The sequence below is a fragment of the Streptomyces sp. NPDC034099 genome, assembly GCF_055575415.1.
Map to the genome: position 1 here is coordinate 396128 of NZ_JBVISR010000001.1, position 56981 is coordinate 453108.

Below are 56981 nucleotides of genomic sequence, written 5' to 3' on the forward strand. Positions count from 1 at the left end.
TTACCCGTTGTACGCGCGCCTATGCACTGGGTTCCCCACCGCTGCCGGTGCCGTCGCTACAGGTGCTTGCGCAAACCCTTCTCGACCCGGCGGTGCACCCGGTCGAGGATGTCCGCGACGACCTTGCCGCGCCTGGGGCGGGCCTCGACGCTGCCCAGCACGGCCCAGCCGTCCACGTAGATGACGGGGGCGTCGGCCTCGCTGGAGTCGAGGGTGTGGACCTCGAAACTGCCGAGCACGCTGCCGCCCGCGCCGCGCACCGACACGTTCTCCGGGACGCGCACGTCGACGCTGCCGAAGACGGAGAACGCCTTGATGACGACCTGCTGGTACTCGAAGACCGCCTCGCTGAGGTCGATCTCGACGCTGCCGAAGACCGCGTAGGCGTGGATGCGGCGGTTCGCCCGCCAGCGGCCCTTGCGGACGGCGCTGCTGAAGACCGCCACCACGTTCTCGTCGGGTTCCGCCGGGATGGCGCCGGCGGTGGGGCGGTTGGGGGCGGCCGGGGCCGTGGTGTCCCGGGCGCGGTGGGCGGCGGGCAGGTCCCGGACGAAGACGTCCAGCTCGCCGACGGTCTTGGCGGCCAGCACGCCCTCGACGCGCTCGGCGTGCTCGTCGGCGGTGAGCCGTCCCTCGGCGAGGGCTTCGCGCAGCATGTCGGCGACGCGGTCGCGGTCGGCGTCCGAGGCGCGCAGCTCGGAGGTGCGCGGTGCGGCTGGGGCGTGCTTCTGAAGGTCCACGGCAGTAGCGTACCGAAACGCGATAGATCGCGACCAGCCCTGTGGACAACCTTGTCGTGAACCGGAACTCCCTACTGAGCCTTACCTCACAAGCTCGGCGCCCTCGGCAGGTTTTACGCTGGTTGGCGCTGCCAACGGAGGCCAGCCGTCGTTGCTGAGGAATCCAGCCGCGCGTGATGTCGAGTGAGGAATGGGCGAGATGCCTGAGTTCGCGTACACCGATCTGCTCCCCCAGGGCGAGGACACCACTCCGTACCGGCTGGTGACCGCCGAGGATGTCTCCACCTTCGAGGCCGACGGGCGGACGTTCCTCAAGGTGGAGCCGGAGGCGCTGCGCAAGCTGGCCGAGGAGGCCGTCCACGACATCCAGCACTACCTGCGCCCGGCCCACCTGGCGCAGCTGCGCCGCATCATCGACGACCCCGAGGCGTCCGGCAACGACAAGTTCGTCGCCCTCGACCTGCTGAAGAACGCGAACATCGCGGCGGCGGGCGTGCTCCCGATGTGCCAGGACACCGGCACGGCGATCGTCATGGGCAAGCGCGGGCAGAACGTGCTCACGGCGGGCGGCGACGAGGAGGCCCTGAGCCGGGGCATCTACGACGCGTACAAGAACCTGAACCTGCGCTACTCGCAGATGGCCCCGCTCACCATGTGGGAGGAGAAGAACACCGGCTCCAACCTCCCGGCGCAGATCGAGCTGTACGCGACCGACGGCGACGCCTACAAGTTCCTCTTCATGGCGAAGGGCGGCGGCTCGGCCAACAAGTCGTTCCTCTACCAGGAGACGAAGGCCGTCCTGAACGAGTCCTCCATGATGAAGTTCCTGGAGGAGAAGATCCGCTCGCTCGGCACGGCCGCCTGCCCGCCGTACCACCTGGCCATCGTCGTCGGCGGCACGTCGGCGGAGTACGCGCTGAAGACCGCGAAGTACGCCTCCGCGCACTACCTGGACGAGATCCCGGCCGAGGGCTCGGAGCTGGGGCACGGCTTCCGGGACAAGGAGCTGGAGGAGAAGGTCTTCGAGCTGACCCAGAAGATCGGCATCGGCGCGCAGTTCGGCGGCAAGTACTTCTGCCACGACGTGCGCGTGGTGCGGCTCCCCCGGCACGGCGCGTCCTGCCCGGTCGCCATCGCCGTGTCCTGTTCCGCCGACCGGCAGGCGGTCGCGAAGATCACCGCCGAGGGCGTCTTCCTGGAGCAGCTGGAGACCGACCCGGCGCGCTTCCTGCCGGAGACCACGGACGAGCAGCTCGAGGCCGACGGTGACGTGGTGAAGATCGACCTCAACCGGCCGATGGACGACATCCTCGCCGAGCTGACGAAGCACCCGGTCAAGACCCGGCTGTCGCTGACAGGCCCGCTGGTCGTGGCCCGCGACATCGCGCACGCCAAGATCAAGGAGCGGCTGGACGCGGGTGAGGAGATGCCGCAGTACCTGAAGGACCACCCGGTGTACTACGCCGGTCCGGCGAAGACGCCCGAGGGGTACGCGTCCGGGTCCTTCGGGCCGACCACGGCCGGGCGGATGGACTCCTACGTGGAGCAGTTCCAGGCGGCGGGCGGTTCCAAGGTGATGCTGGCCAAGGGCAACCGGAGCAAGCAGGTCACCGACGCGTGCGACGCGCACGGCGGCTTCTACCTCGGCTCGATCGGCGGCCCGGCCGCCCGGCTCGCGCAGGACTGCATCAAGAAGGTGGAGGTCGTCGAGTACGAGGAGCTCGGCATGGAGGCGGTCTGGAAGATCGAGGTCGAGGACTTCCCGGCGTTCATCGTGGTGGACGACAAGGGCAACGACTTCTTCCAGGACCCGGCGCCGGCGCCGACGTTCACGACGATTCCGGTGCGGGGGCCGGGGCTGGCGTAGCCCGTCCCTCCGGCGTTCGAGGAGCGGGGCCCGGGGGGGGCGAATCCCACCCTCCCCCGGAACATCCGCCCCGCCCCGCACGCTGTACCCGGTATGAGCGACTACCGCATCGAGCACGACTCCATGGGCGAGGTCCGCGTCCCCGCCCACGCCAAGTGGCGCGCCCAGACGCAGCGTGCCGTCGAGAACTTCCCCGTCTCCGGGCAGCGCATCGAGCGCGCGCACATCGAGGCGCTCGCGCGGATCAAGGGCGCGGCGGCCAAGGTCAACGCCGAGCTGGGGGTGCTCGACGAGGACGTCGCCGCCGCGATCCGGGAGGCGGCCGCCGAGGTGGCCGAGGGGAAGTGGGACGAGCACTTCCCCGTCGACGTGTTCCAGACCGGTTCCGGGACCTCGTCCAACATGAACACCAACGAGGTCGTCGCGACCCTGGCCGGTGAGCGCCTCGGCCGCGGCGTGCACCCCAACGACCACGTCAACGCCTCCCAGTCGTCCAACGACGTCTTCCCGTCCTCGATCCACATCGCGGCGACCGCCGCCGTCACCCGCGACCTGATCCCGGCCCTCGACCACCTCGCCGGCGCCCTGGAGCGCAAGGCGGAGGAGTTCGCCGACGTGGTGAAGTCCGGGCGTACGCACCTCATGGACGCCACGCCCGTCACGCTGGGCCAGGAGTTCGGCGGGTACGCGGCCCAGGTGCGCTACGGCATCGAGCGGCTCCACGCGTCGCTCCCCCGGCTCGCCGAGCTGCCGCTGGGCGGCACCGCGGTCGGCACCGGCATCAACACCCCGCCCGGTTTCTCCGCCGCCGTCATCGCGGAGGTGGCCCGCGCGACCGGGCTGCCGCTGACCGAGGCGCGCGACCACTTCGAGGCGCAGGGCGCCCGGGACGGCATCGTCGAGACGAGCGGGCAGCTGCGGACCATCGGCGTCGGGCTGACGAAGATCGCCAACGACCTGCGGTGGATGGCGTCCGGGCCGCGCACCGGGCTCGCGGAGATCTCCCTCCCCGACCTCCAGCCCGGCTCGTCCATCATGCCCGGCAAGGTCAACCCGGTGATCCCGGAGGCGGTCCTGATGGTCGCCGCCCAGGTCACCGGCAACGACGCGACGGTCGCCGCCGCCGGGGCGGCCGGCAACTTCGAGCTGAACGTCATGCTGCCGGTCATCGCCAAGAACGTACTGGAGTCGGTGCGGCTGCTGGCCAACGTCTCCCGGCTGCTCGCCGACCGGACCGTGGACGGGATCGTCGCGCACCCCGAACGGGCCCGCGAGTACGCCGAGTCGTCGCCGTCCGTGGTCACGCCGCTCAACAAGTACATCGGGTACGAGGAGGCCGCCAAGGTGGCCAAGAAGGCGCTGGCCGAGCGGAAGACGATCCGTCAGGTCGTGCTGGAGAGCGGGTACGTCGAACGCGGCGACCTGACGCACCAACAGCTGGACGAGGCGCTGGACGTGCTGCGGATGACCCGTCCGTGAAAAGTCCCGGCACGGCCCGGGGGCGTACGCCGGCGCACGCTCTCGCGATCTCCGGGGCGTCGCTTGGCCATGGCACCTAATATCTCTCCATGGCAGACGGAGAAGCGGTGAGCGCGGCGGCGGAGCCGGGAGCGGACGGTCCGGCGGGCCCGGTGGACCACTGGGCGCCCGGCAGCCACATCCTGTGGCGGTACCGGGAGAACGGCGGACCGCACCCGCACATCGCACGCCCCGTCACCGTCGTACGGGACGACGCCGAGCTGCTCGCCGTGTGGCTGGCGCCCGGCACCGAGTGCGTGAAGCCGGTCCTCGCCGACGGTACGCCCGTGCACCTGGAACCGCTGGCCACCCGCTACACCAAGCCGCGCGCCGTGCAGCGCGACCGGTGGTTCGGCACGGGGGTGCTGAAGCTGGCGCGCCCCGGCGAGGCCTGGTCGGTGTGGCTGTTCTGGGACCCGGGCTGGCGGTTCAAGAACTGGTACGTGAACCTGGAGGAACCGCTGACCCGTTGGGAGGGCGGGGTGGACTCGGAGGACCACTTCCTGGACATCTCCGTCCACCCCGACCGCACCTGGCACTGGCGGGACGAGGACGAGTTCGCGCAGGCCCAGCGGGACCGGCTGGTCGACCCGGCGCTGGCCGGGCGGGTGCGCCGGGCGGGGCGGGCCGCGGTCGCGGAGATCCGTGCCTGGGGGTCGCCGTTCGCCGACGGCTGGGAGCACTGGCGGCCCGATCCGGCGTGGCCGGTACCGTCCCTGCCGGGGGACTGGGATCGCACGCCCGCGCACGTCTCCTCATGAGACCCTTGATGTGCCCCCCGGCAACAAACGTAGGATCGTCCTCCGCAATGAGCGCGGCAGCGGCAACCGGCGGAGTGTGCGCTGTGCTTGACCGATCGTCACCGAGGGGCGGCAGGACGTGAGCGAGGGGTACGAGGGCAACACGCAGACGGACCGCAGACGGTCCGCCGGTGACACAGGAACAGCCTCTGACCACGCGGGAACCCCGTTCCTTGGGCACGGATTGCGGGTATCGGGATTTCTGCGGGACGAACTGCACGCGCCGCGCGCAGTCCCGGACGGATGGATTCGACACGCGTGACGGAGCACCCGACCTCCTTCGACCGCCCCTCGCCGGGCGCCGACCCCACGGATCCCCGCGGGGCGCTCCTGCGTACCCCCGTGCCGCCGCGCGCCTCCGGGTCCGCGTTACCGGCCCAGGGGCGCGCCGGTCAGACGCCGCCCGCCGCGGGCGAGGACGCCCCGGCGGCCTTCGAGCACTCCCAGCCGGGCGCCGAGCAGGCCGCCGAGCCCGACGCGCACCGCCCGCGGCCCGCGTCCGAGGGCGTCCCGGTCCAGCCGGACGGCGGGCCACCGGACGGTGCGCCGTCGGGTGACACGCCCTCGGCGGGCACCACTCCCGGCGGCGTCTCCACGGAGGGCGCCTCCGCGGACGGAGTGACCGCGGGCGGCGGGCAGGCCGGTCTGGCGCAGCCGGGCTCCGGGGCGGCGGCCGGTGTCGCGGGCCCGGGCCGCCGCGGCGCGCCGGCGGAGCCCGACCGGCGTATCGGGCAGCCCACCGCACCCGGCCGGCCCACGCCGATGCGCCGGGACGGGGACCGGCTGCGGTTCGTGGGCGCCGCGACCCGGCGGATCGCCCGGGGCATGGACCTCGACGAGATCGTGATGGGGCTGTGCCGGGCCACCGTGCCCACGTTCGCGGACGCCATCCTGGTCTATCTGCGCGAGCCGCTGCCGGTCGGCGACGAGCGGCCCACCGGCCCCCTGGTCCTGCGGCTGCGGCGCACCGACCGCATACCGGCCGAGCGGGACACCGAGGGCGGCTTCACCCCCGCGGCCCCGCCGGAGCCCTCCGAGCTGGAGACGGTCGGCGCCGAGCTGTGCGAGGTGCGGCCGGGCAGCGCGCTGGCCGAGGTGCTGCGCGGGGTGCGCCCGGTGTTCACGGACACGCCCGCGGTCCGCGCCGCGCTGCCGGAACTGCTGGGCGAGGAGCGCGACTTCGCCCTGCCCGACGGCCGCAGGGCGATCCTCGCCCCGCTGCGCGGCCGGCGCCGGGTGATCGGCGCCGCGCTGTTCCTGCGCGGCCCGGAGCGCGTCGCCTTCGAGGCCGACGACCTGCTGGTGGCCGCGCAGCTCGCCACGCACAGCGCCCTCGGCATCGACAAGGCGGTGCTGTACGGGCGTGAGGCGTACATCGCCGACGAGCTGCAGCGCACGATGCTCCCGGAGAACCTGCCGCGCTGCACCGGCGTACGGCTGGCCTCCCGCTACCTCCCGGCCGCCGAGACCGCGCGGGTGGGCGGCGACTGGTACGACGCCATCCCGTTGCCCGGCAGCCGGGTCGCGCTGGTCGTCGGGGACGTCATGGGCCACTCCATGACCTCGGCGGCCATCATGGGCCAGCTGCGGACCACGGCGCAGACCCTGGCCGGGCTCGACCTGCCGCCGCAGGAGGTGCTCCACCACCTGGACGAACAGGCCCAGCGGCTCGGCACCGACCGCATGGCGACCTGCCTGTACGCGGTGTACGACCCGGTCTCGCACCGCATCACCGTCGCCAACGCCGGCCACCCGCCGCCGGTGCTGCTGCACATGGACGGCCACGCCGAGGTGCTGCGGGTGCCGGCCGGCGCCCCGATCGGGGTGGGTGGCGTGGACTTCGAGGCCGTGGAGCTGGACGCGCCGGCCGGTGCGACGCTGCTCCTGTACACGGACGGGCTGGTCGAGTCCCGGCTGCGGGACGTGTGGACCGGCATAGAGCAGCTGCGGGAGCGGCTGGCGGCGACCGCGCAGCTCACCGGTCCCGATCATCCGCCGCCCCTGGAAGCCCTGTGCGACGAGGTGCTCGACATGCTCGGCCCGGGCGACCGGGACGACGACATCGCGCTGCTCGCCGCCCGCTTCGACGGCATCGCGCCCAGCGACGTGGCGTACTGGTTCCTGGAGCCCGAGGACGCGGCCCCCGGCCGTGCCCGTCGCCTGGCCCGGCGGGCGCTCGCCCGCTGGGGCATGGAGGACCTCACGGACGCCGTGGAGCTGCTCGTCAGCGAGGTCGTGACCAACGCGGTGCGCTACGCGTCGAAACCGGTCACCCTGCGGCTGCTGCGCACGGACGTGCTGCGCTGCGAGGTCGGCGACGACGTGCCGCAGCTGCCCCGGCTGCGGCAGGCGCGCGCCACCGACGAGGGCGGGCGCGGGCTGTACCTGGTGAACCGGCTGGCCCGGCGCTGGGGCGCGACGCGGCTGAGCACCGGCAAGGTGGTGTGGTTCGAGCTGAACCGCGGCTGAGGCCGGGGAGCGGCGAACACGCGAAGGGGCGCCCGGTGAGCACCGGGCGCCCCTTCGCGTGTGTCCGCGGCTCCTGACGGTCTACGGCACCCAGTCCCCGCCCGGGAAGCCAGGCTCTCCCGACTCGGTGGACCCGCCGCCGTCCGGCGGCGGTTCGGTGGACGGGCTGTTCGACGGCGAATGCGTCGGCGACTCGGGCGGCGCCTCGGTCGTCGGATCGTTCGACGGGGGTGCCTCGGTCGTCGGATCGTCGGACGGGGGCGGCGCCTCGGTCGTCGGCTCCTTGGACGGCGAGTGGCTCGGCGACTGGGAGTTCGACGGCGACCTGCTGGGCTTCACCGCGGCGCCCTGCTTGGTCTCCAGGTCGAACTTGGTGACCTCGTCCATGACGCCGAAGGTGTACGCGGCCCAGATCTCCGCCGGGGGGCCACCGCCGTTGACGCGGTAGTCGACGCCGGCGGCCTTGTACATCGGGACCTGTGGGTGGGGTGCCTTGTCGTCCTCGCCGAACAGGCCGACCGAGGTGACGAGGCCCGGGGTGAAGCCGGTGAACCAGGCCGACTTGTTGTTGTCGGACGTACCGGTCTTGCCGGCCACCTGCTGACCGTCCCGCAGCGGGTTCTCCCGTACGGACGTCTTGGCCGTACCGTCGTCGACCACGCCGGTGAGCACGGAGGTCACCGTGTCCGCGGCCTCCTGGCTGATGACCTCCTCGCCGATGGGGTCGGGCATCTCGATCGTGCGGTCCTTGTGCTCGACCGACTTCACGATCGCCGGGGTGACCTTCTTGCCGTGGTTGTCGAAGGTGGCGTAGACGCCGGCCATCTCCAGCGGACTGGCGCCCATACTGCCCAGGGTCTGCGCGGGCACGGCCTGCTCGCCCTCGGTGTCCATGCCGAGTTCGCCCGCGACCTTCATGACCTCGGGCATGCCGACGTCGATGCCCATCTGCGCGAAGACGGAGTTGACCGACTTGTTCATCGCCTCCTGGACGTCGATCTCGCCGTAGTCGTGGTCGTCCTCGTTGGGCGGTGCGAAGCCGACCTTCCGATCACCGTCCATCACGGGGCGCTCGCTGTCGCCGTCGTAGAGGGTGTTGGCCGTGATCGGCACGCCGTCCTGGGTCTCGGCGTCGTGGTCCACGGCGGCGGCGAGGATCACCGGCTTGAAGGTGGAGGCGGGCTGGTAGTCGTCGCGGGTGGCGTTGTTGGTGTAGTGCTTCAGGTAGTTCACGCCGCCGTACATCGCCACGACGGAACCCGTCTTCGGGTCGACCGAGACGGCTCCGGCCTGGACGTCCGCGTCCACCTTGCGCTTGTCGGGGTCCAGCTTGCTGGTGAGCTTCTCCTTGACCGCCTTCTCCAGCGCGGCCTGCTTCTTCTTGTCGATGTTGAGGGTGACGGTGTAGCCGCCGAGGTCCACCAGGGCCTTGGCCTGCTCCATGTCCTCGGCGGCGCCCTGGGCGACGAGCTGCTTCTTGAGCGCGAAGTTGGCCGCGTCCACCAGGTATCCGGTCTGGCCGTCCATCCCCGCGGCGGCCTTGGGCTCCTTCGGCTTCGGGAACGTCATGCCCTGCCGGTCGCCGGCGCTCAGCCATTTCTGCTCGACCATGTTGTCCAGGACGTAGTTCCAGCGCTGCTGGACGAGCTTCTTGCCGGTCTCGCTGGCGATCGCCCAGTCGTACTGGTTCGGCGCCTGGAGCAGCGCGGAGAGGTACGCGCCCTGCTCGACCGTCAGGTCCTCGGCGTCGACGCGGTAGTAGGCCTGGGCGGCGGCCTGGATGCCGTAGGCGCCGCGGCCGTAGTAGCTGGTGTTGATGTAGCCGGCGAGGATGTAGTCCTTGGACTTCTCCCGGTCCAGCTTGAGGGAGATGACCAGTTCCTTCAGCTTGCGGGAGACGGTCTGGTCCTGGGTCAGGTAGTAGTTCTTGACGTACTGCTGGGTGATCGTCGAACCGCCCTGCGCGCCCTTGCCGGAGAGGGTGTTGAGCACACCGCGCGCGGTGCCCTTGAGGTCGACGCCGGCGTCCTTGTAGAAGGTCTTGTTCTCGGCGGCGACGAAGGTCCGCTGGACGTCCTTGGGGATCTTGGCGAGGTCGACGATCTCACGGTTGCGCTCGCCGGTGCGGGCCATGATGCTGCCGTCGCTGTACTTGTAGACGTTGCTCTGCAGCTCGGCCTCGGGGTTGCCCTCGGGGATGTCGATCATCATGTACAGCACGATGAAGGCGCCCATGCCGAGCAGGCAGAGGCCGAAGAACGTGCCGAGGATCTTCTTCCACGTGAACAGCCGGCGTATCCGGCCCTTCCCGCCCGCACTGGCGGCCGCGCGCGACGAACGGCGGCGTTTCGGCGCCGCGCGGCGTCCACCGCGCTGTCGCGCTTTTCTCTCTTCCGCTCGTCCCATGGATCCGATCCGCTCCGCTTCGGTCATCTGTGGGCACGTCTCGCTCACGCGTCACACAGGTTCGTCGCTCAGGTCAGCTCAGAAAGCTAACACCGGGAGATGTGACAAACGGCAACCGATCCAGCCTTGTACGGACGTGAGAATCAGCACCCGTTCCACAGGAACCGACGTACGAGAGGGGTTCAGGGTTGTGATCGGCGTGTAAAGTGATATCACTTAGTCAGCAAAGAGAGAACGGGGGACCACCCATGTCCACGCACGATGCCCCGCAGGTCACCGCCGATGTGCCCGAGATGCCGACGCCCCGGGTGCGCGAGAACCAGGCGCACAGCATCGGCGGCGGCTTCGCGCTGCTGCTGGGGCTGGTCGGGCTGCTGGTCGGCGCCGGCCTGATCGTCACCGCGACCGCGGTCGCCTCCACCGGCGCGAAGGCGGCGCTGATCATCGCGGGCGTCGTGATCGCCCTGGCCGCCTTCCTCGCGATGTGCGGGCTGAACATGGTGGCGCCGGGCGAGGCCCGTGTGGTGCAGCTCTTCGGGCGGTACCGGGGGACCATCCGGCAGGACGGCCTGCGCTGGGTCAACCCCTTCACCTCCCGCACCAAGATCTCGACCCGGGTGCGCAACCACGAGACGGCCGTCCTGAAGGTCAACGACGCCTACGGCAACCCCATCGAGCTGGCGGCGGTCGTGGTGTGGCGGGTGGAGGACACCGCGCAGGCCACCTTCGAGGTGGACGACTACGTCGAGTTCGTCTCCACCCAGACCGAGGCGGCCGTGCGGCACATCGCCATCGAGTACCCCTACGACGCCCACGACGAGGACGGCCTCTCGCTGCGCGGCAACGCCGAGGAGATCACCGAGAAGCTCGCCGTCGAACTGCACGCGCGCGTGGAGGCGGCCGGGGTGCAGATCATCGAGTCCCGCTTCACGCACCTCGCGTACGCCCCGGAGATCGCCTCGGCGATGCTCCAGCGGCAGCAGGCCGGTGCGGTGGTCGCGGCGCGGCGGCAGATCGTGGACGGCGCGGTCGGCATGGTCGAGGCGGCGCTCGTCCGCATCAGCGAACAGGGCATCGTGGAGCTGGACGACGAGCGGAAGGCGGCGATGGTGTCCAACCTGATGGTCGTGCTCTGCGGGGACCGCGCCGCCCAGCCGGTGCTGAACACGGGGACGCTCTACCAGTGACCACCCCGCCCGAAGGCTCCGCGCCCTCCGAGGACCCGGCACCGAAGCGTCGGCCGCGGCAGCGCAAGCAGGTGCTGCTGCGGCTCGACCCGCAGGTGTACGAGGCGCTGGCCCGCTGGGCGGGCGACGAGCTGCGGTCGGCCAACGCCCAGATCGAGTTCCTGCTCCGCAGGGCGCTGGCGGAGGCCGGCCGGCTGCCCGGCGACACCGGACCGCTGCCGCGCCGCGGCCGCCCGCCGGGGGGCGGCGGCACGGGAGCCCCGCCACCGCCCTGACCGCCCCGACCGCCCTGCGCAGGCCGCGCCACCGCAGCGATGCGGAGGTGCGGCCTCCGTCGTAGCGGAACCGTGACAATCGCCTCCGACCTGCGGCTCGGCCGCCCTCGTGAACCCGCCGCCACGACCTCTGCACAGTGCGTATACATAGGGCGTATACACCGTGTGTAGAGTGCTCCGCATGTCCATCGGTCACACCCTCCTGGGGCTCCTGGAGTCCGGGCCGCGCCACGGTTACGACCTCAAGCGCGCCTTCGACGAGAAGTTCGGTCACGACCGGCCGCTGCACTACGGCCAGGTCTACTCGACGATGTCCCGCCTGCTGAAGAACGGCCTCGTCGTGGTCGACGGCATCGAGGCGGGCGGCGGTCCCGAGCGCAAGCGGTACGCGATCACCGACGAGGGGATCACCGACGTACAGCGGTGGCTCGCCACGCCGGAGAAGCCCGAGCCGTACCTCCAGTCGACGCTCTACACCAAGGTCGTCCTCGCGCTGCTCACCCACCGCGACGCCGCCGACATCCTCGACACCCAGCGTTCGGAGCACTTGCGCAGCATGCGCATCCTCACCGACCGCAAGCGCAAGGGCGACCTCGCGGACCAGCTCATCTGCGACCACGCCCTCTTCCATCTCGAGGCCGACCTGCGCTGGCTGGAACTCACCGCCGCGCGCCTCGACAAGCTCCGTGAGGCGGTAACCCGATGACTCCTCCCGCAGGTTCCCTGCTCTCCGCCGAGGCGCTCCGCAAGGCCTACGGTCCCACTCTCGCCCTCGACGACGCCGGGTTCTCCATCCACCCCGGCGAGGTCGTCGCCGTCATGGGCCCCTCCGGGTCCGGCAAGTCGACGCTGCTGCACTGCCTCGCCGGCATCGTGACGCCCGACTCGGGGACGATCACGTACAACGGGCGGGAGCTGTCGGCGATGTCCGACGCCCAGCGCAGTGCGCTGCGCCGCTCGGACTTCGGGTTCGTGTTCCAGTTCGGCCAGCTGGTGCCGGAGCTGACCTGTGTCGAGAACGTCGCCCTTCCGCTGCGGCTGAACGGCACCTCGCGCAAGGAGGCCGAGCGGGCCGCGCTGACCTGGATGGAGCGGCTGGAGGTGGACGACCTCAGGAAGAAGCGGCCGGGCGAGGTCTCCGGCGGCCAGGGGCAGCGGGTCGCGGTGGCCCGCTCGCTGGTCACCAACCCGCGGGTGCTCTTCGCGGACGAGCCGACCGGCGCGCTGGACTCCCTCAACGGGGAGCGCGTGATGGAACTCCTGACGGACGCCGCCCGCTCCACCAACGCCGCGGTCGTGCTGGTCACGCACGAGGCCCGGGTGGCCGCCTACTCCGACCGCGAGATCGTCGTACGGGACGGCAAGTCCAGGGACATGGAGCGGGTCGTATGAACGTGCGCCAGTGGGCGGCCGACCTGATGCTGGGCGTCCGCTTCGCCTTCACCGGGGGCCGCGAGGGCTGGACCCGGGCCGTGCTGACGGCCGTCGGCGTCGGTCTCGGCGTGGCGCTGCTGCTGCTGACGACGGCCCTGCCGAGCGCGCTCACCGTCCGGCACGAACGGGAGGCGGCGCGCTCCGACCTCGCCTTCGCCATCGACCCGATCCCTAAGGCGAACGACACGCTCGTGGTCGCCGACGTCGACGAGGACTTCCGCGACAAGGACGTCCGGGGCCGGGCCCTGGAGCCCGAGGGGCCGCGGGCGCCGCTGCCGCCGGGCGTGGAGAAGTTCCCGGCGGTGGGCGAGATGGTGGTCTCCCCCGCGCTGAAGAAGCTGCTGGGGTCGGACTCCGGCGCCCTGCTGCGCGAGCGGCTGCCGGACCGGATCGTCGGCACGATCGCCGAGGAGGGGCTGATCGGCTCGGCCGAACTCGCCTACTACCGGGGCGCGGAAGGACTCGCGGAGCACATCACGGCGGGCCGGGTCGAACGCATCGACCACTTCGGCGACCCGCAGCCGGGGGAGGAGCAGGCCGACCCTGTGCTGCTCCTCCTCATCCTCGTCGTCTTCGTGGTGCTGCTGATGCCGGTCGCGGTGTTCATCGCCGCCGCCGTGCGGTTCGGCGGCGAGCGGCGGGACCGGCGGCTCGCGGCGCTGCGCCTGGTGGGCTCCGACGGCAGCATGACCCGGCGCATCGCCGCCGGTGAGGCCATGGCCGGCGCGGTCCTCGGGCTGGTCTTCGGCGCCGCCTTCTTCATGGTCGGGCGGCAGCTCGCGGGCAACGCCGAGGTGTTCGACATCAGCGTGTTCCCCAGCTATCTCAACCCCTCGCCGCTGCTGGCCCTGCTGGTCGCGGTGGCGGTGCCGGCGGCGGCGGTGCTGGTGACGCTGTTCGCCCTGCGCGGTGTCGTCATCGAGCCGCTCGGTGTGGTGCGCGCGGGCCGTCCCTCCCGCCGCCGGCTGTGGTGGCGGCTGCTGCTGCCGCTGGCCGGACTGGGGATGCTCTACCCGATGATCGGCAACGGCCGCGACAACGGCGACTTCAACCAGTACCTGGTGACCGGCGGTGTCGTCCTGCTCCTGGTCGGCGTGACCGCGCTGCTGCCGTGGGTCGTGGAGCGCGTCGTCGCCCGGCTCGGCTCCGGCGGCGTGGCCTGGCAGCTGGCCGTGCGCAGGCTCCAGCTGAGCAGCGGTACGGCGGCCCGGATGGTCAACGGCATCGCGGTGGCCGTCGCCGGGGCAATCGCACTGCAGATGCTGTTCGCCGGCGTGGACGACGACTACACCAGGCCCACCGGGCAGGACGTGTCGCAGGCGCAGATGGAGGCGATCCTCCCGAGCGGGGTCCGCGTGGACTCGGCGGCCGAGAAGTTCCGCGACACGAAGGGCGTGAAGGAGGTCTTCGGCTACTCCGAGGGGTGGCTGGGCGACCGTCCCCAGGACCCGGAGAACGGCACGACGGTGACCGTGGGCGACTGCGCGTCGCTGCGGGAGATCGCCACCCTGCCCTCGTGCGCCGAGGGGGACGTGTTCGCCGTCCACGGCGCCGAGTGGGACGGCGAGGAGGACGTGTCGAAGCTGGCCGCGCCGGGCCGGAAGCTCTACGTGGAGCCGTCCTACGAGGGCGGCCCGAAGCGCCCGGAGATCCCCTGGACGGTGCCGGACGCCGTCAAGGCCGCGAAGCCGCGTATGGGTCTGCTGGCGGGCACCGACCGGGGCGGCATCCTGATCACGAGGAAGGCGCTGCCGGAGACGCTCGCGCCGTCGCTGGACGGGCACGCCTACCTACGGCTGGACGAGTCGGTGCCGGACGTGCACGACCTGGTACGGAACACCGCGGCGGCCGTCGACCCGCTGGCGGACGCCGTGACCTGGGCGGCAACCGAGCGGACCGACCGGTTCGACGCCATCCGCACCGGTCTGTTCGTGGGGGCGGCGTGTGTGCTGGCGCTGATCGGCGCGAGTCTGCTGGTCTCTCAGCTGGAGCAGTTGCGGGAGCGGAAGAAGCTGCTGTCGGCCCTGGTCGCCTTCGGCACCCGGCGCCGCACGCTGAGCCTGTCGGTGCTGTGGCAGACGGCGATTCCCATCGTGCTCGGCCTGGTGCTCGCCACCGCGGTGGGCCTGACCCTGGGCACGGTGCTGCTGAAGATGACGGGCACCCCGGTGAGCGTCGACTGGACCGGCGTCCTGTCCATGACCGGGATCGGCGCCGCGGTCGTCCTGGCGGTGACGCTGTGCAGCCTGCCGCCGCTGCTGCGGCTGATGCGGCCGGAGGGGCTGCGCACGGAGTAGCCCCGCCGCCGCACGACCGAGGGACCGCGCGACCGCCCGGGGTGGTCGTCCGGTCCCTCAGTCGTGCACCGTCCGGACCGGCAGGTCCGCCATCGCCTCCCGCAGGGCCGCCGCCAGTTCCCGGTACTCCGCCGAGCGGGCCGCGCCGGTGCGCATGGCGAGGGCGATGCGGCGGGTGGGGGCCGGGTCGGTGAAGGACGCGGTGAGGAGCTGGCTGGAGCGGGAGGTCTCCACGCGGACGGCGGTGCGCGGCAGCAGCGTCACCCCGAGGCCGCCCGCCACCAGCTGCACCAGCGTGGACAGTCCGGCGGCCGTGGTCGTCGCCGGCACGCCCGCCCGGCCCGCCTCGCGGCAGATGTCGAGGGCCTGGTCGCGCAGGCAGTGCCCCTCGTCGAGCAGCAGCAGCTTCAGCTCGCGCAGCACCGAGCGCTCCAGGCCCTCCCGGCCGCCGAGCCGGTGGTCGAGCGGCGTGACCAGGACGAAGTCCTCGTCGAAGAGCGGGAGTTCGCTGACGCCGGGCACGCCCAGGGGGACCGCGAGCAGAAGCAGGTCGAGGCGGCCGGTGGTGAGCCCGTCCAGCAGGCTCGCGGTCTGCTCCTCGTGGACCTGGAGGTCGAGGTCGGGGTAGCGGTCATGGACCAGCCGCAGCACCGTCGGCAGCAGGTACGGCGCCACCGTCGGGATGACGCCGAGCCTGAGCGCGCCGGTGAAGGGCGCCCGGACCGCCTCCGCCTCCTCCAGGAGCGCGCCGACCTCCGCCAGGACCGCCTTGGTCCGCACCGCCAGCCGTTCCCCGGCCGGCGAGAGCAGCACCTTGCGCGTCGTACGCTCCAGGAGCGTGACACCCAGTGCCTCCTCCAGCGCGGAGACCGCGCCCGAGAGCGCCGGCTGGCTCATGCCGATCGCGGCGGCGGCATCGCGGAAATGCAGGTGCTCGGCGACCGCGTCGAAAGCCCGCAGCTGAGCGAGGCTGGGCTGCCTCTTCTTGATGGTCACTAATAGCCACCTCCGATCAACTCGACCGATTGTAGCTATTTCACTAATCAATGCACCCTGTGCCAACATCAACAACGTCCAACCCATGGAAACGCTCGCAAAGCGGGTGTTTCCTCGCTGCACTTTTTGGAGAGCGCGTGCTCACTGTCGGTGACAAGTTCCCCGAGTTCGACCTGACCGCCTGCGTCTCGCTGGAGAAGGGCAAGGAGTTCCAGCAGATCAACCACAAGACCTACGAGGGTCAGTGGAAGGTCGTCTTCGCGTGGCCCAAGGACTTCACCTTCGTGTGCCCCACCGAGATCGCCGCCTTCGGCAAGCTGAACGACGAGTTCGCCGACCGTGACGCCCAGATCCTCGGCTTCTCCGGCGACTCCGAGTTCGTGCACCACGCCTGGCGCAAGGACCACCCGGACCTGACCGACCTGCCCTTCCCGATGATGGCCGACTCCAAGCACGAGCTGATGCGTGACCTCGGCATCGAGGGCGAGGACGGCTTCGCGCAGCGCGCGGTCTTCATCGTGGACCAGAACAACGAGATCCAGTTCACGATGGTCACCGCCGGCTCCGTCGGCCGTAACCCCAAGGAGGTCCTGCGGGTCCTCGACGCCCTGCAGACCGACGAGCTCTGCCCGTGCAACTGGAGCAAGGGCGACGAGACCCTGGACCCGGTCGCGCTGCTGTCGGGGGAGTGAGCTGACATGTCCCTCGACTCCCTGAAGTCCGCCGTACCGGACTACGCCAAGGACCTGAAGCTCAACCTGGGTTCGGTCATCGGCAACTCCGACCTCCCGGCGCAGCAGCTGTGGGGCACGGTGCTGGCGACCGCCATCGCCTCGCGCTCCCCCATCGTGCTGCGCGAGCTGGAGCCGGAGGCGAAGGCGAACCTGACGCCCGAGGCGTACTCGGCCGCCAAGTCGGCCGCCGCGGTCATGGCGATGAACAACGTCTTCTACCGCACCCGGCACCTGCTGTCGGACCACGAGTACGGCACCCTGCGCGCCGGTCTGCGGATGAACGTCATCGGCAACCCGGGCGTCGACAAGGTCGACTTCGAGCTGTGGTCCTTCGCGGTGTCCGCCATCAACGGCTGCGGCATGTGCCTGGACTCGCACGAGCAGGTGCTCCGCAAGGCCGGTGTGGACCGCGAGACGATCCAGGAGGCGTTCAAGATCGCCGCCGTGGTCGAGGCCGTCGGCGTCACGCTGGACGCCGAGGCGGTCCTGGCCGCCGAGTAGTCCCGCTCCCCGCGGCACACACGGCACGGGCCCCGCTCACCGAGAGGTGGGCGGGGCCCGTTCGCGTGTCTAGGCCGGGGAGGTGTCCGACGGCGGGCCGTCCGCGGGGGGTTCCGGCGCTTCCGGGGCTTCCGGGGCCTCCGCGTTCTTCGGCGGCACCGGAGGCCGGTCGGCGGCCGGGGCGGCGTCGGTCGAGGTGGCCCCGTGCGGCCTGGGCGTCTGCCGCAGGGCGGCCTCACGCGAGTACGCCCGCAGATACCCGACGACGGTGTTGGTCACCGCCACCAGCGGTACGGCGACCACGGCGCCGCCGATGCCGGCCACCATGCCGCCGGCGGCCACCGACAGCACCACCGCCAGCGGATGGACCCGCACCGCCCGCCCGAGGATGAACGGCTGCAGGATGTGCCCCTCGATCTGCTGCACCGCCAGCACCACGACGAGCGTCATGACCGCGGCGAACACGCCCTGCGTCACCAGCGCCACGACGACCGCGAGGGCGCCCGACACCACCGCCCCGACGAGCGGGACGAAGGCGAACAGGAAGATGAACACGGCCAGCGGGACGGCCATCGGCACGTCCAGGAAGTAGATGCCGAGGCCGATGAAGATGGCGTCGATGAGGGCGACTATCACCGTGCCGCGCACGTACGCGGTCAGCGTCCGCCACGCGCGCGGACCGGCCCCGGCCACGCCCGGCCGGGCGGCCGCGGGCACCAGCTTCAGCGACCACTGCCAGATGCGCTTGCCGTCGTAGAGCAGGAAGAGCGTCGAGAAGGCGGCCAGCAGGATGCCGGTGAGCGCCTCGACGACGACCGTGACGCCCTCGAGTCCGGCGGACGTTATCTGGTCGGTGTTGGCGCCGACCGCGTCCCGCAGGTTCTTGGCGATCTCGTTGATCTGCTTGTCGGTGACGTGGAAGGGGCTGTTCAGCAGCCAGTTGCGCAGTTCGTCGATGCCGTCCTGGACCTGGTCGGAGAGATTGTCGATGTTCTCCATCACCTGCCAGGTGACGAACCAGCCGATCAGGCCCATGATCACGAATCCGAGGATCGCGGTCAGCGCGGTGGCCGGCCCCCGCGGCACCCCGCGCCGGCGCAGCCAGGCCACGGCCGGCTGGAGCAGCGCGGTGATCAGCAGCGCGGCCACGAACGCCAGCACCACCAGCTGCACGGCGCTGATGATCCGCATCAGCACCCACACGGTGCCCGCGAGCACCAGCAGCCGCCAGCCGGCCTCCGCGGCCACCCGTACTCCCCAGGGCACGGCCTGCGCCGGGTCGGGGCGGTTGCCGATCACGATCGGACGGTGTGTCCCGATGTACTCCGCGACCGCGTCGTCGGTCGCGCCCCCGGCAGCGTCCTCGGCCGTGTCGTCCAGGGGCCGCCGCACGGGGTGGGCGGCCGGCACCGGCCCGTCGTCGGCGTCGTCCCGCCCCGCCTCTTCGCGGCGCTGCTCCAACCGCTCGCTCATGCGCGTCAGCCCGGCGCCGAGCCGGCCGAGCCACCCTGGCACTCGTGACATGATCCGTCCTCTTCCCCCGTCTTTCCCCACCACTCCCCCCGGAGCCATTCCGGTCCGACCGTACAGGGCGGCAATGCGAAAGCCCCTCACCCTAGGACGGTGAGGGGCTGCGCGAGGTTGAGCGTGGGCCGCGCCGACGGGGACGACGGGCGGACGGCGGGCTCAGTACCAGTGGTTGGCCTGCCAGAAGGACCAGGCCTCGCACGGGCTGCCGTAGCGGTTGTCCATGTAGCTGAGGCCCCACTTGATCTGGGTGGCCGGGTTGGTCCGCCAGTCGGCTCCCGCGGAGGCGTACTTGCCCGCGGGGAGTGCCTGGAAGAGGCCGTAGGCACCGGAGGAGGCGTTCACGGCCTGGTAGTTCCAGCTGGACTCGTGATTCACGATGTTGCTGAAGCACTGGAACTGACCGCTGGGCACCATCTGACGGGCCATCGCCTGGATCTGGCTGGTGCTGTAGGAGCTCTGGACGGCGAAGCTGGTGGACTCCCGCTTGGCGTCGCGGCTGGCCGCCTCCTGCGCCGCCTCGCGCTGCTTCGCCGCTTGAGCCGCCTTCTTGGCCTTCTCCTGCTTGGCCACGGCGGTCTGGGCGGCTGCCTTGCGGGCCGCCGCCTCGGCGTCCTTCTTGGCGCTCGCGTCCGCCGCGATGGCCTGCACGTCGGCCTGCTGCGTCAGGGACGCGGTCTGCACCTGCGCCTGCTCACCCATGGGGATGTCGGCAAGCAGGGTCGTGCCTGCTGCCGTCGCCTCCGCGTCGTCGTTGCTCTGCGCGACGCTGCCCGAGGCAACGCCGACGACGCTTCCGACGGCGGTGACCGCCGTGGCCGAGGCCACTGCGAATCCCCGGACCGAGATCCGGCTCACACGGTTTCCTTCCAGCATCGCCCGCTTCGGTGACCCTCGCGGACGCAATCGTGCCCCTGGCGCTGGCCTCCCCAACTACGGGTCACGGGAGGCACGGGCCCGGTGGACAACTCCCTCGTCGGGAGCGCCGCATGGTGCTCGGGCGGCATACGACTCTGCTATGGAGTTGGATCTGGTGCTTCTGGGGCGCCGTACCGCTGGGGGTACGGCTGTGTCGTATGCGGGGCCTGACAGGAAGGAGACTCTGCCGTAACCCGGCGGGTGAGGCAATTCTGTGATGCGTGTGAAAGCTCACATCTCGTTTGGCCCAGGGGATTCATGGAAATCCCCACACACCGAGGCGCCGCCCGGCTAGGCTCTCGGCCTTTTCCGGACGGCGCCGAACTGACGGGTAACCAACCCTTGTCGGGTCAGATGTGACCGTCCTCCAGCATTTCGGTCACGAGCGCCGCGATCTGGGACCTCTCGGAGCGCGTCAGGGTGACGTGCGCGAAGAGCGGATGCCCCTTCAGCTTCTCGACGACGGCGACGACCCCGTCGTAGCGGCCCACCCGCAGATTGTCCCGCTGCGCCACGTCATGGGTGAGGACGACCCGTGAGTTGGCCCCGATCCGGGACAGCACGGTCAGCAGGACGTTCCGCTCCAGCGACTGGGCCTCGTCGACGATCACGAACGCGTCGTGCAGCGAGCGTCCCCGGATGTGGGTGAGCGGCAGCACCTCCAGCATCCCGCGCGCGGTCACCTCCTCGATGACTTCCCGGCTGGTGACGGCCGACAGCGTGTCGAAGACCGCCTGCGCCCAGGGGCTCATCTTCTCGGCCTCGGAGCCGGGCAGATAGCCGAGCTCCTGCCCGCCCACCGCGTACAGCGGACGGAAGACCATCACCTTCTGGTGCTGCCGGCGTTCGAGCACGGCCTCCAGTCCCGCGCACAGCGCGAGCGCCGACTTGCCGGTGCCGGCCCGGCCGCCCATCGACACGATGCCGACGTCCGGGTCGAGGAGCAGGTCGAGCGCGATCCGCTGCTCGGCGCTGCGGCCCTTGATGCCGAACGCCTCCCGGTCGCCGCGCACCAGCCGGACGTTCCCGTCGGGCGTGACCCGGCCGAGCGCCTTGCCGCGCTCCGACTGGATGGTCAGCCCCGTGTGCACGGGCAGGTCGGCGGCCTCGGGGACGTAGACCCGGCCCTCCTCGAAGAGCACGTCCACCTGCTCGCCCGGCAGGGTGAGTTCGGACATCCCGGTCCAGCCGGAGGAGTCCGTGATGGCCAGCTCGGCGCGGTACTCCTCGGCGAGGAGGCCGACGGAGGACGCCTTGATCCTGAGCGGGAGGTCCTTCGAGACGACGGTGACGTCGAATCCCTCCGCCTGCAGGTTGCGGGCGACCGCGAGGATGCGGGAGTCGTTGTCCCCCAGGCGGTAGCCGGTGGGCAGCACGCTGGGGTCCGAGTGGTTGAGCTCGACACGGACGGTGCCGCCGAGGTCCCCGATCGGGATGGGGGCGTCGAGGCGACCGTGCCGCACCCGGAACTCGTCGAGCAGGCGCAGGGCCTGCCGGGCGAAGTACCCGAGTTCGGGATGGTGCCTTTTGGCCTCCAACTCCGTCACCACGACGATGGGGAGCACGACCTCGTGCTCGTCGAAGCGGTTCAGGGCGTTCGGGTCGGCCAGCAGGACGCTGGTGTCGAGAACGTAGGTGCGCCTGTCGGGCTTGTGGCGCTTTGTGCTGGTCACCACGGAAGGACGTACCCCCTCGGAAGAGGTCGGGGAGCGACGGAGTGGACGCAGGGCCGGGAGGGCGGGAACGAGCCGCACCAGGAGGGCCGTAACAATCCGGCCGGTCGAGGGCCGCCCTGCACTGGCGCGGGCCGTGGACCGGCCCTCCGCCGCGTCTTCCGTGCCGTGACCGCACGGTGGGGCTGGTGCAAAGGGCCTCCCGGGCGGACGGCTCCGGGCCGTCCGCTGAGAACCGACACCCGTGGTTCGGGCGTCGACCTGCTTGGCTTATGCCCTCGAACAAGCGCCGCCATGCCACGACACAGGACGGCGCACCGGTGAACTCCTCGTTACGGGCGTACCACTGGGGGGGCGCCCCGGGAGGCGGCCCGGCAAGGCACAAAAAACGGGCCGGTCCGTGGGGGGGGAGACGGACCGGCCCGAGGGGGGGTTTCCACCATAACCCTTCGTAAGTGATGCTGCGTGCATCGGCGTGCCACAACTACTCTCCGAAGTCGACCGGCGACGCCAGGATGACCACGGAAGCCCTCATTCCGCCCCGAAAGGTGGCCAAATCACCGCGTGTCTCCAGGTGGCGGCCGATTCGGGTGCGACTGGAGTGGCCCAGCCGGGCCGATGACGGGCGCCGCGGCCCGGAATCCCGCTTCCCCCGTCCGGGTGACGCCACCGGCACACACGGGCTTGACCCGGCGCTCGGTCGGGCGCCCGACCGGTGCGCGGCAGGCCCTTGATCCGGCACCGCGCAGCCCCCTCCACTGCGCGGTGCCACGCGCGTAGCTTTGCTCACGCGAATTACCTGGGCTCGAACTTACGCGATCAGATGGTCCGCATACGACCCGAGAAGGGCAACGGTGAATAACGATGTGGACACCCTGTGAGGATCGATGGGTGATTCCGCACCCTGACTCCGCACGCACGGACATTTGCGAAGGTGTGCCCCTTAGGTCCGGAAGATCCCCACTCCTTCGACCCCCGGACGACCGCAACAGCCCTGGAGACAGCCCATGGCATAGGGGACGCCTTCTGTCCTACTCCTCTCCTAACGTCACCTCATGACGAAGACGACGGGGATCACTTGGACCGCGGCGAGCGCACGGCGCTTCGAACGGCAATTCCTGGCCAGGTCCGCCCGAACGGGCGCTCCCGTCGCCGACGTGGCCGCCGCGATGCTCGGCGTCCACGCCCAGGTAATGTCGGCGGCCGAGCTGTCGGTCGGCCTGCGGACCGACGACGTGACCCGCGCGGACGTACGCGAGGCCCTGTGGCCGGCGGCTTCACCCACCGCGCCCACCGCGTCTCCCCCGCCGCCCTCGCCCTCGCTGGTGAAGACGCACGGCCCGCGCGGGACGGTGCACCTGCTCCCCGCCCGCGACCTGCCGATGTGGTGCGCCGCGCTGCCCGCGATCCCGGACGGCACGGCCTCCGCGTCCCCCGACGTACGCCTGACCGGGGAGCAGGCCGGGCAGGTCGTGGCAGCGATCGCCGACGCGCTCGACGGCGCCTTCCTGACCATCGACGAACTCGGCGAGGAGGTCGTCGCCCGCACCGGCCCGTGGGCGGGTGACCTGGTCATGCCGGCCTTCCAGACCATGTGGCCCCGCTGGCGCCAGGTCCTGCACCGGGCCGGGCAGTGCGGCGCCCTGTCCTTCGGCCCGAACCGCGGCCGCAGGGTGACGTACACCCGCCCGCCCCACTTCCCCCCGCTGCCGCCCGAGGAGGCGTCGCGGCTCCTCGTACGCCGATACCTGTACGCGTACGGCCCCGCGACGCCGCAGCACTTCGCCCGCTGGCTGGCCGCACCACCCGGTTGGGCGAAGGCCCGCTACGCCGAACTGGCCGCCGCGGGCGAGATCGAGGAGGTCCGCCACGAGGGCACCCCGGCGTGGGTGGTGGCCGGTGACACCGCCTTCCCGGACGCCCCGGAGCAGGAAGAGCTGGTGCGCGGGGTGCGGTTGCTGCCGTACTTCGACGCGTACGTCGTCGCCGCGCAGCCGCGGGAGCTGCTCTTCCCGGGGCCCGCGTACCGGCGGGCGCTGGCGGGCGGGCAGGCGGGCAACTTCCCCGTGCTGCTGGTGGACGGGGTCGTGGCGGGCGTCTGGCACCAGCGCCGCCGGGGCCGCCGTACGACGGTCACGGTCGAGCCGCTGGCCCCCCTGACGGCACGGCAGGAACGCGAGCTGGCGGACCGCGTGGAACGGGTGGGGGCCGTACTGGAGGCGGCGGCGGAGCTGGTGATCGGGGAGGTGACGGTGGGGGCGCACGCGTGAGGACGCGGACTCGCGGGTCTCAGGACGGGACCGGATGCGGCTGGATCACGGCACGGCGTATCAGGGCATGGCCTGCGGCTTGCGCGCGTCGAAGAGGTGACGGGTGCTGTGGGCGACGAAGGGCCCCTCGTCCTCGATGCGCTCGTGCAGGTCGCGCAGCCGGTCCCGGTAGGCGTCGACGGTGAACCCGGGGACCATCCACACCACCTTGCGCAGGAAGTGGACCACGGCACCGACGTCGAAGAACTCCATCCGCAGCCGCTCCGCCCGCACCTCCACGACCTCGAGCCCGGCAGCCTCGGCGTCGGCACGCTCACGGTCGGGGTGACGGTGCCGGTGGCTCGCTTCCGGCAGCGGCCCGAGGAAGTACTCGATGAGCTCGAAGACGCTGGCGGGACCGACGTGCTGGGCGAAGTAGGTGCCGCCGGGCGCGAGCACGCGGGCGAGCTCGTCCCAGTGCGGCTCGACCGGATGCCGGCTGACGACCAGGTCGAAGGCGCCGTCCGCGAAGGGCAGGGGCGCGTCGTCCGCGGAGGCGACCACCGGGACCCCGCGCGGGCGCAGCAGCCGGGTGGCCTCGGCGACGTTGGGCTGCCAGCCCTCGGTGGCGACGACGAGCGGGGCGCGGTGCGGGCCGGCGGATTCGAGGGCGAAGTCCAGCACCTCCCCTCCCCCGGTCTGCACGTCCAGTGCGGCGGTGGCCCCGGCCAGCCGCTCCGCCATGGACCGCGCGTATCCCCAGGACGGCCGGGCCTCGGTGGCCCGCCCCTCGAACCAGGAGAAGTCCCACCCTTCGGTGGGCACGGCGGCGCCCTCGGCCACGAGGTGGTCGAAGTCACGGCGACCGGGACAGTCGGGACGCTCCGCTGAATGATCGCGATCGTCGGAACGGTGAGCGGTCATGACTACGCCCCCGCCAAGGGCCGGACCCGCTCGGCGGCGAACCGTACGAATCCCTCCGGATCGGGCTCGTCGCCGGTCGGCTGGAGGATCACGGTGTCGGCCCCGGCCTCGGCCAGCCGCCGCACGGCGTCGGCAACGGCCTCCGCGTCCCCGGCGGCCCCGAGGTCCGGGACGTCCGCGACGCCTTCGGCGACCAGCTCGTTCCGGAGCCGTTCAGCGGCGCCGGGGCCGGTGGCGGCGAGGAGATACACGACGACCTTGTGCGCGTCCGTCCGCCCGGCCGCCGCCCGCCCTTCGTCGATGAGGCGCCGGGCGCGGCGCACGCCGTCCGGCGGGGTGTTCGCGGTGAGCACGGTCCCGTCGGCGGCCTCACCGGCCAGCCGCAGCGAACGGGGCCCGGTGGCGCCGGCGAGCACCTCGACGGCCTGCTCCGGAGGCCAGTCGAGCGCGACGTCGTCGAGTCGGACGTAGCGCCCCTTCGACGTCACCCGTTCTCCGCCCAGCAACGCCCGCAGCGCCACGAGGTGCTCGCGCAGCAGCGTGAGCGGCGACTCGGCCCGCGCGCCGACCTGTCCCATCCAGTCCTGCACCCCGTGCCCCACGCCGAGGACGGCACGGCCGGGGAACATCCGGTGCAGCGTGGCGGCCTCCATCGCGGTGACGGCGACGTTCCGCAACGGCACGGGCAACAGCCCGACCCCGACCCGCACCCGCTCGGTCCACGCGAGGGCGGCGGCGGCCGTGGAGATCCCGCCCTCCCGGAAGCAGTCCTCCCACAGCCAAAGCTCCTCGAGCCCCACCTCATCGGCGACACGAGCCACGGCACGCAGCCGCTCGGGGGCCAGCTGAGGACGGAATACGGCACCGAGTCCAGTCATGATGCCTTCCTACCGTCGGCCGAGGCCCCCGTTCAACACCATTACGACGCCACCCCCAGCGGATCCTCGAAACGAACGGTCTCGACCATCCCTCTCACCAACGCCCGGTACTCCTCCCGCCGCGCCACCGCGACGGTACTGACCGTGAACACGGCCATCCGCTTGCAGTCGGGGTGGGGGAGGTGGGCGTGGATCTGGAGGAGGGGGAGCTGGGGGAGCCCGGTTTCAGCGGTGTATCGCAATGTGGTCTCGCTGAGGACTGCGGGACCGCAGGGAAGCTCCTCAAAGGCGATGTGCGTATGTCCCGCGGCCGACGTGGCGGCGCGGGCCGCCGTTACGCCACGGGGAGCGACATTCGTGTCGCGCCAAGAGACGGTGAAGAGGGAGAGTACGTGCATACGCGTGGGATCGATGTCGTCACGATGCAGGCCGACCGAGCAGTGGACCGTGCCGATACCGCACAGGCCCCCGAGCATCTGCTGGCCCAGCGCGACCTGAGCAACCAGCCGCTGACGCACCAATTCACTGGGCGCGGTTTCGAGTAACGGGGCGACAGCCTCGCGCATCGCTTCGGCGTCCGAGGAGCCGGGTTCGGCCAGCAGGGAGTTGAGCGGCATGGGCATGAACCCAACGGGCTCAGCGAACCACAGTTCTGCTTGCGCATCTTTGACAGATTCGTGCATCGAGATCCGGGGAGCGATCATGGGGCCTTCCTCTACGGATCAGGAACGAATGGAAGGACCAGCCGCCCGACGCCCCCGCGCGATGTCGTCAGGCCCGGCTCCCCGGCCGCTGAGGCACTCATCGTTCTGACGGTTGGCCCGCTGTTCCATGACGTGCATGCGCCGAGGGCCCCTCCCTCTTCGTCCGGGTGCGGCGAGGACTCCTGCGAAGCGGACATCGCCCGCGAACCAGATTTCCTCGATCTGCGCCTTCAGCCGCGGCTTGGCGCGGGGCGCCATACGCCGGCACCACCATTCCAAGCGCAGATGCTGGGTAAAAACCATGGGTAGCCGCTGGCCTGGACGAGCAGGGTCAGGAAACTCAAACCAGCCATAGTGCCTGCTGGATACCTCCGGACGATCAGTCAGTCCGTACGGAACATCCCGCAGGAGCTGCCAAGCATTGGTACGCAAGATGCGGAGCATCGACAGCGCTGCTGGGAAATATCGCAGTTGCGTCAGCGCACGGTAGGGCCCGTAAACGAAGTACGGAAGGAACACCCAGACGAGCCAATCGGCCGAGTACACCGAGACACCGAGCAATAAGACCCAGCCACTTACCCAACCGAAGAAGCCGACGACGTTCATCACCATGTGACGGAGCCAAGCGCGACGGGTGGGTGGGTGATCCCATGCAGTCGCACAGACGACAGGATCCACGATTCCTTCCCTCCTACTCAATGACAGAAGACGTATCGTGCAATGTCCACAAGGCCTCCGCCGTCAAGAACTAGACGCGAGCCGTCGATACCGGCGACGGCACCGTCTTTGATTCCGTCGTCCTCTGCGTCCACGGCCTTGTTGTACAAACCGAACCCTCCCGTACCAACACCGACCACGCCCGAAGTACCGGCAACGGCATTGGCAGCTCTGCCGGGGTCGCTAAATCCGCGCACCGCTCGTGCGACCATGGAGTTCTCCAGGTTCGTGATTGCTCCGGCCTCGTCGACAACCCTGGAACCGTATGTATTGGCACGCTGCCAGAAATCGCGCACTTGTCCGCTCCTGCGAACGGCTCGCGTGGCTTCGAAGGAACCCTTGGCCACTGCCGCGATGCCTGGTAGTGCGCCTACGGCGTCTGCTCCTACTGAGACAGCGTTGCTCCAGAAGTCGGCGTCGAGTTCCCCCTCCGTCAACCCGTCCCACAAAGAAGCCCGCACTTCCGGGTCTGCAAGCCGCAGACCAAGCGCCACCGTGCTCAGCCCTGAAGCCGTGAGCATCAAGGCAGCCACCGTCGCGATACCCCAGCCCAACGGCCCCGCGAGGAGAAGCGCCACGACCCCGATCAACCCCGCCACGAAGCTGAGGATGTCCGGGAGGTTGTCGCCCAGCCAGTCGAGTACCTCGTCGAACCACCCCGGCTCATGCGGCACCAGCTTCTTCGTGGCGTCACGGATCTTCCGCGCCCGGTACCCGGCCTTCTCCTCATGCTCCTCGGCCAGCCTCTTCGCCTTGCCGATGATCTTCTTCAGCTCGGTCCGGGCATCGTCGAGGTCACCGTTCGCGCGCGTGAGTGCCTTCTGCGCGGCGTCGCCATCGGCCCCCTCCTTCTTCAGGTCGGGGTCCTGGCCCGCCGAGTCCGCGCGCCCCTGCGCACGGTCGACCGCGGCCTGGGCGTCCTTCGCGTCGTCTTCCAGCTTCCCGGCCCGCCGCTGGAAGTCGTCGAGTTCGCCCTCCCAGCGGTCCAGCTGCCTGGCCGCCTTGCGGATCGAGTGCGCCGCGTTCTTCAGGTTCAGCGGCAACGGCCCGCCGTCCAGCTGCTCGCGAAAGGCGACGGCGGCGTCGCCGTTCCAGCAACTCCCGTCCAGGAGCTCGGTGACGAGGTCGTACGCCTCCTGGAGCACCTTCGCGCATCCGCTGAGCTTCTTCTCCAGCCCCCGCACGGTCTCCGTGTCCCCCGGCACGGGATTGAAGCCGAGGTGCGGATACGCCGGGTTCGGGATGGGCGGAGCGGACTTGAGCCCCTGCGGCTTGCCCAGGTCCGCCCGCGACTGCGGGTCGAGGGCGGCGCCGTACCGGTCGTGGCCGGCCGTGACGGTCACTTCCCGCCGCCGCCCTTGGCCTCGCGCGACTTGCGCACCGCAGCCTCGAGCGCCTTGTCGACCTCGAGGTAACTGTCCTTGCTCTTGCCGATGATGTCGGCAAGGTCCTCCGTCTGTTTGCCGATCTCCTCGGAGCCGTACTTCCAGTCCTCCTGGAAGGCCTCGCACGCCGAGTCGAGCTCATCCGTGCCCAGCCCGGCGATCGTCGCGTCCGACAGCGCCTTCCGCACGCCCCTGAGCGAAGTCGACGACTCCTTGAGCGACTTCATGAACCGCCCGAGCTCGTCCCCGTCCACGGCAAGCCGCTCCGCCACCCGCCCGTCCCCTCTCACCGGTCCACCGCACCGATGAGAGGAACGACGTCATCCGGTTTTCGTGACGCCCCGGCGACTGCCACCGCCCTGAGGACTGGTGGGATCGATCAACGGTTGACGGCCTGGATCTCCTGGACGACCACGTCCTGGGTGGCGCCGAACGTACCGTCGGGGAGGTCTCCGCCCGCGCCGCCGCTGCCGGTCCAGTGGATCTCCCACGTGACCGTCGCCCGAAGCGGGAACGTCCCGTCACCCGAGGACCGCAGGTACTTCACCCCGCACGGCGGTGTGTCGTCCGCCTTGCCCTTCTCGTACGGCGCGCCGATGCGACCGCCCTTGATCTCGCAGACCCCCGACGCCGGATAGGTCTCGGCATCCGGGGTGCCCGGCTCGATCTGCAGCGAGACCGGCTCCGCCGTGGCCGTCGCCTCGATACCGATCTCCTTCACGGACGCGGTGACCGAGACCGGCTTGAAGTCCGCACCGTCCAGCCAGGCCCACGTCGGAAGGTTCACCTTGGTCGCCGCCGCGGGCGCCAGCGTCACTTCGGTACCGGGGACACGAATCTCCCCGTAGGCGAGCTCGGCGAGGACTTCCGGGGTGACGGCGTTCTCGATGTCCGCGGGCGGGGGGTCACCCTCGTCCACCCAGAAGTAGTCCTTGTCGCACTTGTCCCAGCCCGGCGGGAAGCTCTCGTTCACATAAGAGCCCCACCAATAGCCTTTTCCTGTCTTGTCCTTGTTAAAGCCCCTCTTCTCATCCAGCGCGTTGTATTTCTCCCGCTGCTTGGCGTCCCACTCGTACCCGGTGGACTCCGCCTCCCAGATCGGCTCCAGGTACTTCTGCAGCTGCTCGGGGGTGTACTTCGGGGCGTACCAGCACGCAGGCGGCGACCAGGACGTGGACGACGTCACCGCACCGACTGAATCACCGCTACCGTTTTTCGAGCGATCGAAGACAACACCACCCACAGTTACCGAAACGGCGTCACCGTGAGTTTCGGCGCGCTGCTCCGTCTGACCATTACTTCCGTGTTTGCCGCGCTGGGCAAAAGCCGACTGTGCGGCAAGCACGGGAACGCAGACAAGAGCCAGAACGGTCACCGTCCTGGCCAGGCTCCTTACGGCTGGCACGCCTTGGCCCCCCTGTTCGAAACGATGTCGGTGGTTTGCCAGACACCAGCGGCGTTCTTAGCGAGCTTGGTGTTGTAGAGAACGTAGCTGTCAGCCGTCGCCGCCGACCTGTCGATCTTCCCCGACTTCTTGTTCTTGATGTACGACTTGCTCTCGTCCGAGCAGTAGGTGACGTACGCCTGACCCTCGCCAGAAAAGGTGACCTTTCGATTGAAGTACCGGGTTACACCGACCCACGTGTCGTTGTCGTCGATGTACCCCTGTACGTAGGTAATCGACGAGCTCAAGGCCTTCTCTGTGTTGTAGTAGCCGAGCGCCTTCGTGCCGGTGTTGCCCTTGAAGATGGCTTCGTCGACCGCGTTGACCGCCAGCGAGCTGTCCGCGAGGACGGCGTCTTTCTTGGCATCGCCCGTCTTGCCGCCCTCGAAAACATTCTTCGCGTCGGAAGGGAAGGTGATCTCCGGCCGACCGGGCTCTGACGTCTTGCTCGGGCTCGGCGAGGCAGACGGCTTGTCGCCTGTGTCCGCCCCGGCGATCTTGTCTTCCCTCTTGTCGGAACTGTCATCGCTTCCGCACGCGGACAACGTCAAGGCCGCAGCCGCGGTCAGCGTGAGCGCTGCGAACAGGGTGGGTCGGCGGCGATTCACGGGCAACTCCTGGGTGGGACGAGGCTTCTCCTCAGCGAAGCCACGCTATCCAGCGAGGCCGAGGGACACCAGAGTGGAGCCCGTGGCCATGCCGGAGTCCACGCGATGGATCGGCCGCCTGACACCACTGGACCTCCGGGCTCGGTGCGTCAGTCGCAGGGCGGCCGGGTCCGTCTGGCGTCCGCCGCTATGGCTGGCACTGGGCCGCCCCCCTCGTGGAGACGATCTGCGATGTCTGCCAGACGCCGTTGGCGTTCTTGTCGAGCCTGGTGTTGTACTGGACGTAGCTGTTCTTGGTGACGGGCGTCTTGGCCACCTCGCCTGTCTTCTTGTTCTTGCTGAACCCCTTGCTCTCGTCCGCGCAGAACGACAGAACAGCTGAAGTTGTGCCCTTGAGCGTCACATCCCGATCGAAGAACCGAACCTGGCCGGTCACGGTGGCGTTGGCCTTTTCGAACTGCCCGACCCACGACACTGCTGCTTCCAGGGCCTTGCCCGTGTTGTAGAAGCCGAGCGCATTGCCCTCAGAGTCCGTACCGGCGATGGCAGCGTCGACGGCACGCATCCGCTCAGCGTTGTCCGCGAGAACGGCGTCCTTGACCGGGTCGCCGTTCTCTGCGTCCTCGAAGGTCAACTTCAGGTCCGGCGGAAGCTCCACGTTCGGTCGGCCGGCTGCCGCAGCGGACGAGGGGGTGGAGCTCGGCGGGGCAGACGGCTTGTCCCCCGTGTCCGCACCCGCGGTCTCGCCCTCCTCCTTGCCCGGGCTGTCGTCGTCGCTTCCGCACGCGGACAGCGTCAACGCCGCAACGGCGACCAGCGTGAGCCCTGCGATGAGAGTGGGGCGGCGGCGATTCACGGTCAACTCCTGGGTGGGACGAGGCTTCTCCTCAGCGAAGCAACGCTATCCCTGGGTCGAGCGGGTGTGGCTGCATGTGTCGCGTCCGCTTCTGGCGGCTTCCGTCGGCGCGAGGGCGGGGCCAGCACCCGCCGAATCCCTCCTCCGCCTAGGCCGGAGCAGCGGTGGCGAGGAGGGGGCGGCGAGCCCCACAGGCAGTATCAAGGCACTTCGAGATTCAAGGACGGCACTTCGCACTCCCCCGCTCCGAAACCAGTCGCTCCGTCACCCAGACGCCCTTGCTGTTCTTGCGCAGCGTGCTCGCATACAGGACATAGCTGTCCTTCGTCACCGACGTGACTTCAGCCTTCCCCGTCTTGAGGAACTTGTTGAACGATTTACTCTGGTCCTCGCAGTACACCAGGGCGGCGGTACCGTCGTCCTTGGCGTTCACACTCTCGTTGTAGTAGCGGGTTATGCCGGTCGTACGCGCCTTGTGGTCCACAAAGTCCCGGATGTACTTCTCGCTCCCCGCGGCCGCCTCGCCTTCGGAGTAGAAGCGATACGCCTTGTGCAGCGGATCCTGCTCCGCAATGGCCATGTCCACGGCCCGGATGCGCTGTTCGGCATCGCGCAGCACGGCATCCTTGACCGGGTCACCGGTTTTGTCCCACTCGATCTTGTACGTCACGTCGGCCGGCAACGCGATCTCCGGCCGCTCCGCCTGGGCCGGATCCGTTTCGTTCGGTGACGTCGACGGCTCGCTGCTCGTGTCCGCACCCGCGATTTGGTCCTCCCCTTTGCCGGGGCTGTCGTCGTTGCTTCCGCACGCGGACAGCGTCAAGGCCGCTGTGGCGGTCAGCGTGAGCGCTGCGAGGAGGGTGGGGCGGCGGCGATTCACTGTCGGCTCCTGGGTGGGACGAGGCTTCTCTTCAGCGAAGCAACGCTATCCACCGGGCTCGGACGGTACCGGGGTGACACCTGTCTCCCCGCCGTCTCCCGGGATTTCAAATGCACTGTACGGGCGCCTACTTGAGCCATAACAGTTTCCGTAACACAGTGGAAGCAGCCAAGGGGTCCCGCTGCCATCCGCTCCGGGTCCGCTACCTTCGACGGGGGCCGGGTGGAGGGTGCATGCATGGGACGGCGGCGGTGGCGGGACGGGGTGGGGGCTTTGGTCGTGGGTGGGCCGGGTGGCGAGGGCGCTCGCGTTCCGTTGGATATCGCGAGTTCCTATCGAGCGCGCACCAGGGGGCTGTTAGGTCGGGACTCCGTCGAGGGGGCGATGCTGCTGAGCCCCGCCAACAGCGTGCACACGTTCCGGATGCGGATGGCCATCGACGTGGCCTACCTCGACCGGCGGCTCGCCGTCATCGCCGTGCGCACGATGCGGCCGGGCAGGCTGGGGCTGCCCCGGTTGCGGGCGCGGCACGTGCTGGAGGCGGAGGCCGGGGCGATGAGTGAGTGGGGAGTGCGGAGGGGGGCGCGGGTGGAGATCGTGGAGGGCCCGGCGGACTAGTCGTCCGTGACGTCGACCCCGAGCCTGCGGCGGCGGGTCCTCCTCTGGCGTCGCCCTTGGCATCGGCATCCGCATCGGGGCCGGTGTGTTCGCCGTCTGTCCCCCGGGGAGCTTCGTCAGGGCGAGACGATGTGGAGGAGTGCCGTTCCGTTCGAGCCAGTCGTCGCCTGGATCACCACGGCGCCGGGCTGCGGGCTCGGGCGGGTGGGGTCGAGGGTGCCGCAGGAGTTGCCGCTGCCGCGTTCGCGGAGGTACGTCAGGCAGCCTTGGCCCGGGCCGCTCGCGCCGCCGGTGGAGCGGTTGTTGCCGGACTTCACCTCGTACTCGATCTCGTTCGGTCCGACCTTCGTCACCGACAACGTTGCCCGGCCGGTGTCGCCCGGTGCCTGGAAGTGGAGGGTCACGGGCTCGGTCACCGCGATCTCGCAGTTGCCGTCGGTGCAGGCACTGACGTCGGTGCCGTCCGCCGGTGACGAGGAGGGGGGCTCCGGTGCGGGGCGGGACGCCGTGGGACGGTTCCGGGGCGTGCTGGGTGCCTCGTCATCCGCTGGGTGCGTGGTGCTGCACGCCGCTGTCGTTGTCAGGGCGGTCAGCGCTGCCAGGGCCGGCAGGACTGTGCGGGCGGGACCTGGGCGGGGGTGCGTTCGCCTGCTCATGGTTGGTCAGGGCTCCGAGCGGGGGAAGGAGACCTCGACCCTGCGGTTCTTCTTGCGACCGGCCTCAGTGGCGTTGTCGGCGATGGGGTACTGCTCGCCGTAGCCCCGGACCTCGTAGGTGATGCCCGCGTCGTTGAGGGACTGGGACAGGACGTCGTGGACGGCGTTGGCGCGCCGTTTGGAAAGCACGTCGCCGTGGGCGGAGGAGCCGAGGTCGTCGGTGAAGCCGAAGACGCGGACCCTTGTGGCGTTCTGGGTCCTGATCTCGTCGGCGATGCCTCTGATGCGGGACTTGGCCTCGGCACCGAGCTTGGAGCTGTCCTTGCCGAACAGCACCTCGGCCTGGAGGGCGAGTGTCACGCTCGTGTTGGTGTCCTCCCGGCGCTCGTCGCCGCTCTGCTCTTCCACCACCGACTTGATGTCCAGGACCTTCGCCTGGGCAAGCGTGGCCCCGTCCGGGAGCTTGAGGTCGGGGTCGTTGGGGTCCACCTCCACGGGGGCGGAGGCGGAGGGTTCCGTGCCCGGGGGGTCGTTGGGGTCGTCGTCTGCGTGGGCGGTGGTGGTGCCGTACACGGTCGTGGCGAGCATGAGGGTTACTGCGGCCATCAGGCGCGGGGTCGAGGTCATGGTGCCCTCACCCGGAGATCTCGATGGTGCCGGTCGTGAACATCGGCAGCTGAAGCGTCACCTCGGCCGTGTCGGCTGGGGGCGCGGGGAACTGCATGAACACCGGCAGGGACTCGCCTGCCTTCAGGGCGGGGAAGTTTGTGGTCGTGAGCGGACGACCGTCTGTGTCACGCAGTACGTAGTATCGCTTCTTGCCTTTGGAATCCACCAGAGTGGCGCCCCCCAAAGAGCTGCCGTTTTTGATGATCTCGGTTTCGTTGCCACTCAGTTGAGCGGGAATGTTGACGGTCTTCTCACCGTCGTTCTTCAATTCCCCACTGATCGTGATGAAACCTCCTGCGTCCCGCTCCGAAGCGGTGACCTTGAGAAACAGGCCGCTTGGTCCCTTCAGCTCGGCCAGCGCCTGGCCCGAGTCGTCCTCCTGGGCATCCGGCTTCGACTCACTGCTTTTGGAAGCGGCCGTCGACGCCTCTGGCTTGTCGTCATCGCTTCCGCCTCCACCGCTGCAAGCCACCAGGCCGAAGACCAGCACGATCGCAACAGGCCATGCGGACAGTCCCCCGCGGCCCCTTGTGAACCGAATGCTCATGACTCCGCTTCCTTCGTCCTCATTGTTCGCTTGTCAGCTGTCGGCCAGATGGACGTCGAACAGGTCCTCGGGCTTCGGTAGGTCCGCGAGGTCGTCCGGCTTCAGGTCCCAGTCCTCGCCACCTTCACAGGTGAGGCTCGGCAGTGCGTCGTCGCCTGCGTCCTCGGCGGGCGGCTTGGGCGTGCAGCGGGGTTCGATGACCGCGGTCGCGCTCTCTGTCGCCTTCTGATCCTCTGTGCCCGGCACGATGGTGTCCCCAACGGTGTCGTTGGTCTCGGCGGAGACTGTGTAGCCCAGGAGCCCGTCCGGTGCACAATCCACGCTCGCGTCATTGCGTGCGGCCAACTCCTCGGCTCGCCAGCACGCGTTGGGAACCGGCGTTCTTCCCTCGAAGATGTCCTGCCACGAATCCGGTTCCAGGACGTTGTCGAACCACTGGTCCGCGAGGTGGTCACGGGCTTCCAGAGCCGCTGCAAGTGCCGCGGCGTCCGCTGCCGTCTGCGCCTCGTTGCGAGTCCCTGCGGCCTGACCGACCGCGAGGTACGCGAGCGCGAGGAAGAGCAGGCCTGCCACCACCGTGATGTAGATGGGGAAAGCCTGCCCTGCGTCGTCGCGTACACGCGCAGACATCAAGCACCGGTGACCTCGGTGATCTTGTCCTTGATCGCGTTGTAGATCGTCTGCCCAATGTCCGTCCCCGTGATCGCCAGCACGATCGCTACCACCACCGCGATGATGCCCAGGTACTCCACCGCTGTCTGGCCCTTGTCCTTCGGGGTGGCGGTGCGGGTGTGCAGGTATGCGGCGGCGGTGTGGAGCCAGTTGGTCATGGTGTTCCCCTCCAGGGTGGGCGGAGCCGTACGGCTGGGCGGTGGGGATCTGCTGGCTGGTCATGCCGGACGTGACGGCGTCCACGATCTCCACCTCCCTTGCGCTCGGTCGGGACCTCGGCCTGTCGGGAGAACCAGGCGACGACTGTCCCACAGTTGATTGCATGTGCGAAAGGCTTTGCGCGAAATGGGCCCTACTGGACCTGGTTTCATCGGTTGTTGACCTTGCCGGTATGTATGCGATCGCACTCTCTTTGTTTACGTGTACCTCCCCTACTCGCCCGTGATCGTGCCGAAGTCCGTCCCCGAGCCCAGGATCAGGCCCGCGCCGAGGAGGATCATCGTGGCCGGGACCATGAAGGTCGTGATCATCAGCGTGGCCTTGGGGACCGCGCGGGCGGCCTTGCGGCGGGCGTTCTGGGCGTCCGTGCGGCGCATGTCCTTGGCCAGGGAGACCAGGGTGTCGACGATCGGGGCGCCCAGTTCCTCGCCCTGCTGGAGTGCCGTCACGAACATCGCGACCTGTTCGGAGTCGTTGCGCCGGCGCAGCTCCGTGAAGGCTTCCCGGCGGCTCATGCCCAGGTCCATCTGGCGGAGCGTGATGCGCAGTTCGTCGGCCCAGGGGCCCTCGTACCGCGTCGACACCCGGTCCAGGGCCTGGCGGAAGCCCAGGCCCGCGCTGACCACGACGGCGAGGACGTCCAGGAAGTCGGGGAGCGTGCGCTCGATGACGTCCTTGCGGATGCGGATCGCCGACCAGATGCCCACCTCCGTCCAGAACGCGCCGAAGGCGAGGAGCAGGAGGGCGACCAGGTACTGGCCGCGGAGGAGGAAGACGAGGAATCCTAGCGCGCCCAGGAAGCCGTAGACCGCGCGGCGGGCGGCGTAGCGGTCGATGGTGAGGCCGCCGGGGTTGCCGGCCAGGTCGATCCTGCGGCGGTACCTGGCGACCAGGGCCGGGCCCATCAGGCGCAGTACGGCGGGGGCGTAGCGCATGCCCATGCGGTCGATCAGGGAGTGCGCGGCGCCGGTGCGGGTGGCGCCGACCTCCAGGGCGAGGGCGAGGTCGTCGGGGAGTCTGGCCTCCGCCCGGTACATGCGGATGCCGGCGAAGACGCCCCAGACGCCGATGCCCATGAGGAGGGCCAGAAGGATGCCGGGCAGTGCGAGGCCCATGTCCGTGTCCCCTCCTCTCAGACGTCGATGCGGGACAGGCGGCGGATGAGGACGAAGCCGACGGCGTAGAGCGCGAAGGCGGTGATCACCGCGGCCTGGCCGGCCGGGGAGCCCGTCATGCGTTCCAGGGCGCCGTCCTTCACCCCGTTCATCAGGAGCAACGAGCCGATGCCCAGGACGGGGACGGCGTACGACGTCATCGTGACCTGGGAGAGCTGGGTGCGGACCTCGCGCCGGGTCTCCTTGCGTTCCTCCAGGGTCTCCGTCAGGTTGCGCAGCGCGCCGACCACCTGGCCGCCGGCACGGTTGGACAGCACGAGGGTGGTGACGAGGACGACCAGTTCGCGGGAGGGCAGGCGGCCGGCGAGTTCACCGAGGGCGTCGTCCATGGAGGCGCCGATGGCGAGTTGGTCGGCCACCTTGCCCAGTTCTTCGCCGGCCGGGGCCTCCAGTTCCTCCGCCGCCATGCCGATGGCGGTGCGCAGGGCGAGGCCGGCCTGGGTGGCGTTGGCGAGGATACGGGCGAGTTCGGGGAGCTGGTTGATGAACTTCTCGATGCGTTTCTGGCGTTGCCAGTTGAGGAACTGGACGGCGACGCCGATGCCGAGCAGGCCGGCCAGGGGGCCGAAGAAGGGGGCCAGGGCCGCCTGGCCGATCAGCCACAGGCCCGCGACCGTCGCGAGCATGTAGGCGAAGAACTCGCCGGGGGTCACGTCCAGGCCGGTGGCCGACAGGCGGCGTTCCAGGTTCCGGCCCAGTTTCGTGCGGCGCAGGCGGCGGTCCAGCCCGGGGAAGCGGCGTCGGCGTCCGGCCACCGGTGTCTGGCCGGCCGCGGTGAGGCGGTCGACCAGTGCCGCGCGCTGGGCCTTCCCGGCGGCGTACGAGTGCAGGCCGACGACCGCCAGGACGCAGGTCAGCAGTGAGATGCCGGTGGTGAGCGTGACGAGCGTGTCCAGTTCCATCGGGCGGTCCTACCTGGCTTCTCGGGTGGTGAGCTGGTCCGGTGTGTGGGCCACGCCGAAGGCCTGCGGGATGGGCTGGCCCGCCATGTAGAGGCGCTCGGCGGTGCGGTGCGGGAGCGGGTGGTACTCGTACGCGCCGACGACGCGCCCTTCGGCGGACATCGGGCGGGCGTTGAAGCGGGCGACCGTGGCCAGGCGGTACGGTTCGCCGCCGTGGCTGGCCAGCAGGGCGATCTCGGTGATGCGGCGGGCGCCGTCGGCGAAGCGGGTGAGCTGGATGATGACGTCGACGGAGCTGTTGATCTGGTCGTGCAGGGCGACGAAGGGGATCTCCACGTCCGACATCGAGGCCAGGGTCTGCAGACGCATCAGGGCGTCCTCGGCGCTGTTGGCGTGGACGGTGGCCAGCGAGCCGTCGTGGCCCGTGGACATCGCCTGGAGCATGTCCAGGGACTCGCCGCCGCGCACCTCGCCGACGACGATGCGGTCGGGGCGCATGCGCAGCGAGTTGCGGACCAGGTCGCGGATGGTGATGCGGCCCTGGCCCTCGACGTTCGGGGGGCGGGACTCCAGGCGGATGACGTGCGCCTGCTGGAGCTGGAGTTCGGCCGAGTCCTCGATGGTGATGATGCGGTCGGATTCGGGGATCAGACCGGAGAGGGCGTTGAGGAGGGTGGTCTTCCCGGTGCCCGTGGCGCCCGAGACGATGATGTTGAAGCGGGCCTGCACCAGACCGGCGAGCAGGTAGAGCATGTTCTCGTCGAGCGAGCCGAGGCCGATCAGCTCGTGGAGGGTGAAGGAGCGCGGGAAGCGCCGGATGGTGAGGGTGGCGCCGGTGAGGGAGAGCGGGGGGATGATGACGTTGACGCGCTCGCCGGAGGGGAGGCGGGCGTCGACCATCGGATTCGACTCGTCCACGCGGCGGTTGACCGTCGAGACGATGCGCTCGATGGTCTGCATCAGCTGGTCGTGGGAGGCGAAGCGGAGGGGCAGCTGCTCGACGCGGCCCGCGCGCTCCACGAAGATCGCGTCGGGGCCGTTGACCATGATCTCCGTGATCGACGCGTCCTCCAGGAGCGGTTCCAGGATGCCGAGGCCGAGCGCCTCGTCGACGACCCGGCGGATCAGCTGGGAGCGTTCGACCGTCGACAGGACGGGGCCCTCGCGGCTGATGATGTGCCCGAGGACCCGTTCCAGGCGGGCCCGGCGCTCGGCCGTCGCCAGCGAGCTCATCTCGGCGAGGTCGATCTCCGCCAGGAGTTTGGCCCGGTAGGAGGCGACCAGGTGTCCGTCCTCGCCCCGGCTGCCGTGCTCCTCGGGGGAGTGGATGCGTGCGCGCAGGCTCATGCGTCCTCGGCTCCTCGGTCAGTGGTCCAGCGGCATGGTGGCGGTCTTGCGGGCCGGGTCGAAGTCCCAGCCCGGCACGATCGACGGGATCTCGACGGTGGCGGTGACCGTCACCTCGTCCCCGCCGTACGACGGCGTGCAGTGGGTGCCGCCGGCCAGCCGGTCGCTGACGGCCGCCGCGCACGCCGCCTCCGCGCTCTCCTGGAGCGAGGCGCTGCGCGCCCCCGCGCGGGCCGCGGTGCCGGCCTGCTGGGCGGTGTACGCGATCAGGCCGAGCTGTACGACGGCCATGCCGACGAGGACCAGGATCGGGAGGAAGCCGAGGTGCTCGATGGCCACCTGGCCCCGGTCCCCGACGCGTGCCCTCGGGGAGTGCGGCACCCTGGGCGCCCTGCGGTGGGAGTACGGCATCTCAGTCGTCCTCCTCTTCGACGGCCCCCGCGTGTCCGTGCACGGTGAAGGGGACGCTGAGGGTGCCCGGGAAGAGCAGGGGGACCTCGATGTGGACGTCGGCGGTGACGTAACCGCCCGCGGTACCGCAGTGCACCTCGGCACCCCCCTCCCACGAGCCCGGCAGCTTGTCCAGACCCGCCTCCCGGCAGGCACCCTCCCGCGCCCCGCGGTCGGCCGCCGTCGCCGCCCGTACCGCCTCGTCCGCAGCATTCCCCGCGAGCGTGTACGTGTATCCCACGAGCACGAGCTGCCACAGCACCACCAGCGTCGCGATGATCACCGGGGTCATGCCGAGGAACTCGATGGTGACCTGGCCGCCGTCCCGGTCCCGGACCCGGCCGCGTAACCCGCTTACCGCGCACCGTCCGCTCACCCCGCACCGTCCTTCCGGCGCCGGAGGCCGGCCGCGCCCCGGTCTCCCCGGAGGCGGCCGTGTCCCTTCCGGCCCGCGTTGGGCACGCCGGCCAGGCCCAGTTCGCCCGCGAGGGTCCACAGGGCCTGCTTCACGGTGCTCTTGCCGTCCAGTTCGTGGACGCGGCCCGCGTCCACGGCGCTCTGGAGTTCCTTGAAGTTCGCCGGGACCGTGGTGGCGGCGATCGCCGTGCCGGTGATCTTCTGGATCAGCGGGGGCTGGATCTCCGTACCCCGCGTGTGCCGGTTGACGACCACGGTCGTCTCCTGCGCCTTGCGGATCTGCAGCCGCTCCCACATCCGTACCGCCCGTTTGGCGCCCCGTACGGCGACCACGTCCGGGGTGGTGACCAGCAGCGCCGTGTCGGCGCTCTCCACGGCGGCCGCGCCGGCCCCGCCGAGTTGGGCGCCGCAGTCGATGACGACGACCTCGTACCGGGAGCGCAGGGCGGCGACGATCTGGCGGGCGGCGCGGTCGGTGACCTCCTCGCCGCGTTCGCCCTCGCCGGGGGCGAGCAGCAGGGCCAGGCCGCTGTCGTGGCGGAAGACGGCGTCGGCCAGGACGCGCGGGGACAGGTCCGTGATGGCGGCCAGGTCGGCCACGGAGCGGCGGAACTGGACGTCCAGGTAGGAGGCGACGTCGCCGGTCTGCAGGTCCATGTCGAGCAGGGCGGTGGACCGGCCGGACGCCTGGGCCGCCAGGGCGAGTTGGACGGCGGTCAGGGTGGCGCCCACGCCGCCCTTGGCGCCGCTGACGGTGACGACGGTGCCGCCCGCTCCGGTGTACACGTCGACGGTGCCGCCGAGGTGCCGGCGTACGCCCACCGACCACTGGGCCACCGCCTGGACGCGGCTGGCGAGTTCCTCGTAGCCGAGCGGGAGGGCGACCAGGCCGCGGGCGCCGTGGTCCATGGCGGCCTGGAAGAGACCGGGGCCGGGGTCGGAGGTGACGAGGATGACGCCGACGGCCGGGAAGCGGAGGGCGACCTCGCGGATCAGCTCCAGGGCGGGGACCGGTCCGATGCGCTCGTGGACGATCACGACCTCGGGCAGTTCGTCGACCGACTCTGCGGCGAGCCGGGCGAGGGTGTCGACGAGCTGGGTGGAGTCGGCGACCGGGGCGACCGGTTCGGCGTCCGGGAGCTGGCTGAGCAGCGTCGTGAGGGACCGTACGGCGTCCGGGTCGCCGACTGCCGGGAGGATCCTCGTGGCCATGCGGCTCTCACTTGTCCTTCGCGAGTTCGTACGTCCGGTCCTGGTCGGGGACGTCGGTGTCGCCGCCGGGGGCCACCAGCGCGAGCCGGACGCGCCGGGCGAACGACTCGGCGTAGGTGATGCGCTGGGCGTCGATGGTGGACAGGGCGAAGGTGATGGGGACGGCGTCGGTGGGCTCGCGGTCGCGGCTGTCCTCGTCGGGCTCCAGTGAGGTGAGTTCGCCGACGTCGATGACCTTGGCGTTGGTCACGATGATCTTCGACTGGTCGGGATCGCCCTCGCGGGGGCCCTCGAAGGTGGCGTACACGTTGACGGTGGAGCCCGGGGTGATCTTCCCGGCGACGCCGGTCGCCGCGTCGATCATGATGGCGACCTCCTGCTGTCCGGGCCGCAGGGCGGGCGTGTCGACGATCATGTCGCTCTGGAGCAGCGAGCCGGCCTTCAGTCTGGTCACGGCTATCTTCCCGCGGACTTGGGACAGGTCGGTGACGGCGTTCCCGGACAGCCAGCGCTCGGGCATCTCGATCTTCTCGAACTGCGCCGCGCCGAGCTGCGTGTAGGGCTCGATGTCGCTCTTCACCCGGTACGCGGCCACCTCGGGGCCGACCTTGGACTTCACGTCGTTGATGACGGACAGCACGCCGGCGAAGGCGCCGAGGGCGCACAGGACCGAGAGGAGAAGCAGGATGATGCCGCGGCGCTGACGGGAGTTCATGGGCCGTGCAACCTCATTGGGGGGTCGGATGTCCGGGCGGACGGAGGGACTGGGGCGGGCGGACGGGGCGCTACGGGCCTACCCAGTCAGGGCCCGTCTCTCACGGCGGCGGCCGAGGGCGGGATCGCGGCGGTGGTCCAACGCCCGGTCCCCGCCACCGCCGCGCCCGCCGCCACTCCCGCCGCCGTTGCCGTCGTCGTACACCGGTGGTGTCGCGGAGCAGAACACGCAGCGGTCGCCGATGACGTCGATGCCGCACCAGTGGCAGGCGCTGCGCCTTACGGACGTGACCAGTTGGTAGAGGACCGAGAGGTCGGGGAGGTACGCGCAGAACTCGGTCAGCCGCCCCGTCCCCCACCAGTCCGCGGACTCCGCGGGCAGCGCCGTCTCGCGCAGCCCCTGCACACGCCAGGACGGGGCGAGGGTGCCGGTGACCCAGTCGGAGGCGAGCTGCCCCTTGGCGACCAGCAGCCAGGTGCCGAACTCGGGTCCGTCCAGGGCGGCTTCGGGTACCACCTTCACCAGTTGCGGCACGGGGTGGGCGACGACGCCGAACTGGCTGCCGGGCACCCAGGACCTGGCGTGCGCCTTCAGACCCACGGGCACGTGGTCGAGCCGGGCGACCGAGCCGAGCAGGGCGCCGGCGTGGATGTAGTGGGTGAGCAGCCGGCCGGCGGAGGCGAGAACGCCCGGGCTGAGGTCGCAGGAGGCCAACTGGCGCAACTGGCGGGCCAGTACGGCGATCCCGAGCGGTGGCAGGGGCGGCCGGAACAGGGCGATACGGTCGGTCTCCAGGAGGGCGCGGACGGTGTGCAGGCGCCGTTCCACGCCCGCCGGGACGGCCTCGGAGCACACCACGATCACGTGTCCGTGCTGGTCCACCAGCGTCTGGAGCTCGGCCAGCACCTGTTCCAGGGGGCGCCGGTCGACGTCCTGGAGCACGGCCGCGGGCAGCGTCCGTTCGTCCTGCGGCGGCAGTGCCATGTCGGCACTGGTCACGGCAATGGCAGTTGGCACGCGCGGCTCCCCGTCTCCCATGCCCGTCGGTCCGCCGGCGTTACTCCGGCACACCCGGATGACTTCACTGCGTGACTACCTGAGCACTGTATCCACGCCTCTGTGACCGGAGAACAGCGTTTCTGTAGCTGTGGAACAACTTGCGTTGCACAAGGTGCGCCAAACCGGGGCAGGTTGAGCATTTTCGAGTGCGAGTCGGTCGCACCCTCCGGGCGGCGAACTTGGTCCGTACCTACCTCTTGACACTTCAATTGGTCTGGACCACCTTGTACGTCAGCGGTGGCCACCGTCCCCCATTCCGCCCCACCTCACCCCCGGAGGCAGCAGTGGACCCCGTACGCAGACGGCGCGGAAGACGTCTCGGCTCCTTGACGGGCGCCGTCACCGCCGCCCTGGCGCTCGCGTTCACGGCCGTCGGCCCGGCATCGGCCGCCGACGTCAACAACGCCAAGAACGCCGGTTTCGAGTCCGGGCTGAGCAACTGGACCTGCTCGGCGAACAGCGGCACCACCGTCGCCTCCCCGGCGCACGCGGGCTCGGCCGCGCTGAAGGCCACTCCGGCGGGGCAGGACAACGCCCGCTGTTCGCAGAGCGTCGCGGTGAAGCCCAACTCGACGTACACGCTGAGCGCGTGGGTGCAGGGCGGGTACTCCTACCTGGGCGTGACGGGCACGGGTACGACGGACGTGTCGACCTGGACCCCGGACTCGGCCTCCTGGAAGCAGCTGAAGACCACCTTCAGCACCGGCTCCTCGACGACCTCCGTGACGGTGTACACGCACGGCTGGTACGGACAGTCGGCGTACTACGTCGACGACCTGTCCGTCTTCGGCCCCGACGGCGGTGGCGGCGACGGGGACCCCGACCCCACGGTCCCGTCGGCCCCGGCCGGCCTGAGGGTCTCCGGTACGACCCCGAATTCCGCGTCCCTCACCTGGAACACGGTCTCGGGCGCCACCGGCTACAGCGTCTACCGCGACGGCACGAAGGTGACCGCGGTGACCGGCACCTCGGCGACGGTGACCGGCCTGGCGGCCTCGACCGCGTACTCCTTCCAGGTCACGGCGACGAACGCGGCCGGTGAGTCCGCGAAGTCGGCGGCGGTCACGGCCCGCACCACGGCGCCGGACGACGGCGGGAACGGCGGCGACCTGCCCAAGCACGCGGTGACCGGATACTGGCAGAACTTCAACAACGGAGCGACCGTCCAGAAGATCTCCGACGTGCCGTCCGCCTACGACATCATCGCGGTGGCCTTCGCGGACGCGACCACGACGCCGGGCGCCGTGACCTTCAACCTGGACTCGGCCGGACTCGGCGGCTACACGGTCGACCAGTTCAAGGCGGACGTGCGCGCCAAGCAGGCCGCGGGCAAGAAGGTCATCATCTCGGTGGGCGGCGAGAAGGGCACCGTCTCGGTGAACAGCTCCGCCTCCGCGACGAACTTCGCCGACTCCGTCCACTCCCTCATGCAGGAGTACGGCTTCGACGGCGTCGACATCGACCTGGAGAACGGCCTCAACCCGACCTACATGACCCAGGCCCTGCGCGCCCTGTCGGCCAAGGCCGGCCCGGACATGATCCTGACCATGGCCCCGCAGACCATCGACATGCAGTCGACGCAGGGCGGCTACTTCCAGACGGCGCTGAACGTGAAGGACATCCTCACGGTCGTCAACATGCAGTACTACAACAGCGGCACGATGCTGGGCTGCGACGGCAAGGTGTACGCCCAGGGCACGGTCGACTTCCTCACCGCCCTGGCGTGCATCCAGCTGGAGGGCGGCCTCGCCCCGTCCCAGGTGGGCCTCGGCCTGCCGGCCTCCACCCGCGCGGCGGGCGGCGGCTACGTGTCCCCGTCGGTGGTCAACGCCGCCCTGGACTGCCTCACCAAGGCGACCAACTGCGGCTCCTTCAAGCCGTCGAGGACGTACCCCGACCTGCGGGGCGCGATGACCTGGTCCACCAACTGGGACGCTACGGCGGGCAACGCCTGGTCGAGCGCGGTGGGCGCCCACGTGCACGCGCTGCCGTAGGGGACGGCTGACCGTCCGGCCCGGCCGGCCCCGTCGATCCGGTTCGGCCCCCGCCCACTGCCACGTGAGCGGGGGCCTCTCGCTGCGCGTCAGGTCTGCGCTGCGGCAACCCAGGCGTCGGACCTCTCCAGTCTCGGCCCGTCGACCTCTGCGGCACCGGCGACGTACGCGAGCCATCGCAGCTCATCGCAGGCGAAGAAGGACTCACCCCACGTGTCCACCCACAGCCGCACTTCACGTTCACCCGATTGCGTAAGACCCCACCACGCCCAACCACGAAACTCGGATTCGGGATCGAACTGGTACAGCCACTCTTGAAGGTCCCACGCACCGCGTCCGATAGCGGCCGCGTAGCGCTCAGCGCCGCGGACCGCGAAATCAGGGGCCGGTTCGGCACTTCCACGGGCGACGGCGACGAACCAATCGGGGATCGAATCGACCGGTAGATCTTCACCTTCGAAAGGGTGTGCAACCGCCAGTCGAAGTGCAGGGTCAAGTACGGACCGCACCCGGTCGCCGAATTCCGCGACCGGGCAACTGAGGCGTACATCGAATACGCCGACGACAGGAGGCGTCTCCTGCAAGGAAGGTCGCCGCGACAACCGGAACCGTTCCTGCTCGATGTCCTCGATCTCGTGCATCATACGGGACGCCTCCTAACCTTCCTGAACGACTCTGCCCGGGTACTTCGCTACTTCTTCCCTGAACTCATTGAGCATCCCACTGGGAATGCCGTACAAGTCGTCTCCCATGGTCGGGTCCGAAATCTCCGGACAAATTCTCTTCATCTGTTTCCACTCAGCCCTGCTGAACCCAAGACCGGGCTCCTCCTGAGGCACAGCGGTCCGCCTGATCTTTTCTCGGAACTCGGCCGATATCTGGAACTCAACGATCTGCCCGCCTTCGCCTCGGAAACGGACGGTATGCCCAACGTCGCCACTCAGGTTGACGTAGAGCGCACCCTTGCCGGTGATGGTGACCTTGCCATCTTCTCCAATGTGTATCCGTTTGCTCAGCGGGTGATCGGTCTGTTTGCGGAAGCCAGGGATTGTGTCCTCGCACCGAGGTGCCAGTCCGAGCGGGTCGGTCCCGGTGTGCGGATTGTGGACGTAGGTGGACGGGTTGGGAGCCGGGGCGAGACCGAGCGGATCGGGGGTGAAATAGCGCCCGGATTCCGGGTCGTACATCCGGTGGTAGTTGTGATGGAGACCCGTCTCAGGGTCGAAGTACTGGCCTGGAAAACGAAGCGGGGTGTAGGCCGTACCGGCAGCGGTCCAAGCCGTCTTGCCCCACACCGTGGTTCGCGTGCGCCACGCCACGCCCCCTGCGGTGTCCAGGAGTTCGGTCGGCGTACCGACAAGGTCTGTGACTATGGCGAAGAAGCGGGAGTCGATCTCTTCCTGTGCGAGTGCGTCGGCGCCGGCTCGCTCGGTCTGAGCGATGGGGTGCAGCCCCTGGTGATCCCATGTGAGGGTGACGGGTCGGGGCAGGGACGCCCCCACTGTGGTCTCTTCGCACAGGACGGCTCCGTCCCAGGTGAACTCCGACCGCTCGGCAACGCCGACTCCGTCCGCGGTCAGCCGCAGTTTGGCCACGCGGCGCCCGAGTGCGTCGTAGAGATAGCGCCACTTGCTTCCGTCCGGTGTGGTGACCGAAACCAAGCGGTCCTCGGTGTCCCATTCGTAGCGCCACGTGTCCGGTTTGCGGGACAGCCGAGTCTTCTGCCGTAGCGTGATGCGACCGGCGCCGTCGTGTTCGTAGCGGATGTTCCCGGCCCGGATGATCCGTGTACCGCAGTAACTGCGAGAACCGGTCGCCTCGTGGCCAGCATGTACGGCAGGCCACTCGGCATCGGTCTGATTGCCGGCCTCGTCGTACGCGTAACGTTCGGTCCAGTCCTCAGCCCGGACCGCTGTGACACGGCCGGTCACGTCGAGCTCGAAGTCTCGTACTCCGGTGAGGCGATCGTCGACGCGGGTGGGGTAGCCGTCCGCCCGGTAGGTGTATGTGCGGCGCTGCACAGTCTCGCCTGCCGCGTCCTGCACGGTCTGACGCGTGAGGCGCCCCAACCCGTCGAACGATTGAGCAATGGCGGTTCCGCCGATGAGGCGTCCCAGCTCACGGCCCGCCGCATCGTAGGCGAAGGTGACCCGATGCCCGCCTCCCGTGATCAGCCCGGTCCGCCTCCCCGCCGCGTCGTAGCTCCAGCGGCTGACCGCTCCCGTCGGAGTGACACGCTTCGTTCGGCGACCCAACGGGTCGTATTCATAAGTAGTGACTCGGCCATCGACCGTTTCGGAGAGCACATGCCCGGCGGGGTCATAGGAAAGGAGCAGTGCCGAGTCCGCCGTCACTGCGGTGGCGATTCGTCCCGCTGGCGTGTAGGTGTAATCCGTGCTCCGGTCGGGGGCCACCTTCTTGACGACGAGGCCGAGGATGTTCCGCTCGAAGCGGGTCGTCTGCCCAAGGGCATTGGTACTGGCGGTAAGTCGACCGGCCCCGTCGTAGGCATAGGAGACGACGCGCCCGTCGAAGTCGGATTCACGCACTAGTCGGCCGACTGCGTCGTGGATGTAGTTCCAGCGCATGCCCTGGGAATTGGTGACCTCGACGAGACGCAACTCGGAGTCATAGCCGAAGGCGTGACGAGCGCCGTCCGGGCCCGTGCGGGCTGTCATCAGGTCGAACGGGCCGTACTCGAACCGGGTGATTGCCCCGGTGGCGCTCCGGTGGCTGGTGCAGTTGCCTTCGGCGTCGTACTCCCAACACTCATCGGACCCATCGGCGAGCACACGTCGGCGAAGCTTGCCCTCCGAGGTCCACTCCTGCCGAGTCACGTTGCCGACAGGGTCGGTGAAGGCGCTCAGCCGGCCGAAGGCGTCCCGGGTGTATTGGGAGCGTCCACCGAGAGGATCCGTGATCTGGACGGGCAGTCCAGCGCCGTTGCACCGCACCTGCGTGCAGTTCCCCAGGGCATCCGTGACTGAAGTCAGGTGGCCTGAGGAGTTGTAGGTGAAACGAGTAGTGGCTCCCGCCGGATCGGTCACGGCGACGCGGTCACCATGCCCGTCGTACTCCTGATGCCATGTGGTCCCGTCAGGTCCGGTGACAAGCACGGGCAGGCCATGGGCGTCGTATGCGGAGTTCAGTTCCGTTCCGTCCGGACGGATCACACGCGTGACGTTGCCTCGCTCGTCGTAGACGTACCGCCGCTCGGCTCCTAGCGGATCCGCGACGGCGACGAGTTGCAGGTGTTCGTCCCATCTGTGAGTCGTGACGTTACCCAGGGGGTCCGTCTCGCGGACCAGGCGCAGGGCCTCGTTGTGCTCATAGACCCGAACGTGGCCGAGGGAATCGATCACGCGGGTGGTGCGTGTGCCGCTGTCGTAGGAGAGGGCCGAAGCGAGGAAGTCACCCGTACCACCGGTCGCCACCACGCGGCCCCGCCCGTCGTACGTGTACCAGTACGTGGTGGCATTGCGATCGGTCCAGGAGGTGACACGACCTTCGGTGTCGTACGTGTAGCGAAGTGACAGCCCCGAGGAGTTGGTCTCCTCGATCAGGTGTCCCGCTCCGTCATAGCCGAAGGTGAGGAGGCTGACGCCCGGGCGGTCCGGGCTCCTGGGATCGAGGAGACGCAGACCCGTGATGCGCGAGAAGGTGGGGTCGTGGTCCACAGCTATGTGGTAGCCGCCCGAGTGGACCAACGCTGTGGGAATGTCGGCGCCCTCGTAGACAACTGTGATGCGGTTTCCGTTGCGATCCCTCACGCACCGCAATGGCAGATCGACGGCCTCGTCCCCGGCGGCGGCAACGGGCCCGTAGAAGACGTACATGAAGCCGGTGCCAGGGTCCGTGATGCGTACGGCGCCATCCGTCTCGTCGTCCCACGACAGTGACAGCCGGGAGCCGGGGGTGTCGGGCCTCACCTCATCGTCCGTCTCCGGGACGGGGAACGGGAAGCGGAGACGGGCACCGTCCGCGGCCGCGTAGACGAAGCCCTCGCCGTCGGCCTGTACACGCTGGTCCAAGGTGGAGGCCCAGGATGGGCCGAACCAACCTCCCCAGCGGTAGGAGGAGAGATGGGTCCGCTCAAGGACCAGGGGCAATACGCCCGGCAGCGACACGTCGGTACAGGTCAGGACCATGTCGCCGGTGGCGACGTCGATCGGGTCTCGGACGAACTTCTTGATCTCGTTGCGGATCGAGGCGGGCAGCTTGTTGAAGCCCGGGTTGAGTCTCAGGCGCTCGAACGTCGCGCAGTTCAGCTTCAAGCCCTTGCTGAGCTTGGCCAGGTCGGCGGGTTTGAGGGCTTTGAGGCCCTTGCCGAGGGCCTTGCCCAGGGCTCCGAAGCCGACGCCCAGCAGGGCGCCCTCGGTGAGGATGCCGGCGAGTTTCTCCGGGTCCTTGAAGGCTTCCGGGTCTCGCAGCAGCGTGTCGAAGGCGGAGAACTTCATGCCCTCCTTCGCCATCTTCCCCGCCGCCGCGACGCCGCGAATCTCCTTCAGCGTCTTCAGCGCCCGCTCGACCGCTCGGATGACCTCCATCACCCCGCGGATCGCGGACGCCAGGACGGTGCCCTCCTGCTCGATCCGGGCGACCAGCGCGACCACCTTCGCCGCCCGTGAGCCGGCCATCAGCGTCGAGACGACCGCCGACGTGCCGCCGGTCAGCACGGACAGGGCGAGCCCCGCCAGCTCCAGCTCGGCGATCTCCGCCAGGATGACGCCGATCTCCGAGAGCAGCTCATGCGCCTTGTCCGCGAAGTCGTCCAGGGCCTTCGCGCCCTCGCGGAGGGAATCGGCCATCTCGGTGGCCTGCTTACGGGCCGACTTGGCGCGCTTGTTGAGGGCCTTGGCCGCCTTGCCCTCCCACTCCACGTCCGCCAGCGACTTCCGCGCCGCCTCGGCCGCGTCGTCCAGGCCCTTGGCCAGCGCGCGCCACTTCTTGGCGAGCTCCCGGATGCCGTCCGGGTCCACCGCCGGGTCCGTGATGCCCAGGAACTCCAGGCCGTCGGCGACCGTGTCGCCGAACATGTGGTTGAACTTGTTGATGTAGTGCAGCGGGTTGAGGTCGACCACGCCCCGCTCAGCCCTTCTTCGCCTGTGCCGCGGCGGTCAGCAGCACCTCGAGCAGGTCGAAGGCGTCGGAGACGTCGCCCAGGAACTTCGCCTCCGTCTCCCACTCCTCGCCCAGCTGCTTCGTCAGCTTCGCGAGGGTGGTCATGCCCTCCTCGATGTCGTCCTTCGCACCGAGGAGCGACCCCAGGGCACCAAGGGCCGACAGGTCCTGCGATGCGGACTCGAACTCCTGCAACGGTTTCGCCGTGTGGTGTCCCACGGCCCGCAGCCCCGACGCCGCCTTGTGCAGCGACGCCGCCTCTTTCGCCAGGTCCGCCATGCGGGCCCTCCCCCGTGATTCGCCCTGTGCACCTGCCAACCCGACGACCGTAGTGATGACGGTTATGCGGACGGTATGGGCGGCACCAAGGGACGGCAAAGGCCGACTGTGACGTACGTCGTCAAGGCGCCCCGTATGCCGGCGCGCTCGCCCTCGGCAGGGTCGCCCACATGCGGGTGCCGCCGCCGGGTTCCCTCGCCTCGCCGAAGCCCCATGTGCCGTCGCAGGCGCGGCAGACGCAGGCCGGGACGCGGAGGGCGCGCGGCGGCGGGTGTCGCAGGCGGTGGCCGGGTGGGGACTGGTGTGGCGGGGGTGGCTGTCATAGGCGATCAGGCGGAGGGTGGAGAAGCGGTAGCGCAGGGTCAGGAGTCCGAGTACGCCTACGTCGTCGTGGACGACGGGCGGGGCCGCAGCCTCGTCCAGATCAACGTCCAGCACGGGATGGCCGACAGCGCCGGGCAGTTGTACGCCGGCGGGAGATCCGGCCCGACGGCACGCGCCTGGTCACCCGGCAGGGGCCCGGCGAGAAGGCCGGTTCCGGCATGGTGATGTGGAGCGTGGACACACTGCGCCCCGGACCGGAGGGCTTCCGCGTGGTGATCAGCGCCTTCAACACCGGCGACCAGAACAAGGACGCCACCCGGGACGCCCCCGCGCTGACCATGGAGCAGCTGCGAAAGATCGCGCTCAGTGGGGAGTGGGGCGCGTTGCGGTGCCGGTGCCGGTGCCGGAGCATCGGTCAACTGCTCCTTGGGGCAGACCTGATGCCCCGATGTACCCTTCTCCGCCCTCCGACCGGGCAGCCTCGTGAAGGCGCGCGGCTAGAGTGCCAACAGGCCCTGCCCCACAGGAGGACGCATCATGCACGCCCACGACGACCACCATGCTCCTCGGCCCGGGAACACCCGTACGGTGCCCCGCCGCGCCGACAACGCCGCGGTGACCGCCACGCGGATGCCCGGTGCTCCGCACTCGGCCATGGTGCTGCAACGGGCCATCGGCAACCAGGCGTACAGCCAGGTGGTGCAGCGGGCACCGGCGGGCGGTGGGCCCGCCGCTCCAGAGGGGGCCAAGATCGGCCTCACGCTGTCGGCCGTGAAAGAGCGGTTCGAGGCGTTGAAGGTCGAGAATCCGGAGCTGGCCAAGCAACAGGAGGCCAGGTGGGACAAACTCCTCTACGTCCTCCAGGAGTTCGACGCCTGGATGCGCAGCATCGAGGTCGGGTACCGGTTCGGCGGCAGCCTCATCGCGTACATCTACGGGGGAGCCAGGGCGCCGCAGGACATCGACATCGATGTGTCGAACGATGACAACATGAACAGGCTCTTCCAGGAGATGGAGCGTTCGGGCGCGTGGTCTGGACAAGTCAGCGCCAAGGGCAACCATGTGCAGTCCATCTACTGCAAGAACGAAAAGGTGCCGGAGTTCCAGTTCGACGTGTCCGGCGAGATGGGGTTCAACAACCCGTTCGACCTGAAGGAATCGATGCAGGTCGAAGGGGATGCTGTCGTTACGGGTGACCACATCTCGCGCGACGAACTGATCCTCAACTATCTGGACCGCATGATCCAGAAGCCCGACGTCGCGAAGCACAAGGGCGACGACGATCAGGTCGCCGGCCTGTTGAAGGCGGCAGGGTGCCGTACTCCCGCCGATGTCGAGGGCTATTGGAGCCGGAACCTCCAACCGGCCATCAAGTCGGGCGACTCCCGTATCCCGGCGCTGCGCGACAACCTGGCGAACATCGCCAGGGAGAGGTTCGCGGCAGAGGCCCAGGCGCCGGGGGGCCAAGCGCCGAGGGCCACCTCGCCCGAGCCGATGGACGTCGACGGGGAGGACGAGATGGACCTCAGCTGATCACCGGGTCCTCGTCGTGTCGGGGGCAGGCACGTCCGCCGCGCGAAGAGGACTGGAAGAGGACTAGAAGAACTCCGACCACGGCTGGTCCCAGATCTGCTTCACGCACAGGACCAGGAACAGCAGCCCGGCGACGGTGAGCATGCCGTTGCTGAGGCTGCCGTTGCGCCACTCGCGCGGGGTGCGGGAGGAGTTGAGGAGCCACATCAGGGTGAGGGCGAGGAAGGGCATGAAGGCGGCGCCCAGGACGCCGTAGATGATGATCAGGCGGAAGGGCTCGTCCTGGAAGAGCAGGACGATGGGCGGGAAGGTGAGCCACAGCAGGTAGGCGCGGAAGGCCCAGGAGCGTTCGCGGCGGCCGGAGGCCAGTTCGTCGCCCCGTGCTTCGCGCTCGCCGCGGCGGCGGGCCAGGAAGTCGGCGAACATCAGGCTCACGCCGTGCCAGACGCCGATCAGCGAGGTGAAGCTGGTGGCGAAGAAGCCGATCAGGAAGAGCTTGCCGGTCGCCGTGCCGTACTCCTGCTCCAGGATGTCGCCGAGCTGGATCAGGCCCTTGTCGCCGCTGGCGATCGCGATGTTGGCCGAGTGGAGCAGCTCGGCGCCGACGAAGAGCATCGCGACGACGAAGATGCCGGTGGTGGCGTAGGCGACCCGGTTGTCCAGGCGCATGACCTTCATCCAGCCGGTGTTGGTCCAGCCCTTGGCGTTGACCCAGTAGCCGTACGCGGCCAGCGTGATGGTGCCGCCCACGCCGCCGATCAGGCCCAGGGTGTTGAGGACCGAGTCCTTCTCGTCCGGGAGGACCGGGAGGAGTCCGGCGAAGGCGTCGCCCAGGTGGGGCGTGACGCGGATCGCCAGGTACACCGTCACCACGAACATGACGCCCACCAGGACCGTCATGACCTTCTCGAAGACGTTGTACTTGTTGAACCAGACGAAGACCAGGCCCACCAGGCCGCAGGCGATGCCCCACCATTCGAGGCCCATCACGTCCGGGAAGAGCGCCTGCAGCGGCAGGGCGCTGGACGACATCGCCGCGGCGCCGTAGACAAAGCCCCAGATCACGGCGTAGATCGCGAAGAACCACGTGGTCCAGGGGCCGATGCTCGCCCAGCCGTCGAAGAGGGTGCGGCCGGTGGCCAGGTGCCAGCGGCCGCACGCCTCGGCGAGGGAGATCTTCACCAGGCAGCCGATGACCGCCGCCCACAGCAGGGTGTAGCCGAAGTTGCTGCCCGCGATGAGGGTGGCCACGAGGTCGCCGGCGCCCACGCCGGTCGCCGCCACAACGATGCCGGGGCCGATGTAGCGCCAACTGGACTTACGGGGAGCCGCGTCGGCACCGCCCGATACGCCTACGTCTGAGGTGTTGCCCGTGGTGTCCGCCATGGAGGTCAAGAAAGCCCATGGTCGCCGGTGCGGCAAGAGGGCGTGCACGGATCTTCACCCGATGCGCTTACTCCGCGGGGGGCGCGGCCTCCTCGGCGTCCTTCTCTGCCGTGTCCGCCGTGTCCGCCGTCTCCTGGGCCTCCGCCTCGCCGTCCTCGAAGTACGCGTCCAGGACCTCGTCCAGGGCCGACTCCCACTCCGGGAAGCGGCTCCGGGACGTGGCCTCGATCTCGATCGGGTACCAGCGGCGGTCCGGCGTGTGCACCGTGACCGTGAACCGCTTGCCGAAGCGGCCGGTCTCCGTCTCCACGGCCCCGACCTCGTCCCAGCGGAACTCGCACTCCTGGTCGTCGAGGGAGAGGCGTACGCCCCTGTGGTCGGCGACGATCTTGGCGCGGCGGTCGGAGGCCTCGAAGACGGGGCCGTCCACGGGGGCCTCGTCGTCCGGTTCGGCGGCGTCGTCGGTGCCCTCGGCGGACGGTTCGCCGACGGCCGGGGAATGTGACGACTCCTCGGTCTCCGCGGCGGCGTCCTCGACCGCCTCGGTCTCGTCGCGTCTCACGTCCTCCGGCCCACCGGACACGGGTGCGGTGAGCCCGGGGATGAATGCCGGGTCGAATCCGGCGCCTTCCAGGGGCTGGCTCGTCGATCCTCTGCGCTGCTCCACGCGGGCAGTATGGTCGACGATCCTGTGCCGGACACAGCCAGCCCCAACTTCGTTATCAGACGCCTACACGAGTCGCCTACACGAGTCGCCCGCGTGAGTCGCCTACACGAACAGGCTCACCACCGCCGCCACCACGAACCCGGCGACCGACAGCACGCTCTCCAGCACGGTCCACGTCTTGAGCGTGTCCCGCTCGCTGATGCCGAAGTACTTGGCGACCATCCAGAAACCGCCGTCGTTGACGTGCGAGGCGAAGATGGAGCCGGCCGAGATGGCCATGATGACCAGGGCGACGAACGGCTGCGAGTGGTCGCCCTCGGCGAGCAGCGGCGCCACGATGCCCGCCGTCGTCACGATGGCGACCGTCGCCGAGCCCTGGGCGACCCGCAGCACCACGGAGATCAGGTACGACAGGACGATCACCGGCAGGCCGACGTCGTTGAAGGTGTCGGAGAGGGCCTGGGCGACGCCGCTGGCCTTGAGGACGGCGCCGAAGACCCCGCCCGCGCCGACCACCAGCAGGATGTTGCCGACCGGCTTCAGCGAGGCCGTCGACACGGTCTCCAGGGACTTGCGGGACCAGCCGCGCCGGATGCCGAGCAGGTAGTAGGCGAGCAGCAGGGCGATGGTCAGCGCGACGAACGGGTTGCCGAAGAACTCGATCACCGAGCGCAGGGTGGACGGGTCCAGGGCGATGGAGGAGAAGGTCGCCGCGAGGATCAGGACCAGCGGGGTGCCGATGATGCCGAGGACCGTGCCGAGCGCGACCGGGGTCTCGGTCGGCGCGACGCCCGCCTTGCGCTGCTCCTCCACGACGGCCTGCTTGGCCTCCTCGGCCGCCTCGACCATGTCCTGCGGCACGGGCACGAAGATGCGGCGGCCGATCCAGGCGGAGAACACCCAGGCGGCGAGCACGGCGGGGATGCCGCAGACGATGCCCATGAGGATGATCCAGCCGAGCTTGACGTTCAGCAGTCCTGCGGCGGCCACCGGGCCGGGGTGCGGCGGCAGGAAGGCGTGGGTCATGGACAGGCCGGCCAGCAGCGGCAGGCAGTAGAGCAGGATCGACTTGCCGGAGCGCTTGGCGGCGGCGTAGACGATGGGCGCGAGGACGAAGATGCCCACGTCGAAGAAGACCGGGATGCCGAAGATCAGGCCCGTGAGGCCCATGGCGAGCGGGGCGCGCTTCTCTCCGAAGAGGCCGAGGAGCCGTGAGGCCAGCACCTGTGCGCCGCCGCTGACTTCGAGGATCGCGCCGAGCATGGTGCCCAGGCCGATGATGATGGCGACGTGGCCGAGGATGCCGCCCATGCCGGACTCGATGGTCGAGACGGCGTCCGACTTCTGGACGGTGCCGAAGAGTTCGGTGACCGACAGGCCGGCGAGCAGGCCGACGGCTATGGAGACGGCGAGCAGCGCGACGAAGGGCTGCAACCGCACCTTGATGATGAGGAAGAGCAGCAGCACGATGCCGATGGCGGCGACGGTCAGCAGCCCGGCGGTGCCGTCGATCAGGGTGAGCAGACCGCCGGTGTGCGGTGGGGTCTCGGAGGCGGCGGCAAGAGGGAAGGACGAGTAGGACATTCGGGGGTCCTCTGGATAAGTACATGGAGCTTTCGGGCAGGGAGGAGCGCGGCACGGCGCCCCGAGGGGTGGGGGCGCCGTGCCGTTCAAGGCAGTCGGGCGGGCGGAGCGGAAGGGACGGTCAGCCGAGGACGGCGAGCGCGTCGATCTCGATGAGGAGGCCGGCGGGCAGACCGACGTACACGGTCGTGCGCGCGGCGGGCGGCTGGGTGAGGCCCTGCTCCGCGAAGTAGGCGTTGTAGATCTCGTTCATCTCGGCGAAGTGGTCCACGTCCGTGAGGTAGACGCGGAGCATCATCACGTCGTCCCAGGAGGCGCCGCCCTCCTCCAGGATCGCCTTGACGTTGGCGAGGGTCTGGAGGGTCTGCTCGCGCAGGGTCGGACCGGCCGGGGTGGGGGCCCTGCCCTCCTCGTGGGGCAGGAAGCCGACCTGGCCGGCGACCTGGAGGATGTTGCCCTTCTTCACGCCGTGGCTGAACTTCGCCGGGGGGACGGTGTGGGTCGCGGGGACGAGAGCGATCTTGTCGGTCATGCGGTGACTTCCTTGACTGGGGTCCTGCCGGAGTACTCGCCGCTGATGGCGTCCGCCGTACGGCGGACCAGCGGGAGCAGGGTGAGGAGTTCCTCGGCGGTGACGACGACGTTCGGCGCGGAGACCGACATGGCGGCGACCACCCGGCCGTCGGCGCCCCGGATGGGCGCGGCGACGCAGTTGATGGACTCCTCGTGGCCACCGAGGTCGGTGGCCCAGCCCTGTTCGCGCACCTTCGCGAGTTCCTTGAGGAACCCGTCGGCGTTCGGTGTCGAACGGGCCGTGTACATGGGGTAGTCGAGCTGCTCGGCCACGGCCCGCCGCTCGTTCTCGGGGAGGTCGGCGAGGAGCAGCTTGGCGACGGCCGCGACGGTGATGGCGACGGGCTTGCCGATCCGGGAGTACATGCGGACGGGGTAGCGGCTCTCGACCTTGTCGATGTAGAGGACCTCGTCCTCCTCGTGCACGGCGAGGTGGACGGTGTGTCCGACCTGTTCGTTGAGGCGTACGAGGTGGGGGTGGGCGATCTCGCGGACGTCGAGGTTCTCCATCGCCTCCTGGGCGAGGGAGATCAGCCGGGCGCCCAGACGGTAGCGCTGGTCGGACTGGCGGTAGACGAAGCCGTGTTCGTGGAGGGTGCGCAGCAGGCGCAGGGCCGTGGACTTGTGCACGTCCAGGCGCTCGGCGACCCGCCCCAGGTCGGCGGGGCCCTCGGCGAGCAGCGGCAGGATGCTGAGCGCGCGGTCGACGGTCTGACTCATGGCTTACGTACCTCCTCGTCGGCTCCTCGGACGTCCTGTGTCCAGCCGGGGCCGAGTCGCAGTCTCCCCCACGCGGTGTCGTCGAGGGCGGCCAGCCGGTCGGCGTGGTCGCGGGCTGGGGGCGTGGCGAGGTCGCCGGGGACGGTGAGGGCGGC

At 69.8% G+C, this 56981-nt stretch carries 53 protein-coding genes and 2 pseudogenes (1 of these 55 cut by a window edge); 16 read left to right on the forward strand and 39 right to left on the reverse strand.

The genetic code is table 11. The features are described from left to right. Positions 1-56: 56 nt before the first annotated feature. Positions 57-740 (reverse strand): DUF1707 SHOCT-like domain-containing protein, encoded by a 684-nt coding sequence (locus ACZ56V_RS01815; RefSeq protein WP_398913298.1) that lies wholly within the window; start codon positions 738-740, stop codon positions 57-59. Between the two features lie 199 nt (positions 741-939). On the opposite strand from ACZ56V_RS01815, the gene ACZ56V_RS01820 reads away from it, so the two are divergent. The 4 genes from ACZ56V_RS01820 to ACZ56V_RS01835 all read left to right on the forward strand — a co-directional run bounded on the left by ACZ56V_RS01820 (position 940) and on the right by ACZ56V_RS01835 (position 7394). Continuing rightward, a complete protein-coding gene (locus ACZ56V_RS01820) occupies positions 940-2607 on the forward strand; it encodes a fumarate hydratase (RefSeq protein WP_468938446.1) in 1668 nt (555 codons plus the stop codon). A gap of 93 nt (positions 2608-2700) precedes the next feature. After that, positions 2701-4086 (forward strand): class II fumarate hydratase, encoded by a 1386-nt coding sequence (locus tag ACZ56V_RS01825; protein ID WP_468938448.1) that lies wholly within the window; start codon positions 2701-2703, stop codon positions 4084-4086. 89 nt (positions 4087-4175) lie between these two features. Next, positions 4176-4886 carry a cytidylyl-2-hydroxypropylphosphonate hydrolase gene (fomD, locus tag ACZ56V_RS01830; RefSeq protein ID WP_398913304.1) on the forward strand — a complete coding sequence of 237 codons (711 nt, stop codon included), beginning with the start codon at positions 4176-4178 and terminating at the stop codon, positions 4884-4886. A 297-nt stretch (positions 4887-5183) separates the two neighbouring features. Further along, positions 5184-7394, forward strand: coding sequence for a SpoIIE family protein phosphatase (locus ACZ56V_RS01835; protein ID WP_398913306.1), 2211 nt, complete (start codon positions 5184-5186; stop codon positions 7392-7394). An 81-nt stretch (positions 7395-7475) separates the two neighbouring features. On the opposite strand, the gene ACZ56V_RS01840 is transcribed toward ACZ56V_RS01835, so the two are convergent. Continuing rightward, positions 7476-9800 carry a transglycosylase domain-containing protein gene (locus ACZ56V_RS01840; protein WP_398913308.1) on the reverse strand — a complete coding sequence of 775 codons (2325 nt, stop codon included), beginning with the start codon at positions 9798-9800 and terminating at the stop codon, positions 7476-7478. A gap of 248 nt (positions 9801-10048) precedes the next feature. Here ACZ56V_RS01840 and ACZ56V_RS01845 point away from each other — a divergent pair, with 248 nt between their 5' ends. From ACZ56V_RS01845 to ACZ56V_RS01865, 5 genes are all read left to right on the forward strand, one after another. Next, complete coding sequence (locus tag ACZ56V_RS01845; RefSeq protein WP_398913309.1) at positions 10049-10987, forward strand: SPFH domain-containing protein; 939 nt, start codon at positions 10049-10051, stop codon at positions 10985-10987. Next, positions 10984-11262 carry a hypothetical protein gene (locus ACZ56V_RS01850; protein ID WP_398913311.1) on the forward strand — a complete coding sequence of 93 codons (279 nt, stop codon included), beginning with the start codon at positions 10984-10986 and terminating at the stop codon, positions 11260-11262. Before ACZ56V_RS01845 ends, ACZ56V_RS01850 begins: the two co-directional genes overlap by 4 nt. A 181-nt stretch (positions 11263-11443) precedes the next feature. Then, positions 11444-11968, forward strand: coding sequence for a PadR family transcriptional regulator (locus ACZ56V_RS01855; protein WP_003973941.1), 525 nt, complete (start codon positions 11444-11446; stop codon positions 11966-11968). Then, entirely contained in the window at positions 11965-12654 is a 690-nt protein-coding gene (locus tag ACZ56V_RS01860; protein ID WP_356360777.1) for an ABC transporter ATP-binding protein, read from the forward strand. The genes ACZ56V_RS01855 and ACZ56V_RS01860 overlap by 4 nt, the downstream gene beginning before the upstream one ends. Further along, positions 12651-14993, forward strand: a complete 2343-nt coding sequence (locus ACZ56V_RS01865) for an ABC transporter permease (RefSeq protein WP_468938455.1) — start codon at positions 12651-12653, stop codon at positions 14991-14993. The genes ACZ56V_RS01860 and ACZ56V_RS01865 overlap by 4 nt, the downstream gene beginning before the upstream one ends. A gap of 57 nt (positions 14994-15050) precedes the next feature. Here the strand turns inward: ACZ56V_RS01865 and ACZ56V_RS01870 are convergent, their stop codons facing one another. After that, entirely contained in the window at positions 15051-15989 is a 939-nt protein-coding gene (locus ACZ56V_RS01870; RefSeq protein WP_398913315.1) for a LysR substrate-binding domain-containing protein, read from the reverse strand. Positions 15990-16126: 137 nt separating this feature from the next. On the opposite strand from ACZ56V_RS01870, the gene ACZ56V_RS01875 reads away from it, so the two are divergent. Together ACZ56V_RS01875 and ACZ56V_RS01880 are read left to right on the forward strand one after the other, a co-directional pair. Continuing rightward, on the forward strand, positions 16127-16681 hold the full coding sequence (locus ACZ56V_RS01875) for a peroxiredoxin (protein ID WP_030145756.1): 555 nt from the start codon (positions 16127-16129) through the stop codon (positions 16679-16681). Positions 16682-16687: 6 nt separating this feature from the next. Beyond that, the gene (locus ACZ56V_RS01880; RefSeq protein WP_052840909.1) at positions 16688-17224 is read left to right on the forward strand and encodes an alkyl hydroperoxide reductase; all 537 of its coding nucleotides are present in this window, start codon (positions 16688-16690) and stop codon (positions 17222-17224) included. 69 nt (positions 17225-17293) lie between these two features. Here the strand turns inward: ACZ56V_RS01880 and ACZ56V_RS01885 are convergent, their stop codons facing one another. The 3 genes from ACZ56V_RS01885 to ACZ56V_RS01895 form a co-directional block, all read right to left on the reverse strand. Beyond that, positions 17294-18748 carry an AI-2E family transporter gene (locus ACZ56V_RS01885; protein WP_468938459.1) on the reverse strand — a complete coding sequence of 485 codons (1455 nt, stop codon included), beginning with the start codon at positions 18746-18748 and terminating at the stop codon, positions 17294-17296. A gap of 162 nt (positions 18749-18910) precedes the next feature. After that, the gene (locus ACZ56V_RS01890; RefSeq protein ID WP_467380697.1) at positions 18911-19609 is read right to left on the reverse strand and encodes an aggregation-promoting factor C-terminal-like domain-containing protein; all 699 of its coding nucleotides are present in this window, start codon (positions 19607-19609) and stop codon (positions 18911-18913) included. A 410-nt stretch (positions 19610-20019) separates the two neighbouring features. After that, positions 20020-21345, reverse strand: a complete 1326-nt coding sequence (locus ACZ56V_RS01895) for a PhoH family protein (protein ID WP_467380695.1) — start codon at positions 21343-21345, stop codon at positions 20020-20022. Between the two features lie 1052 nt (positions 21346-22397). On the opposite strand from ACZ56V_RS01895, the gene ACZ56V_RS01900 reads away from it, so the two are divergent. After that, complete coding sequence (locus tag ACZ56V_RS01900; protein WP_398913322.1) at positions 22398-23612, forward strand: winged helix DNA-binding domain-containing protein; 1215 nt, start codon at positions 22398-22400, stop codon at positions 23610-23612. Positions 23613-23672: 60 nt separating this feature from the next. Here ACZ56V_RS01900 and ACZ56V_RS01905 read toward each other — a convergent pair whose 3' ends face one another. From ACZ56V_RS01905 to ACZ56V_RS01950, 10 genes are all read right to left on the reverse strand, one after another. Then, positions 23673-24515, reverse strand: a complete 843-nt coding sequence (locus ACZ56V_RS01905) for a class I SAM-dependent methyltransferase (protein ID WP_468938464.1) — start codon at positions 24513-24515, stop codon at positions 23673-23675. Between the two features lie 2 nt (positions 24516-24517). After that, positions 24518-25393: an LLM class flavin-dependent oxidoreductase gene (locus ACZ56V_RS01910; protein WP_468938467.1), complete on the reverse strand. Its 876-nt coding sequence runs from the start codon at positions 25391-25393 to the stop codon at positions 24518-24520. Between the two features lie 41 nt (positions 25394-25434). After that, a complete protein-coding gene (locus tag ACZ56V_RS01915; RefSeq protein ID WP_468938470.1) occupies positions 25435-26097 on the reverse strand; it encodes a hypothetical protein in 663 nt (220 codons plus the stop codon). Between the two features lie 18 nt (positions 26098-26115). Then, positions 26116-26709, reverse strand: a complete 594-nt coding sequence (locus ACZ56V_RS01920) for a hypothetical protein (protein WP_468938472.1) — start codon at positions 26707-26709, stop codon at positions 26116-26118. 83 nt (positions 26710-26792) lie between these two features. Continuing rightward, positions 26793-28157, reverse strand: a complete 1365-nt coding sequence (locus ACZ56V_RS01925; RefSeq protein ID WP_468938474.1) for a zinc ribbon domain-containing protein — start codon at positions 28155-28157, stop codon at positions 26793-26795. Beyond that, entirely contained in the window at positions 28154-28471 is a 318-nt protein-coding gene (locus ACZ56V_RS01930) for a hypothetical protein (RefSeq protein ID WP_356360798.1), read from the reverse strand. The genes ACZ56V_RS01925 and ACZ56V_RS01930 overlap by 4 nt, the downstream gene beginning before the upstream one ends. A 107-nt stretch (positions 28472-28578) precedes the next feature. Beyond that, positions 28579-29604: a hypothetical protein gene (locus tag ACZ56V_RS01935; RefSeq protein ID WP_468938477.1), complete on the reverse strand. Its 1026-nt coding sequence runs from the start codon at positions 29602-29604 to the stop codon at positions 28579-28581. After that, positions 29592-30251 (reverse strand): hypothetical protein, encoded by a 660-nt coding sequence (locus ACZ56V_RS01940; protein ID WP_468938480.1) that lies wholly within the window; start codon positions 30249-30251, stop codon positions 29592-29594. The genes ACZ56V_RS01935 and ACZ56V_RS01940 overlap by 13 nt, the downstream gene beginning before the upstream one ends. Before the next feature lie 187 nt (positions 30252-30438). After that, positions 30439-31107: a hypothetical protein gene (locus tag ACZ56V_RS01945; protein WP_468938481.1), complete on the reverse strand. Its 669-nt coding sequence runs from the start codon at positions 31105-31107 to the stop codon at positions 30439-30441. Positions 31108-31324: 217 nt separating this feature from the next. Further along, on the reverse strand, positions 31325-31987 hold the full coding sequence (locus ACZ56V_RS01950; RefSeq protein WP_468938484.1) for a hypothetical protein: 663 nt from the start codon (positions 31985-31987) through the stop codon (positions 31325-31327). Positions 31988-32224: 237 nt separating this feature from the next. Between ACZ56V_RS01950 and ACZ56V_RS01955 the strand changes: the two genes are divergently transcribed. After that, complete coding sequence (locus tag ACZ56V_RS01955; protein ID WP_468938487.1) at positions 32225-32605, forward strand: DUF192 domain-containing protein; 381 nt, start codon at positions 32225-32227, stop codon at positions 32603-32605. A 116-nt stretch (positions 32606-32721) separates the two neighbouring features. Here the strand turns inward: ACZ56V_RS01955 and ACZ56V_RS01960 are convergent, their stop codons facing one another. The 13 genes from ACZ56V_RS01960 to ACZ56V_RS02020 form a co-directional block, all read right to left on the reverse strand. Next, a complete protein-coding gene (locus ACZ56V_RS01960; protein WP_468938490.1) occupies positions 32722-33021 on the reverse strand; it encodes a hypothetical protein in 300 nt (99 codons plus the stop codon). A 246-nt stretch (positions 33022-33267) separates the two neighbouring features. Continuing rightward, positions 33268-33888 carry an OmpA family protein gene (locus ACZ56V_RS01965; protein ID WP_468938493.1) on the reverse strand — a complete coding sequence of 207 codons (621 nt, stop codon included), beginning with the start codon at positions 33886-33888 and terminating at the stop codon, positions 33268-33270. A gap of 7 nt (positions 33889-33895) precedes the next feature. Then, entirely contained in the window at positions 33896-34477 is a 582-nt protein-coding gene (locus tag ACZ56V_RS01970; RefSeq protein ID WP_468938495.1) for a hypothetical protein, read from the reverse strand. A gap of 33 nt (positions 34478-34510) precedes the next feature. Beyond that, entirely contained in the window at positions 34511-35107 is a 597-nt protein-coding gene (locus ACZ56V_RS01975; protein WP_468938498.1) for a pilus assembly protein TadG-related protein, read from the reverse strand. After that, positions 35107-35307: a hypothetical protein gene (locus tag ACZ56V_RS01980; RefSeq protein WP_468938500.1), complete on the reverse strand. Its 201-nt coding sequence runs from the start codon at positions 35305-35307 to the stop codon at positions 35107-35109. Before ACZ56V_RS01980 ends, ACZ56V_RS01975 begins: the two co-directional genes overlap by 1 nt. A 273-nt stretch (positions 35308-35580) precedes the next feature. Then, positions 35581-36483 carry a DUF5936 domain-containing protein gene (locus ACZ56V_RS01985; RefSeq protein ID WP_356360824.1) on the reverse strand — a complete coding sequence of 301 codons (903 nt, stop codon included), beginning with the start codon at positions 36481-36483 and terminating at the stop codon, positions 35581-35583. A gap of 17 nt (positions 36484-36500) precedes the next feature. Next, on the reverse strand, positions 36501-37445 hold the full coding sequence (locus tag ACZ56V_RS01990) for a type II secretion system F family protein (protein WP_467380669.1): 945 nt from the start codon (positions 37443-37445) through the stop codon (positions 36501-36503). 9 nt (positions 37446-37454) lie between these two features. Next, positions 37455-38792 (reverse strand): CpaF family protein, encoded by a 1338-nt coding sequence (locus tag ACZ56V_RS01995; RefSeq protein WP_398917947.1) that lies wholly within the window; start codon positions 38790-38792, stop codon positions 37455-37457. An 18-nt stretch (positions 38793-38810) separates the two neighbouring features. Further along, positions 38811-39203, reverse strand: a complete 393-nt coding sequence (locus ACZ56V_RS02000) for a TadE/TadG family type IV pilus assembly protein (protein ID WP_468938504.1) — start codon at positions 39201-39203, stop codon at positions 38811-38813. A gap of 1 nt (position 39204) precedes the next feature. After that, the gene (locus tag ACZ56V_RS02005; protein ID WP_468939342.1) at positions 39205-39534 is read right to left on the reverse strand and encodes a pilus assembly protein; all 330 of its coding nucleotides are present in this window, start codon (positions 39532-39534) and stop codon (positions 39205-39207) included. Positions 39535-39614: 80 nt separating this feature from the next. Beyond that, positions 39615-40871: an AAA family ATPase gene (locus tag ACZ56V_RS02010; RefSeq protein WP_468938507.1), complete on the reverse strand. Its 1257-nt coding sequence runs from the start codon at positions 40869-40871 to the stop codon at positions 39615-39617. A gap of 7 nt (positions 40872-40878) precedes the next feature. Continuing rightward, positions 40879-41586 carry a Flp pilus assembly protein CpaB gene (cpaB, locus tag ACZ56V_RS02015; protein ID WP_468938509.1) on the reverse strand — a complete coding sequence of 236 codons (708 nt, stop codon included), beginning with the start codon at positions 41584-41586 and terminating at the stop codon, positions 40879-40881. 78 nt (positions 41587-41664) lie between these two features. Continuing rightward, the gene (locus ACZ56V_RS02020) at positions 41665-42624 is read right to left on the reverse strand and encodes a hypothetical protein (protein WP_468938512.1); all 960 of its coding nucleotides are present in this window, start codon (positions 42622-42624) and stop codon (positions 41665-41667) included. A gap of 305 nt (positions 42625-42929) precedes the next feature. Between ACZ56V_RS02020 and ACZ56V_RS02025 the strand changes: the two genes are divergently transcribed. After that, on the forward strand, positions 42930-44639 hold the full coding sequence (locus ACZ56V_RS02025; protein ID WP_398917936.1) for a chitinase: 1710 nt from the start codon (positions 42930-42932) through the stop codon (positions 44637-44639). Between the two features lie 89 nt (positions 44640-44728). On the opposite strand, the gene ACZ56V_RS02030 is transcribed toward ACZ56V_RS02025, so the two are convergent. The 4 genes and pseudogenes from ACZ56V_RS02030 to ACZ56V_RS02045 form a co-directional block, all read right to left on the reverse strand. After that, entirely contained in the window at positions 44729-45283 is a 555-nt protein-coding gene (locus tag ACZ56V_RS02030) for a hypothetical protein (protein WP_398917934.1), read from the reverse strand. Positions 45284-45295: 12 nt separating this feature from the next. Then, positions 45296-49720 carry a DUF6531 domain-containing protein gene (locus ACZ56V_RS02035; RefSeq protein ID WP_468938515.1) on the reverse strand — a complete coding sequence of 1475 codons (4425 nt, stop codon included), beginning with the start codon at positions 49718-49720 and terminating at the stop codon, positions 45296-45298. 7 nt (positions 49721-49727) lie between these two features. After that, positions 49728-50039, reverse strand: coding sequence for a hypothetical protein (locus ACZ56V_RS02040; protein WP_398917930.1), 312 nt, complete (start codon positions 50037-50039; stop codon positions 49728-49730). A gap of 121 nt (positions 50040-50160) precedes the next feature. Beyond that, positions 50161-50405, reverse strand: a pseudogene (locus ACZ56V_RS02045) (ATP-binding protein); the annotation flags it as partial. Here ACZ56V_RS02045 and ACZ56V_RS02050 point away from each other — a divergent pair. Further along, positions 50400-50752, forward strand: a pseudogene (locus tag ACZ56V_RS02050) (hypothetical protein); the annotation flags it as partial. The pseudogenes ACZ56V_RS02045 and ACZ56V_RS02050 overlap by 6 nt on opposite strands. A gap of 148 nt (positions 50753-50900) precedes the next feature. Further along, positions 50901-51896: a hypothetical protein gene (locus tag ACZ56V_RS02055; RefSeq protein WP_468938518.1), complete on the forward strand. Its 996-nt coding sequence runs from the start codon at positions 50901-50903 to the stop codon at positions 51894-51896. A 63-nt stretch (positions 51897-51959) separates the two neighbouring features. Here the strand turns inward: ACZ56V_RS02055 and ACZ56V_RS02060 are convergent, their stop codons facing one another. The 6 genes from ACZ56V_RS02060 to ACZ56V_RS02085 all read right to left on the reverse strand — a co-directional run. Next, positions 51960-53282 carry an Nramp family divalent metal transporter gene (locus ACZ56V_RS02060; RefSeq protein ID WP_398917926.1) on the reverse strand — a complete coding sequence of 441 codons (1323 nt, stop codon included), beginning with the start codon at positions 53280-53282 and terminating at the stop codon, positions 51960-51962. Positions 53283-53349: 67 nt separating this feature from the next. Further along, a complete protein-coding gene (locus ACZ56V_RS02065) occupies positions 53350-53949 on the reverse strand; it encodes a hypothetical protein (RefSeq protein ID WP_468938521.1) in 600 nt (199 codons plus the stop codon). A 102-nt stretch (positions 53950-54051) separates the two neighbouring features. Further along, the gene (locus ACZ56V_RS02070) at positions 54052-55533 is read right to left on the reverse strand and encodes a GntP family permease (RefSeq protein ID WP_468938523.1); all 1482 of its coding nucleotides are present in this window, start codon (positions 55531-55533) and stop codon (positions 54052-54054) included. Between the two features lie 121 nt (positions 55534-55654). Next, the gene (locus tag ACZ56V_RS02075) at positions 55655-56065 is read right to left on the reverse strand and encodes a RidA family protein (protein ID WP_468938525.1); all 411 of its coding nucleotides are present in this window, start codon (positions 56063-56065) and stop codon (positions 55655-55657) included. Beyond that, positions 56062-56826 carry an IclR family transcriptional regulator gene (locus ACZ56V_RS02080; protein ID WP_052839636.1) on the reverse strand — a complete coding sequence of 255 codons (765 nt, stop codon included), beginning with the start codon at positions 56824-56826 and terminating at the stop codon, positions 56062-56064. Before ACZ56V_RS02080 ends, ACZ56V_RS02075 begins: the two co-directional genes overlap by 4 nt. After that, positions 56823-56981, reverse strand: the end of a protein-coding gene (locus ACZ56V_RS02085) for a sugar kinase (protein ID WP_468938529.1). 888 nt of this gene lie beyond the right edge of the window; the window shows 159 of its 1047 coding nt (coding positions 889-1047); its start codon lies off the right edge, out of view; the stop codon is at positions 56823-56825. The genes ACZ56V_RS02080 and ACZ56V_RS02085 overlap by 4 nt, the downstream gene beginning before the upstream one ends.

Coding starts and splice junctions, on each gene's coding strand:
- ACZ56V_RS01820 (WP_468938446.1), top strand. CDS start 940: ATGCCTGAGTTCGCGTACACCGATCTGCTCCCCCAGGGCGAGGACACC.
- ACZ56V_RS01825 (WP_468938448.1), top strand. CDS start 2,701: ATGAGCGACTACCGCATCGAGCACGACTCCATGGGCGAGGTCCGCGTC.
- fomD (WP_398913304.1), top strand. CDS start 4,176: ATGGCAGACGGAGAAGCGGTGAGCGCGGCGGCGGAGCCGGGAGCGGAC.
- ACZ56V_RS01840 (WP_398913308.1), bottom strand. CDS start 9,800: ATGGGACGAGCGGAAGAGAGAAAAGCGCGACAGCGCGGTGGACGCCGC.
- ACZ56V_RS01845 (WP_398913309.1), top strand. CDS start 10,049: ATGTCCACGCACGATGCCCCGCAGGTCACCGCCGATGTGCCCGAGATG.
- ACZ56V_RS01855 (WP_003973941.1), top strand. CDS start 11,444: ATGTCCATCGGTCACACCCTCCTGGGGCTCCTGGAGTCCGGGCCGCGC.
- ACZ56V_RS01860 (WP_356360777.1), top strand. CDS start 11,965: ATGACTCCTCCCGCAGGTTCCCTGCTCTCCGCCGAGGCGCTCCGCAAG.
- ACZ56V_RS01865 (WP_468938455.1), top strand. CDS start 12,651: ATGAACGTGCGCCAGTGGGCGGCCGACCTGATGCTGGGCGTCCGCTTC.
- ACZ56V_RS01880 (WP_052840909.1), top strand. CDS start 16,688: ATGTCCCTCGACTCCCTGAAGTCCGCCGTACCGGACTACGCCAAGGAC.
- ACZ56V_RS01885 (WP_468938459.1), bottom strand. CDS start 18,748: ATGTCACGAGTGCCAGGGTGGCTCGGCCGGCTCGGCGCCGGGCTGACG.
- ACZ56V_RS01900 (WP_398913322.1), top strand. CDS start 22,398: ATGACGAAGACGACGGGGATCACTTGGACCGCGGCGAGCGCACGGCGC.
- ACZ56V_RS01905 (WP_468938464.1), bottom strand. CDS start 24,515: ATGACCGCTCACCGTTCCGACGATCGCGATCATTCAGCGGAGCGTCCC.
- ACZ56V_RS01910 (WP_468938467.1), bottom strand. CDS start 25,393: ATGACTGGACTCGGTGCCGTATTCCGTCCTCAGCTGGCCCCCGAGCGG.
- ACZ56V_RS01915 (WP_468938470.1), bottom strand. CDS start 26,097: ATGATCGCTCCCCGGATCTCGATGCACGAATCTGTCAAAGATGCGCAA.
- ACZ56V_RS01920 (WP_468938472.1), bottom strand. CDS start 26,709: ATGGTGATGAACGTCGTCGGCTTCTTCGGTTGGGTAAGTGGCTGGGTC.
- ACZ56V_RS01955 (WP_468938487.1), top strand. CDS start 32,225: ATGGGACGGCGGCGGTGGCGGGACGGGGTGGGGGCTTTGGTCGTGGGT.
- ACZ56V_RS01965 (WP_468938493.1), bottom strand. CDS start 33,888: ATGACCTCGACCCCGCGCCTGATGGCCGCAGTAACCCTCATGCTCGCC.
- ACZ56V_RS01970 (WP_468938495.1), bottom strand. CDS start 34,477: ATGAGCATTCGGTTCACAAGGGGCCGCGGGGGACTGTCCGCATGGCCT.
- ACZ56V_RS01975 (WP_468938498.1), bottom strand. CDS start 35,107: ATGTCTGCGCGTGTACGCGACGACGCAGGGCAGGCTTTCCCCATCTAC.
- ACZ56V_RS01980 (WP_468938500.1), bottom strand. CDS start 35,307: ATGACCAACTGGCTCCACACCGCCGCCGCATACCTGCACACCCGCACC.
- ACZ56V_RS01985 (WP_356360824.1), bottom strand. CDS start 36,483: ATGGGCCTCGCACTGCCCGGCATCCTTCTGGCCCTCCTCATGGGCATC.
- ACZ56V_RS01990 (WP_467380669.1), bottom strand. CDS start 37,445: ATGGAACTGGACACGCTCGTCACGCTCACCACCGGCATCTCACTGCTG.
- ACZ56V_RS01995 (WP_398917947.1), bottom strand. CDS start 38,792: ATGAGCCTGCGCGCACGCATCCACTCCCCCGAGGAGCACGGCAGCCGG.
- ACZ56V_RS02000 (WP_468938504.1), bottom strand. CDS start 39,203: ATGCCGTACTCCCACCGCAGGGCGCCCAGGGTGCCGCACTCCCCGAGG.
- ACZ56V_RS02005 (WP_468939342.1), bottom strand. CDS start 39,534: ATGACCCCGGTGATCATCGCGACGCTGGTGGTGCTGTGGCAGCTCGTG.
- ACZ56V_RS02010 (WP_468938507.1), bottom strand. CDS start 40,871: ATGGCCACGAGGATCCTCCCGGCAGTCGGCGACCCGGACGCCGTACGG.
- cpaB (WP_468938509.1), bottom strand. CDS start 41,586: ATGAACTCCCGTCAGCGCCGCGGCATCATCCTGCTTCTCCTCTCGGTC.
- ACZ56V_RS02020 (WP_468938512.1), bottom strand. CDS start 42,624: ATGGGAGACGGGGAGCCGCGCGTGCCAACTGCCATTGCCGTGACCAGT.
- ACZ56V_RS02030 (WP_398917934.1), bottom strand. CDS start 45,283: ATGATGCACGAGATCGAGGACATCGAGCAGGAACGGTTCCGGTTGTCG.
- ACZ56V_RS02040 (WP_398917930.1), bottom strand. CDS start 50,039: ATGGCGGACCTGGCGAAAGAGGCGGCGTCGCTGCACAAGGCGGCGTCG.
- ACZ56V_RS02055 (WP_468938518.1), top strand. CDS start 50,901: ATGCACGCCCACGACGACCACCATGCTCCTCGGCCCGGGAACACCCGT.
- ACZ56V_RS02060 (WP_398917926.1), bottom strand. CDS start 53,282: ATGGCGGACACCACGGGCAACACCTCAGACGTAGGCGTATCGGGCGGT.
- ACZ56V_RS02070 (WP_468938523.1), bottom strand. CDS start 55,533: ATGTCCTACTCGTCCTTCCCTCTTGCCGCCGCCTCCGAGACCCCACCG.
- ACZ56V_RS02075 (WP_468938525.1), bottom strand. CDS start 56,065: ATGACCGACAAGATCGCTCTCGTCCCCGCGACCCACACCGTCCCCCCG.
- ACZ56V_RS02080 (WP_052839636.1), bottom strand. CDS start 56,826: ATGAGTCAGACCGTCGACCGCGCGCTCAGCATCCTGCCGCTGCTCGCC.